The 54,118-nt window shown below is 63.0% G+C and carries 57 protein-coding genes and 1 pseudogene (2 of these 58 only partly in view); 26 read left to right on the top strand and 32 right to left on the bottom strand.

Translation table 11 applies throughout. From position 1 onward, the window contains the following. Positions 1-239 carry the start of a succinyl-diaminopimelate desuccinylase gene (gene dapE / locus LHL23_RS11380; protein WP_226429943.1) on the bottom strand. 907 nt of this gene lie to the left of the window's left edge, so only the first 239 of its 1,146 coding nucleotides appear in the window; it begins with the start codon at positions 237-239; its stop codon lies off the left edge, out of view. Positions 240-558: 319 nt separating this feature from the next. Between dapE and LHL23_RS11375 the strand changes: the two genes are divergently transcribed. After that, the gene (locus tag LHL23_RS11375) at positions 559-1,578 is read left to right on the top strand and encodes a transporter substrate-binding domain-containing protein (protein WP_226429985.1); all 1,020 of its coding nucleotides are present in this window, start codon (positions 559-561) and stop codon (positions 1,576-1,578) included. A gap of 9 nt (positions 1,579-1,587) precedes the next feature. Here the strand turns inward: LHL23_RS11375 and LHL23_RS11370 are convergent, their stop codons facing one another. Then, entirely contained in the window at positions 1,588-1,935 is a 348-nt protein-coding gene (locus LHL23_RS11370; protein ID WP_222477138.1) for a hypothetical protein, read from the bottom strand. 160 nt (positions 1,936-2,095) lie between these two features. Here LHL23_RS11370 and LHL23_RS11365 point away from each other — a divergent pair, with 160 nt between their 5' ends. After that, complete coding sequence (locus tag LHL23_RS11365; protein WP_226429942.1) at positions 2,096-2,614, top strand: HutD/Ves family protein; 519 nt, start codon at positions 2,096-2,098, stop codon at positions 2,612-2,614. Here LHL23_RS11365 and LHL23_RS11360 read toward each other — a convergent pair. From LHL23_RS11360 to LHL23_RS11340, 5 genes are all read right to left on the bottom strand, one after another. Next, positions 2,611-3,978 (bottom strand): formimidoylglutamate deiminase, encoded by a 1,368-nt coding sequence (locus LHL23_RS11360; RefSeq protein WP_226429941.1) that lies wholly within the window; start codon positions 3,976-3,978, stop codon positions 2,611-2,613. The two genes, LHL23_RS11365 and LHL23_RS11360, sit on opposite strands and share 4 nt — an antisense overlap. Before the next feature lie 198 nt (positions 3,979-4,176). Further along, positions 4,177-5,004, bottom strand: coding sequence for a 2,3,4,5-tetrahydropyridine-2,6-dicarboxylate N-succinyltransferase (dapD, locus tag LHL23_RS11355; RefSeq protein WP_222477144.1), 828 nt, complete (start codon positions 5,002-5,004; stop codon positions 4,177-4,179). 107 nt (positions 5,005-5,111) lie between these two features. Beyond that, positions 5,112-5,501 (bottom strand): hypothetical protein, encoded by a 390-nt coding sequence (locus LHL23_RS11350; protein WP_226429940.1) that lies wholly within the window; start codon positions 5,499-5,501, stop codon positions 5,112-5,114. Positions 5,502-5,576: 75 nt separating this feature from the next. Then, complete coding sequence (locus LHL23_RS11345; protein WP_226429939.1) at positions 5,577-6,176, bottom strand: GntR family transcriptional regulator; 600 nt, start codon at positions 6,174-6,176, stop codon at positions 5,577-5,579. 38 nt (positions 6,177-6,214) lie between these two features. Beyond that, positions 6,215-7,135 (bottom strand): threonine/serine dehydratase, encoded by a 921-nt coding sequence (locus LHL23_RS11340; RefSeq protein ID WP_226429938.1) that lies wholly within the window; start codon positions 7,133-7,135, stop codon positions 6,215-6,217. A 148-nt stretch (positions 7,136-7,283) separates the two neighbouring features. Between LHL23_RS11340 and LHL23_RS11335 the strand changes: the two genes are divergently transcribed. Beyond that, positions 7,284-8,132: a TIGR00730 family Rossman fold protein gene (locus LHL23_RS11335; RefSeq protein WP_226429937.1), complete on the top strand. Its 849-nt coding sequence runs from the start codon at positions 7,284-7,286 to the stop codon at positions 8,130-8,132. 26 nt (positions 8,133-8,158) lie between these two features. On the opposite strand, the gene LHL23_RS11330 is transcribed toward LHL23_RS11335, so the two are convergent. Beyond that, on the bottom strand, positions 8,159-8,359 hold the full coding sequence (locus LHL23_RS11330; RefSeq protein WP_409996769.1) for a hypothetical protein: 201 nt from the start codon (positions 8,357-8,359) through the stop codon (positions 8,159-8,161). Positions 8,360-8,700: 341 nt separating this feature from the next. On the opposite strand from LHL23_RS11330, the gene LHL23_RS11325 reads away from it, so the two are divergent. Next, on the top strand, positions 8,701-9,942 hold the full coding sequence (locus LHL23_RS11325; protein ID WP_226429936.1) for a type I secretion protein: 1,242 nt from the start codon (positions 8,701-8,703) through the stop codon (positions 9,940-9,942). A 40-nt stretch (positions 9,943-9,982) separates the two neighbouring features. On the opposite strand, the gene rlmN is transcribed toward LHL23_RS11325, so the two are convergent. From rlmN to LHL23_RS11310, 3 genes are all read right to left on the bottom strand, one after another. After that, positions 9,983-11,170 (bottom strand): 23S rRNA (adenine(2503)-C(2))-methyltransferase RlmN, encoded by a 1,188-nt coding sequence (rlmN, locus tag LHL23_RS11320; RefSeq protein WP_222477163.1) that lies wholly within the window; start codon positions 11,168-11,170, stop codon positions 9,983-9,985. Positions 11,171-11,278: 108 nt separating this feature from the next. Continuing rightward, a complete protein-coding gene (locus LHL23_RS11315) occupies positions 11,279-11,674 on the bottom strand; it encodes a lysozyme inhibitor LprI family protein (RefSeq protein WP_226429935.1) in 396 nt (131 codons plus the stop codon). A 100-nt stretch (positions 11,675-11,774) separates the two neighbouring features. Next, the gene (locus LHL23_RS11310) at positions 11,775-12,305 is read right to left on the bottom strand and encodes an invasion associated locus B family protein (protein ID WP_226429934.1); all 531 of its coding nucleotides are present in this window, start codon (positions 12,303-12,305) and stop codon (positions 11,775-11,777) included. 192 nt (positions 12,306-12,497) lie between these two features. On the opposite strand from LHL23_RS11310, the gene LHL23_RS11305 reads away from it, so the two are divergent. Then, positions 12,498-13,496 carry an asparaginase gene (locus LHL23_RS11305; RefSeq protein WP_226429933.1) on the top strand — a complete coding sequence of 333 codons (999 nt, stop codon included), beginning with the start codon at positions 12,498-12,500 and terminating at the stop codon, positions 13,494-13,496. Between the two features lie 37 nt (positions 13,497-13,533). Here LHL23_RS11305 and LHL23_RS11300 read toward each other — a convergent pair whose 3' ends face one another. The 5 genes from LHL23_RS11300 to serB form a co-directional block, all read right to left on the bottom strand. Further along, entirely contained in the window at positions 13,534-13,854 is a 321-nt protein-coding gene (locus LHL23_RS11300) for a YciI family protein (protein WP_222477179.1), read from the bottom strand. Between the two features lie 33 nt (positions 13,855-13,887). Beyond that, entirely contained in the window at positions 13,888-14,325 is a 438-nt protein-coding gene (locus LHL23_RS11295) for an SRPBCC family protein (RefSeq protein WP_222477186.1), read from the bottom strand. Beyond that, the gene (locus LHL23_RS11290; protein ID WP_222477194.1) at positions 14,322-14,642 is read right to left on the bottom strand and encodes an ArsR/SmtB family transcription factor; all 321 of its coding nucleotides are present in this window, start codon (positions 14,640-14,642) and stop codon (positions 14,322-14,324) included. Before LHL23_RS11290 ends, LHL23_RS11295 begins: the two co-directional genes overlap by 4 nt. 65 nt (positions 14,643-14,707) lie before the next feature. Continuing rightward, positions 14,708-15,466: a TSUP family transporter gene (locus LHL23_RS11285; RefSeq protein WP_226429932.1), complete on the bottom strand. Its 759-nt coding sequence runs from the start codon at positions 15,464-15,466 to the stop codon at positions 14,708-14,710. 8 nt (positions 15,467-15,474) lie between these two features. After that, a complete protein-coding gene (gene serB / locus LHL23_RS11280; RefSeq protein WP_226429931.1) occupies positions 15,475-16,350 on the bottom strand; it encodes a phosphoserine phosphatase SerB in 876 nt (291 codons plus the stop codon). A gap of 280 nt (positions 16,351-16,630) precedes the next feature. Between serB and LHL23_RS11275 the strand changes: the two genes are divergently transcribed. The 3 genes from LHL23_RS11275 (at position 16,631) to LHL23_RS11265 (ending at position 20,355) form a co-directional block, all read left to right on the top strand. Beyond that, on the top strand, positions 16,631-17,785 hold the full coding sequence (locus LHL23_RS11275) for a phosphoserine transaminase (RefSeq protein WP_222477228.1): 1,155 nt from the start codon (positions 16,631-16,633) through the stop codon (positions 17,783-17,785). Positions 17,786-17,922: 137 nt separating this feature from the next. After that, on the top strand, positions 17,923-19,518 hold the full coding sequence (serA, locus tag LHL23_RS11270) for a phosphoglycerate dehydrogenase (protein ID WP_222477230.1): 1,596 nt from the start codon (positions 17,923-17,925) through the stop codon (positions 19,516-19,518). Positions 19,519-19,626: 108 nt separating this feature from the next. After that, positions 19,627-20,355, top strand: a complete 729-nt coding sequence (locus tag LHL23_RS11265) for a metallophosphoesterase family protein (protein WP_226429930.1) — start codon at positions 19,627-19,629, stop codon at positions 20,353-20,355. 133 nt (positions 20,356-20,488) lie between these two features. On the opposite strand, the gene tdh is transcribed toward LHL23_RS11265, so the two are convergent. Next, entirely contained in the window at positions 20,489-21,517 is a 1,029-nt protein-coding gene (gene tdh / locus LHL23_RS11260; RefSeq protein WP_222477593.1) for an L-threonine 3-dehydrogenase, read from the bottom strand. A gap of 17 nt (positions 21,518-21,534) precedes the next feature. Then, on the bottom strand, positions 21,535-22,719 hold the full coding sequence (locus tag LHL23_RS11255; RefSeq protein WP_222477240.1) for a glycine C-acetyltransferase: 1,185 nt from the start codon (positions 22,717-22,719) through the stop codon (positions 21,535-21,537). Between the two features lie 161 nt (positions 22,720-22,880). Between LHL23_RS11255 and LHL23_RS11250 the strand changes: the two genes are divergently transcribed. Beyond that, positions 22,881-23,282 (top strand): VOC family protein, encoded by a 402-nt coding sequence (locus tag LHL23_RS11250; RefSeq protein ID WP_226429929.1) that lies wholly within the window; start codon positions 22,881-22,883, stop codon positions 23,280-23,282. Between the two features lie 78 nt (positions 23,283-23,360). Here LHL23_RS11250 and LHL23_RS11245 read toward each other — a convergent pair whose 3' ends face one another. Then, complete coding sequence (locus LHL23_RS11245) at positions 23,361-23,567, bottom strand: cold-shock protein (protein WP_039184356.1); 207 nt, start codon at positions 23,565-23,567, stop codon at positions 23,361-23,363. A gap of 245 nt (positions 23,568-23,812) precedes the next feature. After that, positions 23,813-24,379 carry a helix-turn-helix domain-containing protein gene (locus LHL23_RS11240; RefSeq protein WP_226429928.1) on the bottom strand — a complete coding sequence of 189 codons (567 nt, stop codon included), beginning with the start codon at positions 24,377-24,379 and terminating at the stop codon, positions 23,813-23,815. A gap of 198 nt (positions 24,380-24,577) precedes the next feature. On the opposite strand from LHL23_RS11240, the gene LHL23_RS11235 reads away from it, so the two are divergent. After that, positions 24,578-25,753 carry an acetyl-CoA C-acyltransferase family protein gene (locus LHL23_RS11235; protein ID WP_226429927.1) on the top strand — a complete coding sequence of 392 codons (1,176 nt, stop codon included), beginning with the start codon at positions 24,578-24,580 and terminating at the stop codon, positions 25,751-25,753. A 249-nt stretch (positions 25,754-26,002) separates the two neighbouring features. Continuing rightward, positions 26,003-26,410 carry a response regulator gene (locus tag LHL23_RS11230; RefSeq protein ID WP_226429926.1) on the top strand — a complete coding sequence of 136 codons (408 nt, stop codon included), beginning with the start codon at positions 26,003-26,005 and terminating at the stop codon, positions 26,408-26,410. A gap of 20 nt (positions 26,411-26,430) precedes the next feature. Here the strand turns inward: LHL23_RS11230 and LHL23_RS11225 are convergent, their stop codons facing one another. From LHL23_RS11225 to ubiE, 7 genes and pseudogenes are all read right to left on the bottom strand, one after another. After that, on the bottom strand, positions 26,431-27,576 hold the full coding sequence (locus LHL23_RS11225) for a sensor histidine kinase (RefSeq protein ID WP_226429925.1): 1,146 nt from the start codon (positions 27,574-27,576) through the stop codon (positions 26,431-26,433). A gap of 129 nt (positions 27,577-27,705) precedes the next feature. Further along, positions 27,706-29,577 (bottom strand): PAS domain-containing protein, encoded by a 1,872-nt coding sequence (locus tag LHL23_RS11220; protein ID WP_226429924.1) that lies wholly within the window; start codon positions 29,575-29,577, stop codon positions 27,706-27,708. Next, positions 29,502-30,212 carry a CheR family methyltransferase gene (locus LHL23_RS11215; protein WP_264181211.1) on the bottom strand — a complete coding sequence of 237 codons (711 nt, stop codon included), beginning with the start codon at positions 30,210-30,212 and terminating at the stop codon, positions 29,502-29,504. Before LHL23_RS11215 ends, LHL23_RS11220 begins: the two co-directional genes overlap by 76 nt. A gap of 3 nt (positions 30,213-30,215) precedes the next feature. Next, positions 30,216-30,959 (bottom strand): annotated as a pseudogene (locus LHL23_RS11210) (chemotaxis protein CheB); the annotation flags it as partial. Between the two features lie 27 nt (positions 30,960-30,986). Further along, entirely contained in the window at positions 30,987-31,427 is a 441-nt protein-coding gene (locus tag LHL23_RS11205) for a response regulator (protein ID WP_226429923.1), read from the bottom strand. 272 nt (positions 31,428-31,699) lie between these two features. Further along, entirely contained in the window at positions 31,700-33,229 is a 1,530-nt protein-coding gene (ubiB, locus tag LHL23_RS11200) for a 2-polyprenylphenol 6-hydroxylase (RefSeq protein ID WP_226429922.1), read from the bottom strand. Positions 33,230-33,232: 3 nt separating this feature from the next. Then, on the bottom strand, positions 33,233-33,985 hold the full coding sequence (gene ubiE / locus LHL23_RS11195) for a bifunctional demethylmenaquinone methyltransferase/2-methoxy-6-polyprenyl-1,4-benzoquinol methylase UbiE (protein ID WP_222477268.1): 753 nt from the start codon (positions 33,983-33,985) through the stop codon (positions 33,233-33,235). 86 nt (positions 33,986-34,071) lie between these two features. Between ubiE and mutM the strand changes: the two genes are divergently transcribed. The 5 genes from mutM (at position 34,072) to rarD (ending at position 39,295) form a co-directional block, all read left to right on the top strand. Beyond that, on the top strand, positions 34,072-34,923 hold the full coding sequence (mutM, locus tag LHL23_RS11190; RefSeq protein WP_226429921.1) for a bifunctional DNA-formamidopyrimidine glycosylase/DNA-(apurinic or apyrimidinic site) lyase: 852 nt from the start codon (positions 34,072-34,074) through the stop codon (positions 34,921-34,923). Between the two features lie 63 nt (positions 34,924-34,986). Continuing rightward, a complete protein-coding gene (locus LHL23_RS11185) occupies positions 34,987-35,763 on the top strand; it encodes an enoyl-CoA hydratase (protein WP_222477278.1) in 777 nt (258 codons plus the stop codon). 218 nt (positions 35,764-35,981) lie between these two features. Next, positions 35,982-36,245, top strand: a complete 264-nt coding sequence (gene rpsT, locus LHL23_RS11180; protein WP_008556347.1) for a 30S ribosomal protein S20 — start codon at positions 35,982-35,984, stop codon at positions 36,243-36,245. A 549-nt stretch (positions 36,246-36,794) separates the two neighbouring features. Continuing rightward, a complete protein-coding gene (dnaA, locus tag LHL23_RS11175) occupies positions 36,795-38,210 on the top strand; it encodes a chromosomal replication initiator protein DnaA (protein WP_226429920.1) in 1,416 nt (471 codons plus the stop codon). A gap of 182 nt (positions 38,211-38,392) precedes the next feature. After that, complete coding sequence (gene rarD, locus LHL23_RS11170; RefSeq protein ID WP_226429919.1) at positions 38,393-39,295, top strand: EamA family transporter RarD; 903 nt, start codon at positions 38,393-38,395, stop codon at positions 39,293-39,295. A 7-nt stretch (positions 39,296-39,302) separates the two neighbouring features. Here rarD and LHL23_RS11165 read toward each other — a convergent pair whose 3' ends face one another. After that, positions 39,303-40,052: a phosphodiester glycosidase family protein gene (locus tag LHL23_RS11165; RefSeq protein WP_226429918.1), complete on the bottom strand. Its 750-nt coding sequence runs from the start codon at positions 40,050-40,052 to the stop codon at positions 39,303-39,305. Then, on the bottom strand, positions 40,049-40,444 hold the full coding sequence (gene rbfA, locus LHL23_RS11160; protein WP_222477305.1) for a 30S ribosome-binding factor RbfA: 396 nt from the start codon (positions 40,442-40,444) through the stop codon (positions 40,049-40,051). The genes LHL23_RS11165 and rbfA overlap by 4 nt, the downstream gene beginning before the upstream one ends. 86 nt (positions 40,445-40,530) lie before the next feature. Here rbfA and dapB point away from each other — a divergent pair, with 86 nt between their 5' ends. Next, positions 40,531-41,340, top strand: coding sequence for a 4-hydroxy-tetrahydrodipicolinate reductase (dapB, locus tag LHL23_RS11155; RefSeq protein WP_222477307.1), 810 nt, complete (start codon positions 40,531-40,533; stop codon positions 41,338-41,340). Here the strand turns inward: dapB and LHL23_RS11150 are convergent, their stop codons facing one another. Both LHL23_RS11150 and LHL23_RS11145 read right to left on the bottom strand, forming a co-directional pair. Beyond that, on the bottom strand, positions 41,341-41,673 hold the full coding sequence (locus tag LHL23_RS11150) for an antibiotic biosynthesis monooxygenase (protein WP_226429917.1): 333 nt from the start codon (positions 41,671-41,673) through the stop codon (positions 41,341-41,343). Positions 41,674-41,694: 21 nt separating this feature from the next. Further along, entirely contained in the window at positions 41,695-41,886 is a 192-nt protein-coding gene (locus LHL23_RS11145) for a DUF1674 domain-containing protein (RefSeq protein WP_222477312.1), read from the bottom strand. 77 nt (positions 41,887-41,963) lie between these two features. Here LHL23_RS11145 and LHL23_RS11140 point away from each other — a divergent pair, with 77 nt between their 5' ends. The 8 genes from LHL23_RS11140 to pnp all read left to right on the top strand — a co-directional run bounded on the left by LHL23_RS11140 (position 41,964) and on the right by pnp (position 52,988). After that, complete coding sequence (locus tag LHL23_RS11140; protein WP_226429916.1) at positions 41,964-43,226, top strand: RsmB/NOP family class I SAM-dependent RNA methyltransferase; 1,263 nt, start codon at positions 41,964-41,966, stop codon at positions 43,224-43,226. 100 nt (positions 43,227-43,326) lie between these two features. Continuing rightward, positions 43,327-45,069, top strand: a complete 1,743-nt coding sequence (locus LHL23_RS11135) for a heparinase II/III family protein (RefSeq protein ID WP_226429915.1) — start codon at positions 43,327-43,329, stop codon at positions 45,067-45,069. Positions 45,070-45,093: 24 nt separating this feature from the next. Further along, entirely contained in the window at positions 45,094-46,683 is a 1,590-nt protein-coding gene (purH, locus tag LHL23_RS11130) for a bifunctional phosphoribosylaminoimidazolecarboxamide formyltransferase/IMP cyclohydrolase (protein ID WP_226429914.1), read from the top strand. A gap of 16 nt (positions 46,684-46,699) precedes the next feature. Next, a complete protein-coding gene (gene lspA, locus LHL23_RS11125; RefSeq protein WP_226429913.1) occupies positions 46,700-47,182 on the top strand; it encodes a signal peptidase II in 483 nt (160 codons plus the stop codon). Positions 47,183-47,237: 55 nt separating this feature from the next. Then, positions 47,238-47,759: a DUF3035 domain-containing protein gene (locus LHL23_RS11120; protein ID WP_222477324.1), complete on the top strand. Its 522-nt coding sequence runs from the start codon at positions 47,238-47,240 to the stop codon at positions 47,757-47,759. Between the two features lie 175 nt (positions 47,760-47,934). Then, positions 47,935-49,278, top strand: coding sequence for a M16 family metallopeptidase (locus tag LHL23_RS11115; protein WP_222477325.1), 1,344 nt, complete (start codon positions 47,935-47,937; stop codon positions 49,276-49,278). Then, positions 49,275-50,594 (top strand): M16 family metallopeptidase, encoded by a 1,320-nt coding sequence (locus tag LHL23_RS11110; protein WP_226429912.1) that lies wholly within the window; start codon positions 49,275-49,277, stop codon positions 50,592-50,594. The genes LHL23_RS11115 and LHL23_RS11110 overlap by 4 nt, the downstream gene beginning before the upstream one ends. A 246-nt stretch (positions 50,595-50,840) precedes the next feature. Next, positions 50,841-52,988, top strand: a complete 2,148-nt coding sequence (gene pnp, locus LHL23_RS11105) for a polyribonucleotide nucleotidyltransferase (protein WP_222477329.1) — start codon at positions 50,841-50,843, stop codon at positions 52,986-52,988. Positions 52,989-53,060: 72 nt separating this feature from the next. Here the strand turns inward: pnp and LHL23_RS11100 are convergent, their stop codons facing one another. After that, a complete protein-coding gene (locus LHL23_RS11100; protein WP_226429911.1) occupies positions 53,061-53,939 on the bottom strand; it encodes a glycosyltransferase family 2 protein in 879 nt (292 codons plus the stop codon). A 30-nt stretch (positions 53,940-53,969) separates the two neighbouring features. On the opposite strand from LHL23_RS11100, the gene LHL23_RS11095 reads away from it, so the two are divergent. Next, positions 53,970-54,118, top strand: the 5' end (the start) of a protein-coding gene (locus tag LHL23_RS11095) for a glycosyltransferase (RefSeq protein WP_226429910.1). 871 nt of this gene lie beyond the right edge of the window; the window shows 149 of its 1,020 coding nt (coding positions 1-149); the start codon lies at positions 53,970-53,972; its stop codon lies beyond the right edge, outside the window.

Below are 54,118 nucleotides of genomic sequence, written 5' to 3'. Positions count from 1 at the left end.
GCCTCATCCCCCAGCGGCACCACATCGGTGTGGCCGTTGAAGCCAAAAGTCTTGGCGTGGCCCTTGGCGCCCCAGCGGGCAAACAGGTTGCTGACCTCGCCGCGGTCGGTGCGGGTGCACTCAAAGCCCGCACCGCTCAGAAGCTCCTCCAGCAGCACCAGCGCGCCGCCTTCTTCGGGCGTGACCGACGGGCAGCGGATCAGGTCAGCAGTCAGGCGGGCGGGATCGGTTTGCGGCATCGGCGGGCTCCTCGGGTTCCGGCTGGCACAGGCCTAGCGCGGATCGGCACGCGGCGCAATTCACAGCGGAGACAGCGAAACGGGCGCAAAGGCCGTTGGCCCAAGGGAGGCAAGCCGAGGCTGCCCCCAACCGCAAACTGCTGCTGCCGCCAGGCCTCTGCGCAGCGGATTGCCTGACACAGTTCCGGTGGCAATTCTGCCGCCGCGGCCAAAGCGCTTGCGTGAAAATGGTGATCCGCCTAAGGACGTTGAAACCCTTTCAGAGGCCAATCCGAGCGTTTCCGTGCTGTATCTCCGTCTGATCACCGCCGCCCTGTTCATGCTCTGGGGGCAACTGCTCTCTGCGCAGGTTCTGACGGTCAACACTGTCACCCGGCCGCCGTTTTCCATGGTGGAAGAGGGGCGCGACACCGGCTTTTCGCTGGAGCTGTTCGGGATTTTGGCGGAACGGCTGGGCTGGGATTACCGCATCAACCGCACCGGCAGCTTTGCAGAGATGCTGGACGGTGTGCGCACCGGCGAGGCCGACCTGGCTGCCGCCAATATTTCGATCACAGCCTCCCGCGAAATCCTGATGGATTTCAGCCACCCGGTTTTCGAAAGCGGTCTGCAGATCATGGTTCAGGCCGATGACGTCCGCCAGCCGTCGCTGCTGCGGGCGCTGATGTCCTGGGACCTGGCCGCTGCTATCGGCATCGCCTTTCTTCTGCTGTTCGGCGGCGGCATGGTGATGTGGGCCTTTGAACGCCGCGCCCAGCCCTATTTCGACCGCCCCTTGAATGAGGCTTGGTTCCCGTCCTTCTGGTGGGCGCTGAACCTGGTGGTGAATGGCGGCTTCGAGGAACGGGTGCCGCGCACACCGGTCGGCCGCATGTTCGGTGTGGTGCTGGTGGTCTCGTCGCTGTTCATCGTCTCGGTCTTCGTCGCCAAGATCACTGCTGTGATGACCGTCGAGGCAATCAGCGGCTCGGTGAATTCGGTGAACGATCTTTATGGCAGATCCGTCGGCACCATCGGCGGTTCGACGGCAGCCGGCTTCCTGGACCGGCGCGAGATCGACTACGCCGCCTTTTCCGGGCTGGAGGATATGCTGGCTGCCTTTGAGACGGGAGAGATCAAGGCAGTTGTCTTTGATGCGCCGGTGCTGAACTACTACGAGAAGCAGGGCGGGCACAAATTCGGGCAGACCATTGGCCAGCCGTTCCTGCGCGAAAACTACGGGCTGGTTTTTCCGGCCGGCTCGCCGCTGGTGGAAGAGGTCAACCAGGCGCTGCTGGCGATGCAGGAGGACGGCAGCTATGACGCCCTCTACCGCAAATGGTTCGGCAGCCAGGACTGAGGTCTGCGGTCAGTGGAACACCGGCTCTTCGCCGTCGAAGAACGGGGTCATCTGCGCGACGATCACCGCGTTTTCCTCCAGCGCCCGCTGCATCAGGTCACGCTCCTCTTCGCCGATCTCATGGCCTTCGGCTTCGCGTTCTTCCAGCGTGCCGTAGCCTGTCACGTCCAGCGGCGCGGTGTCGGCCTGCTTGAGGATCGCCACGGTTTCCCGCACCGCCTCAGCCTCATCAATGCCCGAGGCATAGATCATCAGCGCCGCGCCTGTGGCGCCGTCGGGCAGGCCGTCTCCGTCCTTGCGGCCGATCTGGACAAGCAGGGTATAAACTTGCTGGCGGGAGGGTTTCTTCTTTTCCATGCCGCCGCCATAGCGCCGGGGCGGGGGGATGGTCAATCAAATTGCGGTGCCGCTGCAGGCCCGATGAGCGGGAAACGGAAAGCTTGCGGTTCCTGGCATCCAAGATTTATGCCTGGGTTGAAAGATCGGCTGCAAGGATCCTGCAATGCGCTTCTCCGCCATGACTGCCCATCCCGTGCCATGGAAGAACGGCGGCGGTGTGACCCGGGAACTGGCGTCGCACACTGAAGACGGAAGGATGGTCTGGCGCCTGAGCCTGGCGGACATCACCCGTGACGGCCCGTTTTCCGCATTCCCGGGCCTCGCTCGTATCCATTGCATCGTCGAAGGGGCCGGGCACACCCTGTCGAATGAAACCACGCGGCTGGAGGCCCGGCCGCTGGAACCGCTGCGCTTCGATGGCGGGTTGCCGCTGGACTGCCGGTTGCGCGATGGGCCCTGCAAGGCCTTCAACGTGATTTATGACCCGGCGCGGGTGACGGCGGGACCCGAAATCCTTGTGGACGGCCCTGTTCCGGCTGTTGAAGGACGGCAAGTGCTTTTTGTGGTCTCCGGCAGCTTGGAAGGCGTGGACGCAGACCGCCTTGGTCCCGGGGAGGGGATCGTGACCGGGACCGCCGCCGGCGCTGTGGTCACCGGCGGCGGCACTGTAGTCCAAGTGCGGATTCTGCCTGTTTAGAGACTGTTCAGCAGCTCTTTAATGGCCGTCTTGTAGCCGGCAACCACGCTGTCCCGCGCGATATGGCGGCCTTGATTCACCACATGGCGGCCGGCGCTCCAGACGTCTGTGACCGTGTCATCGCCTGCGGCAAAGCAGAGGCCGTCCAGCAGTTGCTCCGGCTTCAGCGCGCAGAGAGCGGGCACGCCGCTGTCAATCGCAACCAGATCTGCAAGCGCGCCCTCTTCGATCCGCCCGGCGTCGCGGCCCAGGGCCTGCGCCCCGCCTTTTGCCGCGCCCAGGTACAGGGTTTCGCCAACCGAGCCCTCGCCCGGCACCAGCACGTTGCGGGCAAAGTCCCGAAGACGCTGGGAATATTCCAGCGTGCGCAGCTCCTCGGGCAGAGAAATCCGCACGTTAGAGTCTGATCCCACCCCAAACGCACCCTTCTCCGCCAGGTATTCCACACCGTTGAACGGGCCGTCGCCCAGGTTGGCTTCGGTGATCGGGCACAAGCCCGCCACAGCACCGGACCGCGCCATGCCTGCGGTTTCAGAACTGGTCATGTGGGTCGCATGGATCAGGCACCACTTGCCGTCGACCGCCGCGTTGTCGAGCAGCCATTCGACCGGCCGCGCACCCAGCCAGGCGTTGATGTCGGCAACTTCCTTGGGCTGCTCCGAGATGTGGATATGCACCGGCAGACCGTTCTGGATCTGCAGCACCTCTGCCAGATCCTCGGGGCAGGTGGCACGCAGAGAATGCGGCGCGATGCCAACGCAAGCGTCGGACGGCAGTTCGCGGGCGGCAAATTCACGGGCGCGGCTGACAAGCTCGTTGAATTCAGCCACCGAATTGCCGAACCGCTGCTGGCCGCCGCTCAGCTCCTGCTTGCCGGCACCGCCGTAGGTGTAAAGCACCGGCAGGTGGGTCAGGCCGATGCCGGTCTGGCCGGCGGCCGCAAACACCCGCTCGCTTAGCTCTGTCACCGACGTAAAATGCACACCGCCTGGCTGGTGGTGGACATAGTGGAATTCCCCCACCGAGGCATATCCTGCCTCCAGCATCTCCATGAACACCAGCGCAGCAATGGCCTCGTATTGCTCGGGCGTGATGCGGTCCATGAAGCGGTACATCAGCTCACGCCAGGTCCAGAAGCTGTCCTTGCCTGCGGCCCGGTACTCCGTCATCCCCGCCATCGCGCGCTGGAAACTGTGGGAGTGCAAATTGCCCAGCGATGGCAGCAGCACATCCGCCCGGGTATCCCCTGCCTGCGGTTCGGCACCGGTTTCCAAGGAAGAAATCCGGCCCTCAGAAATCGTCAGCCGGAGGTTCTCTGCCCATCCCTGGGGCAGGCGGGCGCGCTGGGCGAATATGGTCTGCATCTGACCCTCTTATGTGTAGATGTAATGGTATTAGCAGCAGGCTTAATGCGCGGCAAGGTTTTCGTGCAGGAGGGGGCGCCGTCCCGGGGCCTAACGGCCTCTCCGCGGGTATTTTTACCAGAAACAAGCAGGCGCTTCAGAAAAGAAAAACGCGCCCGGAATGGGGCGCGTTTCTGGTCTTAGACTGCGGGGCGCGGATCAGTCGCGCAGCAGCTCGTTGATGCCGGTCTTGGAGCGGGTCTTCTCGTCGACACGCTTCACGATCACCGCGCAGTAAAGGCTGATGTTGTTCTTCGACGGCATCGAACCCGCCACCACAACCGAGTAGGGCGGCACTTCGCCGTACATCACTTCGCCGGTCTCGCGGTCGACGATCTTGGTCGACTTGCCGATGAACACGCCCATACCCAGAACCGAGCCTTCGCGCACGATGCAGCCCTCGACCACCTCGGAACGGGCGCCGATGAAGCAGTTGTCCTCGATGATGGTGGGGCCGGCCTGCATCGGCTCCAGCACGCCGCCGATGCCGACGCCGCCCGATAGGTGCACGTTCTTGCCGATCTGCGCGCAGGAGCCGACGGTGGCCCAGGTGTCGACCATGGTGCCTTCATCGACATAGGCGCCGAGGTTCACGAAGGAGGGCATCAGCACCGCGCCCGGCGCGATATAGGCGGATTTGCGGACGACGCAGTTCGGCACTGCGCGGAAGCCTGCGGATTTCCAGTCAGCTTCGCCCCAGCCGTTGAATTTGCTGTCGACCTTGTCCCACCAGCCGCCGGCCTGCGGGCCGCCTTCGTGGATTTCCATGTCTTTGATGCGGAAGCCCAGCAGCACCGCCTTCTTGGCCCACTGGTTCACATGCCAGTCGCCGTTCTCCAGCTTCTCGGCCACCCGCAGCTTGCCCGAATCGAGCGCATTCAGGGTGTCTTCGATGGCTTCACGCTGTTCGCCGGTGGTGGCGGGGGTGATGGTGTCGCGCGCCTCCCAGGCGGCTTCGATCGCTGCTTCCAGCTGGGCGTTGGACATGGATGTTCCTCCGGCGTCGGTTTGAGTCGCAGCTTCATAGCGGCAAACTGCCTGCAGGTCATGTCCGGATTGCGTCCAAATTGCCGCCCCCGGCGGCGTTTCTGCCGCTAGCCGCTGCTTTCACGAAGGCCGGTGACACCATGCATTTCGACCAGCACCTGCCGGAGGCCGGCCTCTATGCCCGGTTCAGTTGCAGCCGGATTGCGGCGCAGCAGTCGGTCAAACAGGCTGCGTTCCTGCTTGATAAAGAGATGCGCCTCGCGGGTGTCCTGGTTGCCGTAGGTTTCGCAGCCGACCAGAAATTGCCTGCCGTGATCCGCCGTGCAGAAATACCAGCCCCAGTCTTCAAAGTCGGTTTCCGAGCAATGGTATCCCTTCGCCGTAAGGGCTGAACGGACGGCCGTCAGAAAGGATTGGCCCGTCAGTTCATTGACATGATCGGCGATCTTTTCCGGGGTGTCGTAATGCCCCTGCAATTCGAACTCGTACCGTTTCATAAACAGCTCCCTTGAACCGGAAGCCAGCTTGCAGACGATTGCGGCGTCAGTATGGCCTGGCTGTGCCTTGCAAAATCAGCGCACCCGCCGCAGGTGGCGGCGCAGAATCTCGCAGGCGCCGGCAGCATCGCGCCGGGCCATCGCCTGGACGATGGCGGCATGGTCTGCGTCCACCCTTCGGCTCCACTGGTGCTGCCAGTTGGCAAACAGATGCCGGGCGGCGGCGATGTGCAGATCGTCGATCGAGGCCAGCAGCCTGGGCATTGCGCAGGGGGCCAGGATCACTTTGTGGAAGGCACGGTTGAGCCGCTCCCAGCCGGCCATGTCCTCTGCCGCGTCACAGGCCAGGCGGGCGGCCTCCGCGGCGTCGATATCCTTAGCCGTCAGGCGGCTGAAGGCGTGGGTGAGCGCCAGAACCTCCAGCGCCACCCGCATTTCGATCACCTCGCGGATCTCCGCGGGGTTCAGCGCGCTGACACGGGTGCCGCGGCGGGGTTCGGAAACCGCAAGCCCGTGCGCCTCCAGCCGCAAAAGCGCCTCGCGCACGGGCACGTGGCTGGCTTCGAACTCCCGCGCGATATGGTCCTGGCGCAGCTTTTCCCCCGCAGGCAGGCTGCCGGTGATGATGCGCTCGCTCAGGGCGTGGTAGATCGTATCAGCGATGGTTGCAGACATATAATGGCGATACCTGCGCGGATTCCGGCCCGCAAGGATTATCCCAGCGGGTCCGGGGCAATGTTGCCCCCGCAGATCAGTACTGCCACACGTTCACCCGGCGCCGGCCTGTAGGTGCCGGACATCAGCGCTGCCAGTGCCGTGGCGCCAGCGGGCTCGGCCAGTATCCGGCGTTCGCGCCACAGGGCAGTCTGTGCCTGGGTGATTGCGCTGTCCGGAACGGTGAGGGAGGTGACGCCCTGCGCAACGGCCAGTTCAAAGCAGATATTGCCAATCCGCTTGGCGCCAAGCGCGTTGGCGGCCACGCCGGAGACTTCCACATCCACCGGCTGTTGCGCCGCCAGAGCGGCATTCAGCGCGCAGGAGGTCTGCGGTTCCACAGCGACGATCTTCTTCACCCCCTGGAACCATGCCAGCGCGCCGGCAATCAGCCCGCCGCCGCCGACCGCGATCAGCAGGGTATCCGCCTGCAGCCCCTGGAACTGCCATTCGGCAAAGCAGGTGCCTTGTCCCGCGACGGTTGCGGGTGCGTCATAGGCGTGGACCTGCATCGCACCAGTCTCCCGCTCATAGGCCTGCGCCTGCTCCAACGCGTTGGCATATGCGCCGGGCACAACCTGCAGATCGGCGCCGGTGCGTTCGATCAGCGATATCTTGGCGGGGCCTGCCATCTCCGGCACATAGATCCGGGCCCTGTGGCCCAGCTGATGTGCGGCATGGGCCGCTGCGGCGCCGTGATTGCCGCCCGAAGCAGCGACCAGCCCGGCCGCGGGCACTTCCTGGCTCAGCAGCGTGTTGAAGGCGCCGCGGGCCTTGAAGCTGCCGGTGTGCTGCATGTGCTCCAGCTTCAGCTCCAGCGGATGGTCCAGCCCGAAACCGCGGGTCTGCATCACCGGGGTCTGTTGCACATGCGGGCGGATGCGCTCTGCCGCTGCCTTGATTTCTTTCTGCCAATCCATGCGCTGCCCTCCTGCCTGCTGCGCCGGAACCTTATCGGTGCCGGGCCCGGGCGCAAGCGGAACGGCGCGTTCTCCTGCATTCTTGATTGGCGCTAACAGCCAAGGGGGGTTACAAAGGAGGTCCTGTTATTTTTTACCTGGATTATCCATGACCGAAGACCGCCACAGCCGTTTCAGCGATGCCCATACCGACCGGAACCGGGCAGAGCATGTGCCCGCCACGCCGCAGACACGGTCGCCTGCCTACCGCCTGGCCTTTGCCGACCAGGATTTCATGTACCGCGAGGAGCTGCGCCCGGTGCGGCTGCAGCTGGAGCTTTTGAAACCTGAGCTCATGCTGAACGAGCGCGGCATCGAAAGCACCATCGTGATGTTTGGCGGCGCCCGCATCCCGGACCCGGAGCACAAGGACAAGGCGCGCACCCAGACGCTGGCGGACCTGTCGCATTTTTATGATGAGGCGCGCGAGTTCGCCCGGCTGATGACGGAGAAATCCAAGCAGAGCGGCGGCCGTCAGAATGTCGTGGTGACCGGCGGCGGCCCTGGCGTGATGGAGGCGGGCAACCGTGGCGCACAGGATGCGGGCGGCCATTCCATCGGCCTGTCGATCGTGCTGCCGCATGAACAGGCGCCCAATGGCTTCGTGACCCCGGATCTCAGCTTCAACTTCCACTACTTCGCGATCCGCAAGATGCATTTCCTGATGCGGGCGCGGGCGATCACGGTCTTCCCGGGCGGTTTCGGCACGATGGATGAGCTGTTCGAAAGCCTGACCTTGATCCAGACCGGGCGGATGGAGCGGGTGCCGTTCCTGCTGTTCGGCAAGGAATTCTGGGACAGGATTATCAACTGGGAGGCGCTGGCCGATGCCGGCACCATCTCGGATCAGGATCTGGACCTGTTCCGGGTGGTCGATACCGCGCAGGAAGCGGTGCACATCATTGAAAACTGGGAGCCTGCGCCGCCGCGCGACAGCCTGCCAGGCCGCGAGCGCTGAGCGCAGCGTGAACTGCTCTGCCGGGATCAGGCGAATTCCGGCGGCAGTCTGCCCACTTCATCTCCGGTGGTCAGCCGGGTGAGGATCTGGGTGCCTTCCACGGTTTTCACTGCATAACCGTAGCCGCGCAGGCGGAATTGCCACTCCCGCGGGCTCAGCGCTTTTTGCCGTTCGCTGCGGATCAGGTCCAGTACACTGGGATCGATCGGGGCGGTCTTTCGTTCCATCGGAGCCATCTGCGTTTCCTTCTGAAAATTTGATTGTCCGTAATCTGGAAACTGTTTGCCGCAAGCGGCGGAAATGGAACCGGATTGGGGAAAGAATGCGGCGGCGGCTCAAGCGGCAGCCACTGTGCCCGCCTTGCAACAGGCGCGGAGGCTGCTGAACCGCTGGCGGCCGTGCCGGGCGGACCGGCCGGAATCCGCGCCCAGCCGCGTCCCTAACACGCAGATATCCGCCATTTACAACAAACCTTAACGTGTTTGCGCCGGTTGCGCCTGAAAAGCGGCCAAACTTGGCCGCATTTGCAAACAATACCTTACCGGCGGTGGAGCAGTGGAGAGCAAGGATGTCCGAAGTCTCAGACTACACGTCACTTCTGGCCTATACGTCGAATGGCAATTACCGCTGGAACAGTCAGGTCGGCCTCGGCACTCAAACGGTTGTGACCTATAGCTTCGTCAGCAGCGGTGAACTGGATGACGCCTCCAGTGATCCTTATGGCGCAACCGGCTACTGGTCCTTCAACGAGACGCAGCGCGACTATTTCCGCCTGGCGCTGGCCGAATTCGAGGAGGCCGCCGGGCTGATCTTTGTCGAAACCGATGGCCCGGCGATGATCAATGTGTTCGGCTACGATGGCGGCAGCGCCGCAGGCTGGGCTCATTATGCCTGGTCCAGCGCCTATTCCACCGGGCAGGGGCAGCTGGCAATCCAGGGCAGCAGCATGGCGCCGGGTTCATACGGCTATGAAACGATCCTGCACGAAATCGGCCATGCTGTGGGGCTGGAGCATCCCCATGATGGCGAAAACACGCTGGCAGGGCATCTCGACGACCAGGCCCATTCGGTCATGACCTACAACTACGGCGGCTACAATGCCACCGAACTTGGGATGTTCGATCTGCAGGCGCTGCAGCACCTTTACGGCGGCACCGGCGGCACAGAGGGCTGGACTGCAAGTCTCAATCAGGCCGGCCGTGTTGTGATCGAGGCCAGCGAACGTTCCGAGACGGTGCTTGCGACCGGTCAGGATACGGTGATCCGGGCAATGGCCGGCAGCGACACGGTGCTGGGCCGCGAAGCGGATGACAGGCTGTTCGGCGGCGGCGGTGCGGACACTGTCAGCGGCGGCCAGGGCGCCGACCGGATTTGGGGCGGCAAGGGCCATGACGTGCTTCATGGCGGTTCGGACAGCGGGGATTATTCAGGCGGAAGCAATGACAGCGACATCCTGCGCGGTAATGGCGGCAATGACACGCTGTACGGCGGCCGCGGCGATGACACGCTGAACGGCGGCGCCGGCCGCGACAGAATTGTGGGCGGCGACGGCTCTGATGTTCTGACCGGCGGCGCCCGCGCGGACGTGTTTGTCTTTGTCTATGCGGATTACTGGGAAGACGAGACCATCACCGATTTCGGCAGTGGCAACGACAGGATCGAGTTTTCGGAGACAGTGATCAGCGGCTTCGGCGATCTGACCATCACCGAACAGGGCGGCAACACGCTGATCAGTTACTACGGCAACCACGACATTGAGCTCACCGGTTACACCGGCGGGCTGACAGCGGACGACTTCATTTTCAGTTAAGGCAGCCGGGGACCCTGCCGCAGCGGGGCCGGAGCCGGGGTTACTTCATCCCGGCTTCGGCCTCAATCTGTTTGCGGCTCTTGCGGGCGCGTTCGGTGGCCGATTTCAGCTGGCCGCAGGCGGCCATGATGTCATCGCCGCGGGTCTTGCGGATCGGCGAGGCGTAACCTGCCTGATAGATGATATTGGCAAAGGCCCGGATGCGGTTGTTGGAGGACCGCTTGTACGGGCTGCCTGGCCATTCGTTGAACGGGATCAGGTTGATCTTGGCCGGGATGTTGTAGCGCTTGATGTGGTCGATCAGACGGTGCGCGTCCTCGTCCGAGTCGTTCACCCCGTCCAGCATCACATATTCAAAGGTGATCCGCTCGGAGTTGGAGGCCTTGGGGTAATCCGCCAGCGCCTGCAGCAGCTCGTCGATGTTCCAGCGCTTGTTGATCGGCACCAGCACGTCGCGGGTCTCGTTGGTGGTGGCGTGGAAGGAGATTGCCAGCAGGCAGCCGATTTCCTCGGCTGTGCGGGCAATTTCCGGCACCACGCCGGAGGTCGACAGGGTAATGCGGCGGCGGCTGAGGGAAATGCCCTCGGGGTCCATCGCAATCTTCATCGCGTCGCGCACGTTGTCGAAGTTGTAAAGCGGCTCGCCCATGCCCATCAGCACGATGTTCGAGAGCAGGCGCGTCTCTTCCTTGGGCGCACCCGGCACCGGCCACTCCTCCAGATCGTCGCGCGCCATCATCACCTGGCCAACGATCTCGGCCGGGGTCAGGTTGCGCACCAGCTTCTGGGTGCCGGTATGGCAGAAGGAGCAGGTCAGGGTGCAGCCCACCTGGGAGGAGATGCACAGGGTGCCGCGGTCATCCTCGGGGATATAGACCACCTCGACCTCATGGCCGCCGTTGATCCGCACCAGGTATTTGCGGGTGCCGTCGGTCGACACCTGCTTGCTCACCACCTCGGGGATGCGGATCTCAAACGTCTCCGCCAGCTGCGCGCGGTAGGCCTTGGCCAGGTTGGTCATGTCGGCAAAGTCGCGCTTGCCCCATTGGTAGATCCACTGCCAGATCTGGCCGACCCGCATCTTGGCCTGCTTCTCCGGGGTGCCGTGTTCGATCAGAACTTCGCGCATCCGCTCGCGGGTCAGGCCGACAAGATTGATCTTGCCGCCCTCGGGCTCCTTGCGGGGCAGGGTCATTACGTCCTGGGTGATCGGCGCGCTGGCGGTCATGGCAAAAGCCTCGGATGATGGTGGGCGGATGCGGCTCTATATAGGATTTCGAACGGAGATCAAAAGGAATCCGCCAAAACACAGTTCAGGCGGCGGGGCGGACAAGGCTCATTTGCTCAGCCGCACCAGTTCCTCAACCCGTGCCCGGCCCAGCTTGGTCCAGCAGGCGCGGGTGGCAATGCCGGCTTCTTCAGGCACCGGATGCGCCGTTCCGATGTAGCTGCAGTGTGCTGCCCGGAAAGCTTCCCAAGTGTTCTGGCTCTGCATCAGCGCCGCCTCTGACGCCGTTCCGCCGCTGGTATTGTCCCGCTCTGCAGCCGTGATCATTGCCGCTTCCAATGCATTGAAGAGCGCCGCTTCGACACCTTCCTCATCCTCGGCCACGCAGGAGCCGACTTCCTCCTGGCTGCCCTGGCCGCATTCCAGTGCCGGATTGGCCCAGGCGGGCAGTGCAAGCAGAACAACTGCAAGGCAAGGGATCGGGGGAAAGACAGAGTTCAGCATGGGCAGCACCTCCTGCCCTCATGCTACGCGCCCCGCGGCCTTCAAACAAGAAAACCCCGGCGCGGGCCGGGGTTTGCCAGATTTCCGCGCATGCAGAGGGTTACTTGCTGCAGCGATTTTCCGCGTCTTCGACCGCCGCGGTGAACCCCAGCAGCGAGAAGGTGTCCTTGGTCTGGGTGCCCCGCGCCGAACGCGCGGTCAACACCGCATCGGCGCCGCGCTTCATGGCGGTGACGATCTTGGCATCATCCGCGGGGGTCGCCGGCCAGGCCCATTCGCCCTCGGTGAACAGCTCGAACTCGGACTCGCCGATTGCCATGTTCACGGTCGACCCCGGCGCAAACGGGTAGCCGCCGGTGAAGCTCACTTCGCCCTTGGGCGCATCGCCGCTGCGGAAGGTGACAAACAGCTGGATCTCGCTGCGGCGCACCGCCACGACGCGGCCGTCGCGGGTGTTCACGGTCTCCTTCGGTGCGGAAACCCCCCAGCATTCATTCGGATCATTGCCCTCGAAGACGCTCCAGTCCACCTTGGCTGCAACCCGGTTGTTCGACGTTTCCTGCGCAGTTGCGGTGGTTGCCAATGCTGCCAGACACAGGCCCGCAGCCACGCGGGCGAGTTTCAATGCCATTTGTCCCGACTCCAAGACTGTTCTCTTATACCTCAAAACCAAGCAAAGGGCCCGCAGCGTTCATCCGCTGTCTGGTCCCGATCCCCTCGCTTGCGCTACACAAGCACACTAACGTAACTAGCACCACGGGCGAAAGTGCGTTTTGGCAGGATTTCGCCCAGAATTCCGCATGCAAACATGAGGGGAGACATCATGCCGAATCCAGTGCCCATGGCCGAAGTCTGGCGCGGCCCGCTGCTGGAAAGCCTGCACCTGGGCCATGCCGTCATCTGCGATGACAGCGGCCAGGTGGTGCGCAGCTGGGGCGACCCGGATGCAGTGATCTATCCGCGCAGTTCCGCCAAGATGATCCAGGCGCTGCCGCTGATCACCTCCGGTGCGGCCGCGCGCTATGGGCTGACCTCAGAGCAGCTGGCGCTGGCCTGCGCCTCCCACAACGGTGCGCACATCCATACGGACCGGGTAAATGCCTGGCTGGATCAGCTGGGCATGGCTGATGACGACTTCCGCTGCGGCCCGCAGCTGCCGGACGACATTCCGGCCCGCAACGAGCTGATCAAGACCGACAGCAGCCCCTGCCAGGTGCACAACAACTGTTCCGGCAAACACGCGGGCTTCCTGACCCTGAACCAGTACCTGGGCGGCGGTTCGGAATACATCGAGATGGACCACCCGGTGCAGCAGGCCTGCCTGGCGGCGTTTGAGGAAACCACCGGCCAGGACAGCCCCGGCTATGGCATCGACGGCTGCTCGGCGCCGAACTTTGCCACCACCGTCACCGGGCTGGCGCGTTCGATGGCCTGGTTTGCCAGCGCCGCGGACCGCTCCGACCGCGCGTCCGACGCGGCGCAGCAGCTGGTTGCCGCTATGACCGCGCATCCCGAGCTGGTGGCCGGCGAAACCCGCTGCTGCACCAACCTGATGCGCGCCATGGACGGCAAGGTGGCAATCAAGACCGGGGCCGAGGCGGTGTTCATCGCCATCCTGCCGGAACAGAAACTGGGCGTTGCGCTGAAGATTGCCGATGGCACCACCCGTGCCAGCGAATGCGCGATTGCGGCGCTGATGGTCAGCCTCGGCGTGCTGGACGCGGACCACCCGGAGACCCGCAAGTACATGAACAAGATGCTCTACAGCCGCCGCGGGCTGGAATGCGGGTCAATTCGCCCCGCCGCCGAACTGCTGTTCTGAAAACGAATGCCCCGGGCTCAAACCCGGGGCATTTGCGTTACATCTCCATCTCGATGATCTCTGCGACTTCGACCGAGCCGCTGCCATCCGCCACCATCGGGCAGCCCTTGGCCATTTCGCAAGCCGCGTCCTGATCGGCGGCTTCCACCACCGAATAGCCCGACAGCGGATTGGCGCCGCCATTGTCCGCCACCCCGCCGGCGCTGACGGTCTTGGACAGGCCGACCGGCGCGCCCGGCACCTTCAGGGCATCCCCCATCGCCCCCATCCAGTCCTTCCAGGCCTGCATGACCTTGGCGCCCTCTTCCTCGCTCTCCGGAGTTTTGCCGCCGTGATAAGCAAAAATGAACTGTGGCATTGGTCTTCTCCCTTGGTTGCGGTGAAACCCTGTTCAGGAACTCTTGGCCAGCTCCGCTTCCAGCTTGCGCAGGGTGGAGGTCCAGCCTTCCTCGTGGCGCGCGGCAATGCCGTCGTCACCCAGATCGCGGTGATCAACCACCAGCATGGCGCCATCCCCGGCGGCCGCGATGGTTAAGGTCACATGGCTTTCGGCGCCGCGGCTGCCGTCCTCCTCATGCCAGGCCCAGGTGAAACCGACAGATTTCGGCACATCCACATGGGTCACCTGGCCGGAAACATGGAACCGCTGGCCGTCGCTGTTCTGCATGACCGAATACCAGGGGCCGGTGCGGCTCAGGTCCAGGTCATGCTCCGGAATGGAAACCCCCTCCGGCCCCCACCATTTCAGCAGCTTGTCCGGCGTGGTCACCCAGCCGAACAGTTTCTCCGGGCTGACCGGAAAGGTCCGTCTCAGCTGCAGGTCGCTCATGCATCATCCTCCATCAGGGCCGCTTCCAGCCGGTCCAGACTGCGTTCCCAGAAGGCACGGCGCGATTGTGTCCACTCAGCAATCATCCGCAACCCTTCGGGGCGGGCGGAATACAGCCGCCGGGTGCCTTCCGCCCGCTGCGAGATCAGCCCCGCCTCGCGCAGGACTTTCAAATGGCGTGATATGGCGGGGGCCGAAATACCGGCGCCTGGCGCCAGATCGCCTGCAGGCAATTCGCCTTGGGAAATCAGCTGGTCCACAATTGAAAGGCGGGTCTCGTCCGACAGGGCGGCAAAGGACTTCAGAATCGGTGTCATGCCCATTTTTAGCATGATTGTTAATTAATAAAAAGGTTAACTACTGGTGAGGCTGCAACCAGCCGTCACACCATGTCCCACAGCAGCTTGGCAGCCAGCGATACGGACGTCACCACCAGCAGCGGCTTGATCACCCTGGCGCCCTGTTTCTTTGCCAGCCCCGCGCCTGCCCGTGCCCCGGCGATCTGGGCACAGCCCATCAGCAGGCCGGTAATCCACCAGGGGGTCGCAAAGAAGGAAAACGCAACCAGGCCGCCCGCGTTGGAGGCGAAATTCAGCAGCTTGGTATGCGCCGTGGCCTTGAGAATGCCGTAGCCCGCCAGCGACACAAAGGCGAGCATGTAGAAACTGCCAGCCCCCGGGCCCAGAAGCCCGTCATAAGCGCCGCACAAGGGGATCATGGTGGCGGTGAACAGGGCAGGGGACAGGCGCCGGTGCCGGTCCAGATCGCCGAGCCCCTTCTTCAGCGCAAAGAAAACCGCGATCCCGATCAGCAGCACCGGCAGGATCATCCTGATCCATTCGGTGGGCAGGTAGGCGACCAGAAACGCACCCGCAACTGCCGCCGCAAAGGCAATCAGCGCAGGCCCGACCTGGGCCTTCAGGTCAACATGCCCGGCGCGGGCATATGTGGCCGCCGCAGTCGCCGCGCCGAACAAACCTTGTATCTTGTTGGTCGACAGCGCAGTGACCGGATTGGCCCCGGCCAGCAGCAGAACCGGCACGGTAATCAGTCCGCCGCCGCCTGCAATTGCGTCGATGAACCCGGCGGCAAACCCCGCTGCCAGCAACAGCAGCAGGGTCTCGAAACCCACTTCCAGCATGCGGTCGATCAGCCCTTGAAGTCGTCCTGGGCGTAGCCCTGAATGTACAGCAGCGCCGTCAGGTCGCCGTGGTTGATGCGGATATCGCATTCCGCTGCGACAGAGGGCTTGGCGTGCAGCGCCACCCCCGCGCCTGCGCGCTTCAGCATGCCCAGATCATTGGCGCCGTCACCCACTGCGATCACATCTGCCTCCGCAATCCCCAGCCGGGCGGTGATCTGCTCCAGCGCCTCCACCTTGGCCTCGCGGCCCAGGATCGGGCGCGCGGCCTCGCCGGTCAGCTGGCCGTCCTCCGCCAGCAGCGTATTGGCGCGATTCTCGTCAAAGCCCAGCTCTGCCGCGACCCGTGCGGTGAACGCCGTAAAGCCGCCGGAAACCAGCGCCGCATAGGCGCCATCGGCCTTCATCGTTGCCAGCAATTGCTTGCCGCCAGGCATCAGCGTGATGCGCTCCTCCAGCACCTTGCCAATTACCGATTCCGGCAGCCCCTTCAGCAGCCCGACCCGCTCAGTCAGCGCGCCTTCGAAATCCAGCTCGCCGTTCATCGCCCGTGCGGTGATGTCCTTCACGCGCGCGCCGACGCCCGCCTCCTCGGCCAGCTCGTCGATGCATTCCTGCTGGATCATGGTGGAATCCATGTCGGCCAGCAGCATCTTCTTTTTCCGCCCGGCGCTGGGCTGGATCACCAGGTCGGCGCCCATTTTCTGAATATCCGCCCAGGCGTCCCAGCGATTGTCCGGCATCCGCTCCAGCGGAAACTCCGCCGCCACTCCCGGCGCCAGCCAGGCTGCCTCGCCGCCGCCCCAGGCATTGCGCAGCGATTCGATCAGCGCGGGTTCCAGCACCGGTCGGGCAGGGTTGCAAAGCAGGGTGGCGGTGTACATCGGCGGGCTCCGTTCCGGCGCTATCTGCCCCTGTCATAACGCCGCTGCGGCGGAACAGCCAGACGGCAAAAAACTGCTGAAACCAGGGGGCATCATAAGGAACAGCCAATTGCGCCATTTCAGCGCGGCTGTTTCCGATGGTGGAAATTCATGTCGCAAAAAACAGATGAACAGCCGCATTATTTCAAAATATCTGTTGCGTGCCGCGCTGCAGCACACTAGCTCTGATGGCGGGACACCCCTCCCCAACGAGGGGCGCTTATCTGGAAGGGTAGCATTTATGGCTATTGAACAACCTGCCGCGCGGCCGGCCAATCCGCGCTTTTCGTCCGGCCCCTGTGCCAAACCCCCCGTCTTCGATCTGAGCAAACTTGCAGGCGCGCCGCTGGGCCGCTCGCACCGCGCTGCGGTGGGCAAGGAGAAGCTGAAGGCGGCGATCGAAGGCACCCGCGAAATCCTGAACATCCCCGCCGGTTACAAGATCGGCATCGTGCCCGCCTCCGACACCGGAGCGGTGGAAATGGCGATGTGGAACCTCTTGGGCGCCCGCGGCGTCGAGATGCTGGCCTGGGAAAGCTTCGGCTCCGGCTGGGTGACCGACGCGGTGAAGCAGCTGAAGCTGGACGCCACCGTCAAGACCGCCGACTACGGCCAGATCGTCGACCTCTCGACCGTCGATTTCACCAACGATGTCGTTTTCACCTGGAACGGCACCACCTCCGGCGTGCGCGTCCCAAATGGCGACTGGATTCCGGCGGACCGCGACGGGCTGACCATCTGCGACGCCACCTCGGCCGCTTTTGCCCAGTACCTGCCCTGGGACAAGCTGGATGTGACCACCTTCTCCTGGCAGAAGGTGCTGGGCGGTGAAGCCGCGCACGGCATGATCATCCTCAGCCCCCGCGCAGTGGAACGGCTGGAGAGCTACACCCCGGCCTGGCCGCTGCCCAAGATCTTCCGCCTGACCAAGGGCGGCAAGCTGATCGACGGCATTTTCCAGGGCGCCACCATCAACACGCCCTCGATGCTGGCGGTCGAGGATTACCTGCTGGCGCTGGACTGGGCCCGCTCCGTCGGCGGCATGGAAGGCCTGCGCGAACGCGCCTATGCCAACCTGGCCGCGGTGCAAAGCTTTGTGCAGGACAACCCCTGGATCGCCTTCCTGGCCGAGCAGCCGGAATACCGCTCGAACACCTCGGTCTGCCTCAAGTTCACGGACGAGCGCATCAAGGACGGCGCCGCCTTTGCCAAGGCCGTGGCCAAGCGCCTGGAAGCCGAAGGCGTGGCGTATGACATCGGCGCCTACCGAGACGCGCCTCCGGGCCTGCGCATCTGGTGCGGCGGCACGGTTGAGGCTGCCGATGTGGCCGCGCTGATGCCCTGGATCAAATGGGCCTTTGAGGCCGAGATCGCGGCCCAGACCGAAGCGGCCTGATAATTGTACTGCCCGGCAGCACCGCCGGGCAGCGCCCGACCCTCCCCACGGGAGGGCGCTTCGCACCCACCCAGGGCCGGGCGCAGCCCTTCTCAAAACAAATGGCCGTACAGGCCCCCGCAAAAGGACCCTAACCCATGGCTCCCAAAGTTCTCATCTCCGACAAGCTTTCCGAAGCTGCCGTCCAGATCTTCCGCGACCGCGGCATCGACGTCGACTTCCTGCCCGACGTGGGCAAGGACAAGGACAAGCTGGCGGAAATCATCGGCCAGTACGACGGCCTCGCGATCCGCTCCGCCACCAAGGTGACGGAAAAGATCCTGGAAAACGCCGAAAACCTCAAGGTGATCGGCCGCGCCGGCATCGGCACCGACAACATCGACAAGGAAGCCGCCTCCAAGCGCGGCGTCATTGTGATGAACACCCCGTTCGGCAACATGATCACCACTGCCGAACACGCCATCGCGATGATGTTCGCGGTTGCCCGCCAGCTGCCGGAGGCCTCGGCCTCCACCCATGCCGGCAAGTGGGAAAAGTCCAAGTTCATGGGCGTTGAGCTGACCAGCAAGACCCTGGGCGTGATCGGCGCCGGCAATATCGGCGGCATCGTCTGCGACCGCGCCCGCGGCCTGAAGATGAAAGTGGTCGCTTACGATCCGTTTCTCAGCAACGACAAGGCTGACAAGATGGGCATCGAAAAGGTCGAGCTGGACGAGCTGCTGGCGCGCGCCGACTTCATCACCCTGCATGTGCCGCTGACCGACCAGACCCGCAACATCCTGTCCAAGGAAAACCTGGAAAAGACCAAGAAGGGCGTGCGTATCATCAACTGCGCCCGCGGCGGCCTGGTGGACGAAGCCGCACTGGCGGAGCTGCTGACCTCCGGCCATGTGGCAGGCGCTGCCTTCGACGTGTTCTCGGTGGAACCGGCCAAGGAAAACGCCCTCTTTGGCCTGCCCAACGTGGTCTGCACCCCGCACCTGGGCGCCGCCACAACCGAGGCGCAGGAGAACGTTGCCCTGCAGGTGGCGGAGCAGATGTCCAACTACCTGCTGACCGGCGCGGTTGAAAACGCGCTCAACATGCCCAGCGTCACCGCCGAGGAAGCCAAGGTCATGGGCCCGTGGATCAAGCTGGCCGACCACCTGGGCTCCTTCGTGGGCCAGATGACCGACGAGCCGCTGCGGGCGATCAACATCCTCTACGACGGGGTTGCGGCCGGCATGAACCTGGACGCGCTGAACTGCGCGGTGATCGCGGGCATCATGAAACGCTCCAATCCGGAGGTGAACCTGGTCTCCGCCCCGGTTGTCGCCAAGGAGCGCGGTGTTCAGATCTCCACCACCAACCAGGATAAATCCGGCTCCTTTGACGGCTACATCAAGGTGACCGCGGTGACTTCCAAGCGCGAACGCTCGGTGGCCGGCACCGTGTTCTCCGACGGCAAGCCGCGGTTCATCCAGATCAAGGGCATCAACATCGAGGCGGATGTGGGCGCGCATATGCTCTACACCACCAACGAGGACGTGCCCGGCATCATCGGCACCCTGGGCCACACCCTGGGCGATCACGGCGTCAACATCGCCAACTTCACCCTGGGCCGGTCCGAGGCAGGCGGCGAAGCCATCGCGCTCCTTTATGTGGATGACGAGGTCCCGGCAGAGGTGCGTGCCAAGCTTGCCGAAACCGGGCTGTTCAACCAGATCAAGCCGCTGGCATTCGACGTCATCTGACGACCGGGCCCTAGTGCTGAACTTGTAAACGGTTCAATCGGAAACGCCGCCCGGCTATAAGGGCGGCGTTTTCATTTTTTCGGCGCCTTCCCGGCAAAGGATCCTGACATGACCAGCCCAATCTACGCCATTGGCGATATCCACGGCCAGCTTGAGATGCTGGAACAGGCGCTGGCGCTGATCGAAGCCGATGGCGGCCCGGACGCCCGCATTGTCTTTCTTGGCGATTATACCGACCGCGGGCCTGACAGCTGCGGCGTGATTGACCGGCTGATGCAGGGCCAGTCCGAGGGCCGCAACTGGATCTGCCTCAAGGGCAACCACGACCGCATGTTCTCGATGTTCCTGGAGGACTACCCGCGCAACGACGCCCGGCTGCTGGTCGGCTACCACTGGCTGCACGACCGTATCGGCGGCATGGAGACCCTGCAATCCTACGGCGTTGGCGTGGAGGAGGGCGACCGCATCTACCAAACCCACGCCCGCGCCCGCGCTGCAGTGCCGCAGGCGCATCTGGACTTCCTGGCAGGCCTCAAACCCTGCCACCAGGAGGGTGAACTTCTGTTCGTCCACGCAGGCATCCGCCCCGGCCTGCCGCTGGAGAGCCAAAGCGAGGATGACCTGATCTGGATCCGCCAGGAATTCCTCAATGACGAGCGCGCCCACCCCTGGCTGGTGGTGCACGGCCACACCCCCGGAAAACGGGCGGAGCACCACGTGAACCGCATCAACCTCGACAGCGGTGCCGGCTACGGCCGCCCGCTCACCGCCGCCGTTCTCGAAGGCCGCGACTGCTGGCTGCTGACGGTAACGGGCAGGGTGCCGCTGGAACCCTGATCCCCTCTTTCATCTTTCCGGAAATACTCTGGGGGTGAGGGTCGTCTCGGAAATGATCCGGGGGATCATTTCAGACCCGAACGGGCGAAGCCCAGCCGGAAGGCCGAGGGGGCAAAGCCCCCTCAAATAACCGTCACGTCCAGTCCAGCACCACCTTGCCGCTGGAACCTGATTTCATCGCCGCAAAGCCTTCGGCGAAATCATCCACGCCGAAGCGGTGGGTGATGACCCGGCTCACATCCAGCCCGTTCTGCAGCATCGCGATCATCTTGTACCAGGTCTCGAACATCTCGCGCCCGTAGACGCCCTTGATGGTGATCGCCTTGAACACGATGCGGGACCAGTCGACCGGCGATTTGCCCGGCGGAATGCCCAGCAGGGCAATCTTGCCGCCCATCACCAGCGCCTCCACCATCTGATCCAGAGCCGCCTGGCTGCCGGACATCTCCAGCCCGACGTCGAACCCCTGTTTCATGCCCAGTTCGCGCACCACATCCCGCAGCTCTTCCTGGGCCACATTCACCGTGCGCACCGCCGGCACCACATGCCGGGCCAGCGTCAGGCGGTCCGGGTTGATGTCGGTGATCACCACATGCCGGGCGCCTGCGTGCTTCGCCACGGCTGCCGCCATGATGCCGATGGGGCCGGCCCCGGTGATCAGCACGTCCTCGCCCAAGAGGTCAAAGCTGAGCGCGGTATGCACCGCGTTGCCCAGCGGGTCGAGGATGGCGCCGATCTCGTCCGGGATATCATCCGGCAGCGGCACCACATTGAAGGCCGGCAGTTTCAGATACTGGGCAAAGGCGCCCTGCTCGTTCACCCCGATGCCGCGGGTGCCGGGGTCCAGGTGGAACTTGCCGGCGCGGCTCTGGCGCGAGTCCGTCTTGATCAGATGCCCCTCGCCGGAGCAGCGCTGCCCGACCGCCAGATCCTCCACATTGCGGCCGATCTCGACGATCTCGCCCGCGAACTCATGCCCGGTGATCATCGGCACCGGCACGGTGTGCGATGCCCATTCGTCCCAGTTCCAGATGTGGATGTCGGTGCCGCAGATGCCGGTCTTCTTGACCTTGATCAGCACCTCGTCAGGGCCGATTTCCGGCACCGGCGCCTGCACCATCCACAGGCCCTCCTGCGGATGGCTTTTCTCCAGCGCCTTCATCGTGTTCGGACGGCTCATCAGATCACCCCCAGTTCCTTGCCCACCTTGCCGAACGCCGCCAGCGCCCGGTCCAGCTCATCCCGCGTCAGCGCCGCATTCATCTGGGTGCGGATGCGGGCCTGGCCGCGCGGCACCACCGGGAAGAAGAAGCCGGAGACATAAACGCCCTCGTCGAACAGCCGGGCCGCCATGTCCTGCGCCAGCTGCGCCTCGCCCAGCATCACCGGGATGATCGGATGCTCACCCGGCAGCAGGTCAAAGCCCAGCTTTTCCAGCCCCGCGCGCCAGTATTTCGCATTTTCGAACAGCTGCGCCCTCAGGCCGTCCCCTTCCTCCACCAGCCGGATCGCCTCCAGCCCGGCAGCAACAATCGATGGCGGCAGCGAATTGGAGAACAGATAGGGCCGCGCCCGCTGCCGCAGCAGGTCGATCACTGGCTGCGGCCCGGCGATGTAACCGCCGATGGCCCCCCCAAGTGCTTTGCCCAAGGTTCCTGTCAGGATGTCCACGTCCACCCCGAAATGCTCCGGCGTGCCGGCGCCCGTCGCCCCCATGAAGCCGGTCGCGTGGCAGTCATCCACCATCACCACCGCATCGTATTTGTCCGCGAGCGCCCGGATCTCCGGCAGCTTGGCCAGATATCCGTCCATCGAGAACACGCCGTCGGTGGCGATCATGATATGCCGTGCGCCGTCCTCGCGGGCCTGCTTCAGCCAGGCCTCAAGGTCGTTCATATCGCTGTTCAGGTAGCGGTAGCGCTTGGCCTTGCACAGCCGGATGCCGTCGATGATCGAGGCATGGTTCAGGCTGTCGGAGATGATCGCATCCTCCGGCCCCAGCAGCGGCTCGAACAGACCGCCATTGGCGTCGAAACAGGCCGCGAACAGAATCGCGTCATCCTTGCCAAGGAACTTCGCCAGCCTTTGCTCCAGCTCCCGGTGAATGTCCTGGGTGCCGCAGATGAATCGGACAGAGGCCATGCCGAACCCCTTTGGCTCCATCGCGTCCTTGGCGGCTTTGATCAGGGCGGGATGGTCGGCCAGACCCAGATAGTTGTTGGCGCACAGGTTGATAACTTCCCGGCCGCCAACCGTGATCTCGCCCCCCTGCGGGGAGGTGATCATTCGCTCGCGCTTGTACAGCCCCTCGGCCTCGATCTGGGCCAGCGTGTTGGAGATGTCGGTCAGAAAAGCAGTGGACATGCGCAAACTCCCTTGGTGTCTCGAGTCGCGTGTCTATCATAGCGGATAAGTTTCCGGAATACAGGATTTCAGGATTGCGGAAAAAAATCCGTGAAACTGGAGGCTGTGGGTGGAAATCCGCCAGCCCGGGCTATCTGCCCCTGCATAAGGGAGGACGCGGAATGGCAAAGGTCACTGGCATCGGCGGGGTATTCATCAAGGCGCGCGGCGGCGCCAAGGTGCTGGCCGCATGGTACCGCGACCACCTTGGGCTGGAATTGGCGGAGTTCGGCGGCGCTGTCCTCAATTGGAAGGACGACACGGCAGAGGACGGCGGCCTCACCGTCTGGGGCACCGCCGATGCGGACGGCACCTGGTTTGATCCCAGCACCGCCGGTTTCATGATCAACTACCGGATCGACGATATGGACGGGATGATCGCGCAGCTCACGGACGCAGGTATTTCCATCCTGAAAGGGCCGGACGCCTATGAGAACGGCCGTTTTGCCTGGATCATGGACCCGGAGGGCAACAAGGTGGAGCTGTGGGAGCCGAAGCTTTGGGATGAGAGCAACAAGGGCTGACTTCCCGAAAGAAACCGCCCAAAAGAAAACGCGGCCCCCTCCCGGGGACCGCGCTTCCAATCAGCAAAGCTGCCTGGCTTATGCCAGTTCCAGGTTCACCGCCGACTCGCGGCCGTCACGGCCGGGCTCGATGTCGAAGGTGACTTTCTGGTTGTCGGCGAGGCCGGTCAGGCCGGAACGCTCAACAGCGGAAATGTGCACGAACACATCCTTGCTGCCGCCCTCGGGCGCGATGAAGCCGTAGCCTTTGGTGGTGTTGAACCATTTTACGGTGCCGGTGGCCATATCCGTAGTCTCCTAGAGTTTTTGCTGCCCGCGGAAGTGCGGCAGCCTGGCGTAGTCGGTCTGGATCGAGAGACTGATAACGCCGCGGAACGGGAGACAGTGGATCGACAAGAATAACGTTAGCGGACCACATATGGGCCGGACCCCTGAGTCGTTCAAGGGGAATGTGCATAAAAGGCTAGGGGCGGGGTATTCTTGCCGACGAGGGCGGGAGTGTCTTGTAAGCTCAGGATGAAAAACCTGCCTTACGCATTCTTCACAATCAGAAACACCCGCGCGGGCCCCTCCGGTGCGGTGATCGAATGGGCGACGTCGGCGGCATAGCGCGCGGTGTCGCCGGCCTGCAGCTGGTCCTTGGCATTGCCGGAACTCACCGCGATCTTGCCTTCCAGCACCGTCAGCTGCTCCACCGCGCCGCGGGTGTGGGGCTGGCTGACCAGCGCGCCGCCCTGGTCGAACCGGATGTCATAGACCTCATGCCCGCCGGCCTCCTCCGGCGGCGACAGGATGCGGATGCGGCAGCCCTGGCCCATGTTCTCGATCTTGGGCACGTCCGCCGCGCGCAGCACCTCGATCCGGTCCTGCATGTCGCCCGCTTCCAAGAGGCCCGCAAAATCCACCTGCAAGGCGCGGGTCAGGTTCCACAGCGTCGCAATGGTGGGGGAGCTTTCGCCGCGCTCGATCTGGCTCACCATCGAGCGGCTGACGCCCGACAGGTTGGCGACCGCCTCCAGGCTCAGGCCTTGGGCGCGGCGCGCCTCTTTCAGGCGGGCGGGCAGCAGGGTCAGGATATCGTCTGTGTTTTCCGTCATGACGGATTCTCTGCGCCGATGGGCGGCATTTGTCAATTGATCCGGCAATCTGCGGATGCTGCGCCGCGGCGGTGCACAGGGGGTGTACAAGGGGTGCACGGGGAGTGACGCCGCGTTTCTATGACGGCACGTCCCGGCAGACAGGTCCATGCTGCGGGCGCATAATGGCGCCAACGCAGGAGTTGAGGAGAAAGAACAATGACTGACATCGTGATTCTGGACGGCGCCCGCACCGCCATCGGCACCTTTGGCGGCGCGCTGGCAAACACCGCGCCGATCGACCTGGCAGCCACCGTGTCCAAGGCGGCGCTGGAACGCTCCGGGGTGGAGGGCGGCCAGATCGGCCATGTGGTGTTTGGCCACATCATCAACACCGAACCCCGCGACATGTACCTGAGCCGGGTTGCCGCCATGCAGGCAGGTGTTCCGGACGTGGTGCCGGCAATGAACGTGAACCGCCTCTGCGGCTCCGGCGTGCAGGCAATTGTGTCAGCTTATCAATCGCTTGCCTTGGGGGACGCAGAGTTCGCCCTGGCCGGCGGCGCCGAGAACATGTCGCGCAGCCCCTACATCATCCAGCAAAGCCGCTGGGGCGCCAAGATGGGCGATGTGAAATCGCTCGACATGATGCTGGGCGCGCTGAACTGCCCGTTCGGCACCGGCCATATGGGGGTGACGGCTGAGAATGTCGCCGACGAGCACGGCATCACCCGCGAGCAGATGGATGACTTTGCCCTGACCAGCCAGAGCCGCGCCGCGGCGGCGATTGAGGCGGGTCATTTCAAGTCCCAGATCACCCCGGTCGAGGTCAAGGTCAAGCGCGACCTGGTGCCCTTTGAAGTGGACGAGCACCCCAAGGCGACCACGCCGGAGGCGCTGGCGGGCCTGAAGGCGGTATTCCAGAAAGACGGCCGGGTAACTGCCGGGAATGCCAGCGGAATCAACGACGGCGCTGCGGCTGTTGTGCTGGCCACGGCGGTGGCGGCTGAACGGGCCGGGCTGAAACCGAAGGCCCGCATTCTGGGCTATGCCCATGCGGGTGTCCGCCCTGAGGTCATGGGCATCGGCCCGGTGCCTGCCGTGCGCAACCTGCTGGAGAAGACCGGCCTTTCTGCCAGCGACTTCGACGTGATCGAGTCGAACGAGGCCTTCGCCTCCCAAGCCTTGGCCGTGAACAAGGAACTGGGGCTGGATCCGGCCAAGGTGAACCCCAACGGCGGCGCCATCGCGCTGGGTCACCCCGTGGGGGCAACAGGAGCCATCATTACCCTGAAGGCCCTTTATGAACTGGAACGGACCGGCGGCTCCAAAGGGCTGATCACAATGTGCATCGGCGGCGGTCAGGGCATTGCCTTGGCCATCGAACGTCTTTGATTTCAACAGGCTGGGGGTTGGTCCGCGACTTGCCCCCAGCTGCGGAGCAGAATGCAACAGCTCTGGATTTTGCCGATTAATTTTTACGCTACCATATCCATCGTATGCAATTTAAAGTAGTAATTAGAATACCCAACGAGTGGGAGCCGACTCACCGGGGCTGCCCGGTTCGGTCCGCGGCCGCATCGTGTTGGGGATTTGAGGGCTGGCAGGGCAGATTACATTTAGCGTGATCCCGGGGCAGCCTTCATGTGCGATAAGGGAAATGCTGTGGCGGTCAAGGTTTTGCTTCTGGAAGATGACGCTGGTGTAAGATTTACCTTCAGCATGGCTTTGCAGGATGCCGGGTATGATGTACGGCCCGTCTCCAGTTGTGCAGAAGCAATTGCCGCGCTGGCCGACTTTGAGCCGGGCATCCTGATCCTGGATCTGAAGATTGGCGAAGAAACCTCGCTTCCAGTCGCGGATTATGCCGCCCTTCTGCGCCCGGATATTCCCGTCGTCTACATCACCGGCAGCCGGCTGTTCACCGGCGGTGAGCTCTTTGGGCTGAGCCGCAACATCCGCTGGGTGCTGCACAAGCCGGTTAACCTGACTGACCTTCTCAGCATGGTTGATTACGTGACGAGCAAGGCGGTTTCCGCGGAAGCGAGCTGATTGGCGCAGGCGGCGGCCGGTCAGCTGAAGGAAATGGTGAAGACAGCGCCTTTTCCGGGTTCCCCATCGGCAATGAATTTCCAATTGTGCCGGCGGCAAATTTCGGCGCAGGTCGAAAGCCCGATGCCGCTGCCCTCGATTTCACGGTGGGCACGATGGAAAGGCTGGAGGATCAGCTGCTTGTCCTCTGGCGCGAAGCCGGTCCCATTGTCGGCAACCGAAAGCTCCCACCGGTCCCGCTCTGCGCCATTCATCCGGATCGAAATTTCAAGAACCCGCTCCGGGTGCCTGTACTTGATCGCATTGGACAGCAGGTTGGTCAGGACCGGATGCAGCAGGGTCGGGTCCCCATGGAGCCTGAAACCGTCGCCTATGACCCGGAACTTTCCGCCGCAGGCTTCGAGCTCCTGCGCCAGGCTCGTGCAGGCCTCAGAAACCGCGTCCTGAACGGTGATTTCCTGAATGTTGATCCCGGCGGATGTGGAGACCGAATGCTCCAGCAGTTCGGTTGTCAGCCGGTCGATCTGACCGGTGGCCCGGGTCATGTGCTGCAAGAACTCCCGCGCCGTGTCAGGCAGCCCTGCGGCGTAGTGTTCGGAGAAGAACTGCAAGGAGCCAGCCAGAGTGTTGATCGGTGTGCGCAGATCATGAGAGGCCGCATGGGCAAAGGCCTCCATGGAAAGGAGTGTTTCCTGCAGTTTCAGGTTGGCATCCTTGGCGTTGCGCAATTCACCGCGCAACTGGCCGCGCAGTTCGTTCATATGCCGCAGGGAGTCCACGGTGACCCGCAGCTGGTCGTGTGTCAGCAGGATGAGCCGTTCACCTCGGGTGTCGGCGCGCAACAGGGAGACGCGGAATTCCGTTTCCGATGATCCATTCGTCCGGATGCCGCTTGCCATCGGCAATGTTGCAACGCCGTTTGCCGTGCCGTGCCGGAGCCTTTCGATCACGCGGTCCGGTTTCAGCAAGGTGAGGCTGCTGATGCAGCTGCCGTTAAGTGCTCCGCTGCCCGGCGCTATTGCGGGTGCAAAGCTGCGCTCAGCCCGCCGGTTGCAGACCAGGATGCGGCCGTACCAGTCAAGGATGAAAGAGGCATAGGGGGATGCCAGAAAGGCGCTCGCAAGGAGGTTGGAGGCCGGGCTGTTCTCCTCTGCAGTCACTGGCATGCACCCGCAGGATGCATGCCGACTGGCTGCAGACAGCGGCAAGCGGCGCAGAGCGGGTCCTGCTGGGGTGACGGTGCCCGGCTCAGGCGCCACTGCGGCAAGCGCTTTCCTTTACCGTACACCCGCGGCTCACTCCGGTCCGCTGCGGTAGAGCTGCAGTCCGCCGAAGACATGTGTCGTACGGCCCGCCTTGTCCCGCCTTGCCCGTGCGAACAGCTCCCCGCTTGCGTAGCTGCCGTCGCTGGTGCGCAGCCGCAACTGGTAGTGGAAGGACTGCCCTATCGTCAGCACATCTTGCAGTCCGTCTTTTATGAAGTCCCGGTCCTCCTCGTGAACACGCTCCAGCAGTTTTTCCACCGACGGAACGTCTGTGCCTTGCTTATAGCCCAGCAGGCCGTACATCGGCGGGTTCCAGACCGGCACGTTGTTCATCACGTCGAAGGAGAAAATACCGACGGACAGATGGTTCTGCACCGCAACGCTGCATCCGAGCATCAAGTCGCGCTCGTCGAATTTGGCCTTGTCCCAGCACACACCGATCAGCTGGATGTTTTCGCCATGCGAATCCTGGAACACCATCAAGCTGCCGGCAATGTTCAGGGTGTTGCCGGTATCGTCAAAGAACCGCGCCTCGAATTCGAAGGAGCCGCCGTCGACAAACAGCCGGTCCAGTCTTGATTGCAGGCTTGTGCGGTCCTCGGGGTGGACCCTGGCCAGCAGGCCGTCGAGGCTCAGGCCGGCTGTTTCATCGTCGATGCCGAGAATGGCGTGGGATTCGGGGGAGAGATATGTTTCGTCGGTTTGCAGGTTCTGGGTCCAGAAGCCAACCCGCGTGACCTTGCTGACCAGCCGCAGGACGTCATTGAAGGGCTCATTGTCGAACCGGGTCACCGTGATGGAGAGGCCAATTAGCTTTTGGTGCAGGTCCAGAACCGGGGAGAGGATCAGAGTATAGTAATCGCTGCCGGACAGGACCGGAATGCGCCGGGTTTCCTGCAGCCGCAGCACTGTATTTGCGATCGGCGCCAGGGCCGGGAAACCGCTGGGCAGGTGGCAGTGGCTAAGGTGCAGGCCGGTTGGAGGAAGTTCGCCAATGCCGATCACATCCTGCGCCACGCGCGACAGCCGCCGGATGATCAATGCCTGATCAGCCAGGGCCACGGCATAAGGGGAAGATGCCAGCATCGCTTCCAGCTCAGAGGCCAGCGCCTGGCGCTCTGCCGAGCTGATCTGCAATTCCTCGTTGACGGTCAGCAGTTCCTCATTGGTGGATTGCAGCTCTTCGTTGGAGGTCTCCAGCTCTTCGTTGGTGGCCTGGAACTCCTCGTTGGTGGATTGCAGCTCCTCGTTTGAAGACTGCAGCTCCTCGTTGGCGGTCTGAAGTTCCTCGATCGTCTGCTGCAGCGCCTCCTGAGTGGAGCGGATTTCCAGCTCCATCCGCTCGACATACTCGCGCTGATCGCGGTCGGAGATTTCCTCGAATTTGAGCTCTTTCTCTTCCTCGAACTTGGAGTTGATTGCCAGCAGGCAATGCACCTCGCCGCCCTTGTGGTTGAGGAAGGGGAACGCCTGCAGCTGAACCCGGTTGCCGGTCGGCAGGGAAACGCTATGCCAGCGCCCATCGCGGCGCTCTTCGTTGCGGATAGACACCGCGATCAGGCTGGAGGCTTCGCTGCGCAGCGGGTCGATCAGCATCTTCACGTTCAGCGAGGTCGACATTCCGGCCCGGATCTCGCTGTAGACGCTGATATCGCCCAGGACCTCGATGATGTCGCCGTTGCGGGTGCAGATCAGCCCGTTGGGCGCCACGGACCGCGCAAGAGAGAGTTCAGCCTGCGCAGCCTGCTCTGCCGCTGCCTGTGCCGCAGACTTCCGCAGGGTACGGGTTCGCAGGTAGGAGGTTCCGGGTGAGCTCGAGGAAACGGTCAGCTCGCCGGAAATGCCGCGGCGCTTGCCGAAGATCTTGTCCGCACCCTGGCGGGCTTCGAAATAGATGCCCATCTCGCCCACGGTTTCGGACGTGCCAAGGAACAGCAGGCCGCCCGGGCCATCGAATAGTGCAGCCTGGTGAGCACCCGTTCCTGCAGCGCCAGGTTGAAGTAGATCAGAACGTTGCGGATGGTGACCAGGTTGACGTTGATGAAGGGCGGATCCTGGAACACGTTGTGGCGGGAAGACAGTGTCACGCTGCGCAGTTCCTGCCGCACCGTGATTTCGTTCTCGCCAAGGACAAAATACTCCTTCAGGTAGTTGGGAGGAATATCCTGGGCCGCGGAGATCGGATAAATCCCCTTCCTCGCCACTTCGATGGCGTTCTGGTCGATGTCGGTGGCAAAGATCTGAACGTTGTTCTTGGTCAATGCGTGAAGGCCGCCCAGATACTCTGCTATGAGAATGGCAATCGAATAGGCTTCTTCACCGGTGGCGCAACCAACCACCCAAACCCGGATCGGGCCAGGGCCATGGTTTACCAGCTGCTTCTCCAGATGCTCATTCAGCTTGCGGAATTGTTCCGGGTCGCGGAAAAACTGGGTGACCGAGATCAGCAGATCGCGGTGCAGAGCGTCGACCTCGTCGAGGTTCGTCCGGCAAAAATCGACATAGCTCTCATAGTCTTCGATGCCTAGCGCCGTCATCCGCCGGGGAATCCGGCGGTTCAGGGTGTTTTCCTTGTAATTGGCAAAATCAACCCGGGTGCGGGCCTGGAGGATGCCGAACAATTCGCTAAGCTTGCTGGGTTCGCCGGCAGCGGGCCGCAACTGGTCCAAGTTGCGGGGCTGGGCAAGAATCTTCTCAGTATGCTCGCCAATCTGTTCCGGTGTCAGGGGCAGATCGATGCAGCCGGTTTCAATGGCCGAGACCGGCATCCCGTCGTATTTCGCAGAACCTGGCTCTTGTGCAATGGTAATCCCGCCGCCTTCGCGGATTGACGGTAAGCTTTAGCTGTCATCACTGCCGGTGCCTGCCAGAACGATGCTAACGCAGCGTTCTCCGCACTCTTCGGCAATGCTTTTGAACAGGGGGTCGGCGAATGGCTTTGCAGATGCCGGGTGCTCTGCGGGATCGCGCAGACGCAGCTTGCTGCCCTCAAACGCCACATCATTGTCTGGCGGCGCGATGTAAATGGTGCCCGGAACGGGGTCGGTTTCGCCGTCCAGTTCCACCACCGGCAGTGTTGCTTCGCGGGCAATCAGCGAAGTCAGATCGCTTTTTTGGGAGGGCGAAATTTGCTGGGCGATCACATAGATGGTGTTGTCTGTACGGGGGAGATTCTTTACCAGAAGCAACAGCGCCTCCAGACCGTCAGCGGAGGAGGCAATACAGGCTACATGGAGACTGCTGTTGTCCGCACCGGCTTTTGTGTCCTGTTCCAGGTCTTCCATGCGATTAACGGTCTTCTTATTTGGGCTTCAAGCACACCTATCCTGCCTGCAGCTTTCCGCCGACGGCTCCAGCCAAGCTATGCGGTGGCGCAATAATTGTCGATCATCTTCAGCAGTTGGCCCTTGTGTCACCGGCTTGGGAGCAAACCCGTTCATGCCCAGCCCCTTGACAATAGCATCGTCGTGATAGGCTACATCAGCGGTCACCGCAACGATCGGCAGACTGCTGGGGGGATCGACCGGAGCAGCGCGAATTTGCCGAGTCGCCTCGACCCCGGACACCCGCGGCATGTGCAGGTCCATAAGCACCAGACCGTATTCGTTCGGCGCGCTGCTGAGCATGTCGATGCTGGCTTGACCATCTTCGGCAATTTCAACGTCAACCCCAAGCGCCACAATGATCTCTCGCATCATGTATCGCGTGAATTCGTCATTTTCGACGAGCAGGACTTTCCGCGGGTTGTTCATCAGCTGGTTCCGTCTGTGCTGCGGCTGCGATCAGAAACAGGTATCCGGTCACGGCATTGTCTCGAGGGTGACCAAGCCGGCTCCTCAGTGGTTCCGCAAAGTCAGGTGTTTCAGCGGGATGGCCGACCTTGGGTCCCACTGGCATCATGGGACTCTTTCAACCTGCGGCCAACGTGTCCGAGCCGGCCGCAGATCTTCTTTTGGGTGATTTGTAGCCCGCAGCACACGTTTGGCGGTATTGTTCTGGTAAGCCCTTCAATCCGCGGCGTTTATCAGGTCAGCAAGGCGATGACGGCAAAGATCCCGGTGGCGCCGGCCGCGCCCAGAACGACAGGAGCCACCCAGCTTCTGTTGCTGACAGGCCGTATGCCATTCTGCGCGGCCTGCGCGATCAGCGCCTGTTCCACCAGTGCGGGCAGGCGGGGGCCAAAGCGGGCCATCACCTTGGCGGTGTCCAGCAGGTCGGTAACGACAGCGCGGGGGCCGATGGATTTCTTGATATAGTCCTCGACCACCGGCCGGGCCGCCTCCCAGATGTTGATACGCGGATCGAGCGAGCGGGCGACGCCCTCGACCACCACCATGGTGCGCTGCAAGAGGATCAGCTCGGTGCGGGTTTCCATGCCAAAGCGTTCGGTCACTTCGAACAGGTAGTTCAGCAGGCGGCCCATCGAGATTTGCGAAGCGTCCATGCCGAAGATCGGCTCACCCACCGCGCGCAGGGCGCGGGCGAATTCGTCGACGTCCCGGTTGGCGGGCACATAGCCGGCCTCGAAATGAACCTCGGCCACGCGTTTGTAGTCGCGCTTGATGAAGCCATAGAGAATTTCGGCATAAACCCGGCGGGTGTATTCGTCGATGTGGCCCATGATGCCGAAGTCATAGGCAATGATATCGCCGTTGGCCGCTACCTTGAGGTTGCCCTGGTGCATGTCGGCGTGGAAGAAGCCGTCGCGCAGCGCATGGCGCAGGAACAGAGACAGGACACGGTCAGCCAGCAGCTTGCGGTCATGGCCCGCCGCATCCAGCGCCTCATTGTCGCCGAGCGGAATGCCGTCGGCCCAGCCCATCGTCATCACCCTGCGGGCGGAATAGGCCCAGCGGATTTCGGGCAGCTGGAAGCCTTCGTCCTTAGCTGTATTGGCAGCAAATTCCGAAGCTGCAGCGCTTTCCAGACGCAGGTCCAGCTCGCCCTGCACAACGCCGTCGAAATGCTCGATCACATCCATCGGCTTCAGGCGGCGGGCGCCGGGCGCGAACAGGTCAACAATGCGGGCGGCAAAGTAGAAGGCGTCGACGTCCTTGTTAAAGGCGCGCTCAATCCCGGGGCGCAGCACCTTGACGGCCACTTCCTCGCCGGTTTCCTTCAGCGTTGCCCGGTGCACCTGGGCGATGGAAGCGGCGGCGATCGGGTCGCTGAAGTCAGAGAATATCTCGGAGACGGGGCGGCCCAGCTCCTTTTCCACTTCGGCCAGCGCCGCGGCGCGGGAGAACGGCGGCAGCTTGTCCTGCAGGACACGCAGCTGATTGGCCAGATCCTTGCCCACAACGTCGGGCCGCGTCGAAAGCACCTGGCCGAACTTGATGTAGGCAGGCCCCAGCGCGTTCAGCGCGCGGGTTTCGGGCGGCATCAGCGGATCGCCCTTGTAGCCCAGCCATTTGAACGGCCAGCCCAGCAACCGGGCCAGCACCCGGATCGGCTTTGGCGCCTCGAACGCCTCCAGCACCGAATGCATGGCCCCGGTGCGCTCGAAAGTGGCGCCTGTGCGGATCAGGCGCAGAATATTATGAGGGCCGCGCATGGATCAGATCTTCCAGCCCGAGTGCAGGCAGGCAATGCCCATCGACAGGTTGCGGTACTTGGCGTTCCCGAACCCCGCCTGCTTTACCATGCCCAGGAAGGTTTCCTGATCCGGAAACTTGCGGATCGATTCCACCAAGTACTGGTAGCTGTCGTAATCGCCGGCAATCATCTGCCCCATCCTTGGGATCACGTTGAAGGAATAGAGGTCGTAGAGCTTTTGCAGACCGTCATTCGGAAGCTGCGAGAACTCCAGCACCATCAGCCGGCCGCCGGGGCGCAGCACCCGGTAGGCTTCGTTCAGCGCTTCCTGCGGACGGGTGACGTTCCGGATGCCGAAGGAGATGGTGTAGACGTCGAATGTGTTGTCCTTGAACGGCAGCTTCATGGCGTCGCCGGTGACCCAGTCGAGGCTGTCGGCCATCTGTTCGGCCTCGGCGCGCTTACGGCCCTCCTCCAGCATCGGGCGGGTGAGGTCCAGCACGGTGGAGTGGCCGTGCCCTGCGCGTTTCAGAAAGCGGAAGGAAATGTCGCCGGTGCCGCCCGCCACATCCAGCAGCCGCTGGCCGGGGCGCGGTGCCAGCCAGTCCATCATCGCGTCTTTCCAGACCCGGTGGATGCCGACGCTCATCACATCATTCATGATGTCGTATTTCGAGGCGACCGAGTTGAAGACCCCCTGCACGCGGCCTGCCTTCTCCTCCTCGCGGACGGTTTCGAACCCGAAATGGGTGGTGTTGTCGCTGGTGTTGCTCATCAGGCTTGCCGTTTGCTGAGTTTGGCCCTTGTTATAAGGCGCTGTGGGGCAGGCACAATGCGGCCCGTTGGTTCAGGAGGGGTGTAATGCCAGAATTGCCCGAGGTCGAGACGGTGAAACGCGGTTTGGCGCCTGCGATGGAAGGCGCGGTCATTGTGAAGGCCGCTGTGAACCGCCCGGATCTGCGCTGGCCGTTTCCGGAGCGGATGGCGGAGCGGCTCACCGGCGCAAGGGTCAAAGGGCTTAGACGGCGGTCGAAATACATACTGGCCGATCTGGATACCGATGAAACCCTTCTGATTCATCTGGGCATGTCCGGGCGGATGACCGTCTCAGGGGACCCGCTGGGGCAGTTCGCGCATGAGCACCCGCAGGCAGAAAAGCACGACCATGTGGTGCTGGACATGGACAATGGCGCCCGTATCACCTTCAACGACCCGCGCCGGTTCGGGGCGATGGACCTGCTGGAGACGGCGACGGCAGATGCTCACAAGCTGCTGGCGGTGCTGGGGCCGGAACCCTTGGGCAATGATTTCCACGAGGACCATCTGATTGCGGCTTTCAAGGGGCGCAACACGCCGGTGAAATCAGCATTACTGGATCAGGGAATCATCGCGGGGCTTGGTAACATCTATGTCTGCGAAGCGCTCTTCCGTGCGGGAATTTCGCCACGCCGCAAGGCCGGGCAGATTGCCGCGCACAGGGTTGCAGCCCTGGTGCCGATCATCCGTAGCGTGCTGCAGGACGCCATCCGCGCCGGTGGGTCATCGCTCAAGGATTTCAGGCAAGCCTCTGGTGAACTTGGATATTTTCAGCATAGTTTTGATGCCTACGGGCGCGAGGGAGAGCCCTGCCGGCGCGAAGGTTGCGCCGGGTCAATTGCCAGAATCACCCAATCGGGGCGCTCCACCTTCTACTGTGTAAAGTGCCAAAGATAGCTTGATCAAAGGGACCCTTTTGGTAAGGACTCGGATCTGAACGGAACAACCGAAAGAGAAATCATGGCCTACGAGACGATCAACGTCGATGTGCAGGACCACGTTTGCCTTATTAAACTGAACCGCCCGGAGGCGATGAACGCGCTCAACCAGGAACTTCTCGGCGAGCTGTGTGACGCTTTGGAAGAGGCTGACGCCAGCGACAAGGTGCGCTGCATTGTGCTGACCGGTTCGGAAAAGGCTTTCGCCGCGGGTGCCGACATCAAGGAGATGTCGGAGATGACTTTCACCGAGGTGTTTTCCATCAACCTGTTTGCCGATGCCAATGACCGCATCTCGGCAATCCGCAAGCCCATCATCGCGGCTGTGGCCGGGTATGCGCTGGGCGGCGGCTGTGAGCTTGCGATGCTGTGCGATTTCATCATCGCGGCGGAAACCGCCAAGTTCGGCCAGCCTGAGATCAACCTGGGGGTCGTTGCGGGCATCGGCGGCACGCAGCGCCTGACCCGCTACGTGGGCAAATCCAAATCGATGGACATGAACCTGACCGGCCGCTTCATGAACGCTGAGGAAGCCGAGCGCGCGGGCCTGGTGTCGCGGGTGGTGCCGGCCAAGAAGCTGATCGAGGAAGCGACTGCGGCAGCTCAGAAGATCGCGGAGAAATCTCTGCTGACCGCGATGGCCGTCAAGGAAGCGGTGAACCGCTCCTACGAGCTGCCGCTGAACGAAGGCATTCTGTTCGAGCGCCGGGTATTCCACTCGATGTTTGCCACCGAAGACCAGAAAGAAGGCATGGCTGCCTTCCTGGAAAAACGCGAGGCGCAGTTCCGGGACAAGTGAACCCGGTATTTGGCGAAGACGATCAAGCGGCGGGCCGGACAGCCCGCCGCATTTGCATTCCGGGACGGTGCGCTTGCATTTCCGTGCAGAGTTGGATAAACGCCGCCCTCATACATGCGCGTGCAGCCCGCTCAGGCTAGAATCACACCGGTGGTCCGACCCGGGTTTGGCTGGCATTGCGTCCGATTGAAACAGAACCCGAGATAAGGTCAGACACCATGGCAAATTCGCCCCAGGCCAAGAAGCGCGCACGTCAGAACGAGAAGCGCTTTGCCGTCAACAAAGCCCGTCGTTCGCGCATCCGCACCTTCCTGCGTAAAGTTGAAGAAGCCATCGCTTCCGGCGACAAAGAAGCTGCAACCGCTGCTCTGCGCGCGGCTCAGCCCGAACTGATGCGCGGCGTCACCAAGGGTGTGTATCACAAAAACACCGCTTCCCGGAAAATCTCGCGCCTGTCCGCGCGCGTGAAGGCGCTGGGCTGAGATTCGCTCTGCTGAGCAGGCTCACGAGCCATTGAAAAGTTGTCAGGGCGCTGCAAATTGCAGCGCCTTGTTTTTTAGGAAAAGCCTTGGCTGACTGCGGTGGGCGCAGGAGATTCTTTGCCGCCAAAGACAGAGTCAACATCATAGTTTCGTTGCCGCTCCCCCCCTCAAATTGCTACCACTGTTTCAGCGATTCACTCGCTGGGGGGACAGGCTGCTTGCGGCAATCTTGACGGGCATCAAGGTTGCCAGGTTGCTCGGCACAGGGCGCATATTCATGCGCGGTACTGGCCGGGATCCACTGCTGTATCGGTTATGGTCAGCAGCCTTGTCTCAATTGTGTGCGATACTGTTCGTAACGGCATATCCGCCGCGTGCTGCGGCTGTTTTTGCTGTTTTCAGCGAACGTCAAGCCTCCGGGCAATGCGGCCTACTGCTGGTCCGCACACGATAGCCCTGTGCGTGAATGCCCCCCGGGTGGTTGGGGGTAAGAATAGAATTGGCCCGGCAAAGGGGCCGCTGCTTTTTTGGGGATGCGTGAGGCGCAGCATGACAGAAGAAAAATGGGGACAGCTCAGAAACCGGCTGTTGAAGACGGTTGGTCAGAACAATTTCAAGACCTGGATTGAGCCCCTTGAATTTGACACCGTGGACGGCGGGGTTGCCGTCTTTAAGGTGCCTACAAATTTCATGGGAAATTACGTCAGCCAGAACTTTGCAGACCTGATTCTGCATGAGCTCAGCATGTCGGGCGAGCATGTGCAGCGCTTGGCCTTCCGGGTCGCGGCCAACAGCCCGTCCCGTCCGGCGGGCTCTGCTGCCTCTGCTGAGGCCTATGGCGATGCTGAGGGCGATGTGGCGGTCATGGCTGCACCTGCGGCATCGGCAGCAGCCTCTGCTGCTGGCAAGGACACGCTGGAAGCGCTGCAGGCGGCGCCGCTGGATCCGCGCTTCACCTTTGACAGCTTTGTGGTCGGCAAGCCGAACGAACTGGCGCATGCTGCCGCGCGCCGCGTCGGCGAGGGTGGTCCGGTCACCTTCAACCCGCTGGTTCTGTATGGCGGCGTGGGGCTGGGCAAGACCCACCTGATGCACGCCATCGCTTGGGAACTGAAGGAAAAGAACCCGTCGCTGAACGTGCTGTACCTGTCGGCGGAACAGTTCATGTACCGGTTCGTGCAGGCCCTGCGCGAGCGCAAGATGATGGACTTCAAGCACCTGTTCCGCTCGGTCGACGTGCTGATGGTGGATGACGTCCAGTTCATCGCAGGCAAGGACTCCACCCAGGAAGAATTCTTCCACACCTTCAATGCGCTGGTGGATCAGAACAAGCAGATCATCATCTCTGCCGACCGCGCCCCGGGCGAGATCAAGGATCTGGAGGAGCGGGTGAAGTCGCGCCTGCAGTGCGGCCTGGTGGTGGACCTGCACCCGACCGACTATGAACTGCGTCTGGGCATCCTGCAGACCAAGGTGCAGCAGCAGCGCGAGACCTACCCGGACCTGCGTATCGCAGACGGCGTGCTGGAGTTCCTGGCGCATCGGATCTCGACCAACGTGCGCGTGCTCGAGGGCGCGCTGACCCGGCTGTTCGCCTTTGCCTCGCTGGTGGGCCGCGAGATCGACATGGACCTGACCCAGGACTGCCTGGCAGACGTGCTGCGCGCCTCGGAGCGCAAGATCACCGTCGAGGAAATCCAGCGCAAGGTCTCCGAGTATTACAACATCCGCATGTCCGACATCATCGGCCCCAAGCGCCTGCGCTCTTATGCGCGCCCGCGTCAGGTGGCGATGTACCTGTGCAAGCAGCTCACCAGCCGCTCTCTGCCCGAGATCGGCCGCCGGTTCGGCGGACGCGACCACACCACCGTGATGCACGGTGTCAAGCGTATCGAGGAGCTGAAGCTGACCGACGGCCAGATTGCCGAGGACGTCGAAATGCTGCGCCGGTCGCTGGAAGCCTGACGCGCGCAGCTGAAACTGCAAACCCCAAATTGCACTGCGGCCCCGGTTTCCGGGGCCGTTTTTTCGTAGCTCAACGGCGGCCGCAAAGACCCATAACAGCGGTGAATGCCGGGTATCACAGAAAACGAAGTTTCATGGCTCGCAAAACCGGTCATAACGGCGCCCTGGATGAGGAGCGCGGCATGACAGATCAGACGCCTACGAACATGGACACGCCCCGCGGGCTGGCCTTTGCCATTACCGCCTACCTGCTGTGGGGGTTTTTGCCGCTCTACATGAAGGCGTTGTCGCACATTCCGGCGGCTGAGGTCGTCACCCACCGGGTGATCTGGTCGGTGCCGGTGGCCGGCGCGCTGCTGATCGTGCTGCGCCGCACCAAGGATCTGCGCGCGGCGCTGAAAAATCCGCGGATGCTGGGAATGGCCTGCATCACCGCGGTGCTGATTTCTGTCAACTGGGGTATCTACGTCTGGTCTATTGCAGCCGGACGGGCGCTGGATGCCGCGCTTGGCTACTACATCAACCCGCTGTTCAGCATCGCTCTCGGAGCCATCCTGCTGCGCGAACCGCTCGGCAAGGCGCAAATAGCTGCTGTTGCGCTGGCGGCGGCGGCTGTGCTGGTGCTGACACTGGAAGCGGGACGGGTGCCTTGGGTGGCAGTTGGCCTGACCCTGTCTTGGGGGTTCTACGCCTTCTTCAAGAAGTCTCTGCCGATCGGCCCCAATCAGGGCTTCCTGCTGGAGGTGCTGATCCTGCTGGCACCTGCGTTTGGCTATTTCGCTTACCTGACCGCCACCGGCAGCAGCAACTTTGGTGCCTCACTGACGGACACCTGGCTTCTCCTGGGCTGCGGCGTGGTTACGGCGGTGCCGCTGATCGTCTATGCCAACGGTGCCAAGCTGGTGCGGCTCTCGACCATGGGGATCCTGCAATACATTGCCCCGACGATGATCATGCTGGCCGCTGTGCTGCTGTTCGGCGAAGAATTCGGCCGCGCCCGGATGATTGCCTTCCCGATGATTTGGGCCGCGCTGGTGATCTACTCAGTGCCGATGATCCGGCAGATGCGCAAACGCCCCGGCTGAAAGAGGTTCAGCCGTCTGACTGGGCGCCCTCGACCACGCCTACGATCGGCCCCATCATGAACCCGGCATCACTGCGGCCCAGCTGCGGCGCGTGCAGGCGCGAGATATTGCCATCGAAGTAGAGTGCATTCGGCAGCGTCAGATGGTCACGGAAAAGGCTGCCGAACTGGTGAAACGTCACCGCATTGCGCGAGATCGCAAAGACCGCGCGCGTGCCATCTGCCGAGGTGCCGACACCGTTGCGGATGTAATAGCTGTCCGAATCGGGCAGGAAGCGCGGATGCAGCTCGCCGTCAATCACCAGCATTGGTCCGGATTGGGTTGCATAGGTGCAGGCGGGGGCGGCCTTCTCAAACGCAAGGGTTTCAAACACATCCGCCCGGCCGTCACGGATGCACAGCACGCCGTTCGGCAGCAAGCCGAAATTGCCGGGACCGGCGTTGGTCACCAGCCGCATTTCCTCACCGCTTTCATCGACATAGAGGCCGACGGGGGAGCGGTCGCTGTGGTACATGCCGGCGTTGGTTGCAAAGGTCAGCGTTTTGCCGTCCCTTGCCAGCGCTTCTTCCAGAGTCGAGAAATGGCCGTAAACTTGGCCGTTGCCGTCGCGCAGGAACAGCTGCAGCTGCTCCCTGACGGCGTCGACCTCGCAGATGGTGAACCGGCTGCCCTCAAAGGCCACATCGCTGCATTCGACCGCGCCGGCCGCCGGAGCGGTCCAGAACGCGGCCAGCAGCAAGGCAGCCTTGCGGATCACTCTTCCACGTCGCGGCGCACCGCGTCCTGGCTCAGCATCCGGCGGGTTTCGTCCATCTGGTCGAAGGTTTCGTCCAGCCGGAACCGCAGATCCGGGGTGAACTTCAGCCCCAGTTTCTTGCCGACCATCCGGCGCAGTTCGCCCTTGTTGCGGGCCAGGAGCTTCAGCACATCCTCCTGCCCCTTGCCGCCCAAGGGCAGCACAAAGGCGGTGGCGATTTTCAGATCGGGTGAGGTGCGCACCTCACCCACGGTGATCGACATGCGGTTCAGGTCCGGGTCATGCACGTCGCCGCGCGCCAGCACTTCAGAAAGCGAGCGGCGGATCAGTTCGCCGACGCGAAGCTGGCGCTGGGACGGGCCGGGGCCATCGTGGAATTTGTTCTTTGCCATAGTTCCGATCTATGCCGGATCGCAGGCTTTGCCAAGCGCTGCCCGGCGATGTAGGACAAAACCAGCTTGAACAAGGGAATGGGCCAATGACTCACAAACCAGGGATCGTGATTACCGGCGCATCGGGCCGCATGGGGCAGATGCTGATCAAGACGGTGCTGGAGAGCGACAAGGCCACGCTGGCGGGCGCAGTGGAACGCGAAGGCCACGCGTGGGTCGGCCGCGACGTGGGCGAGATGATAGGCGGCCAGCCGGTCGGCGTCACCGTGACCGCCGACGCGCTGGAGGCGTTTTCCAAGGCCCAGGCCGTGATCGACTTCACCGCGCCGGAGGCAACGCTGGCGTTCTCCAAACTGGCGGCGCAGGCCCGCGCGGTGCATGTGATCGGCACCACCGGCATGAGCGATGAGCAGATTGCCCAGCTGGAACCGGCATCGCGCCACGCGGTGATCATCCGCGCGGGCAACATGAGCCTGGGTGTTAACCTGCTGGTGCAGCTGACCAAGAAGGTCGCCGCCGCGCTGGATGAGGATTTCGACATCGAAGTGATCGAGGCGCATCACCACCACAAGGTCGACGCGCCCTCCGGCACTGCGCTGATGCTGGGTGAAGCTGCTGCCGAGGGCCGCGGTGTGAAACTGGCGGATGTGCGCGATTCCGGCCGGGATGGCATTACCGGCGCCCGCAAGCGCGGCGACATCGGCTTCACCGCCATCCGCGGCGGCGACATCGTTGGCGAGCATGACGTGCTGTTTGCCGCTGCCGGAGAGCGGATCGTGCTTCGCCACCTGGCCACCGACCGCGCCATTTTTGCCCGCGGTGCGCTCAAGGCCGCGCTTTGGGGCCAGGACAAGGGGCCGGGCCAGTACGATATGGTGGACGTTCTGGGGCTATGATTACAGCTCGGGGGTTCCCTTGAACCCCTCAAAACCTTCAGTGGTTGAGACAACGGAAGCCTCGAAATGCGCAATCAGGGGCATGACAGCTGGCTCAACCTCATCCGCCCAAACCGGGCCGCCATAGAATGCTTCTTTGATCCGTTCGCGTTCTTCCATGGTCTGGAAGGCCCGCAGCCAGTGAACCTTGTCCTGATCCTCGGTATCGCGCATAGGGTCAAAAACCAGCATTCCAGCGGCCTTCAAGGCGGGACGGTTCACCGTTTCGAAAAACTGGATGAACTCTTCGCGTTTTCCGGGGTGCAGGGTGTACCTGCGGATTTCCAGGATCATGGTGTTTCAGGCTCCGGCTGCTCAGAAATCGACGGCGATGCCCTTTTTCTCCCAGTCACCGTACCGTGCTGGGTCTGGGCCATCGCGGCCGCCCAGTTCCTTGGGGCGCGGCTCCTGGGCCTCAGCAGCTTTGCGGCGTTCCTCTGCCTCCGCCAGGGCGCGCAGGGCGGCGGGCGGCAGGTCTTTCTTCACAGGCGCGGTATCGTCGCTCATCGCGGGTTCCTTTATGCTCTGCCCATGATATACGCCCCTGTCCCGCGCAAACAAGCCGCGCCTTTTGGAGTTGCCAGATGTCCGATGCCAATCACGCCCGCCGCACCGCGGTTTACCTGCTGGATCAGGTTCTGGGAGAAGGGCGGCTGTTGGCGGAATGCTATGCTGCAGGGGCTTTGGAGAAGCTGGTGCCGGAAGACCGTGCGCGGGCGCAGAGGCTGGCAGCGGAAACCCTGAGGAGCCTGGAACGCGCTGACCGGATTCTGAAGAAACATCTGAAGAAGTCACCGCCGCTGACGGTGATGAACGCCTTGCGGCTGGGCACGGTGGAACTGTGCTCCGGCGGTGCGGCGCACGGGGTGGTGAATGCAATGGTGGCGATTGTCTCCAAACACCGCCGTCACGGGCAGCTCAAGGGGCTGGTCAATGCGGTGCTGCGCAAAGTGGCAGAAGACGGCCCGGCGGAGTGGGCAAAACTGCGCACCCCGCGCCTGCCGAACTGGCTGCGCAAACCCCTGGTGCAGGCCTGGGGTGCTGAGGCGATGCTGGCGATGGAGGCCGCGCATAGCGCTGGCGCGCCGCTGGACATTACCGGAAAGCCGGATTCTGATCTGAGCGCGCTTGGCGGAGAGATACTGCCCACCGGGTCGGTGCGGCTTGCTAATGCCGGGCAGGTATCTTCGCTGCCCGGTTTCGGATCCGGCGGCTGGTGGGTGCAGGATGCAGCTGCCGCGCTGCCCGCCCGCATTCTGAACGTCCAGCCCGGAGAGCAGGTGCTTGAGCTCTGCGCGGCACCGGGGGGCAAGACCATGCAGATGGCTGCCGCAGGTGCCGGGGTGACAGCTGTGGATGTCTCGGAAGGCCGCATTGCCCGGCTCAGGGAAAACCTGGAGCGCACCGGGCTGCAGGCGGAGCTGATTACCGGCGACGCGCTGGAGCAGACCGGCCAGTATGATGCGGTGCTGCTGGACGCGCCCTGTTCCGCCACTGGCACCATCCGCCGCCATCCCGACCTGCCGCATGCCAAGGACGGCAGTGAGTTTGGTCAGCTCATCGAGCTTCAGGCGCAGATGCTGGCCCATGCCTGGACATTGGTGAAACCCGGCGGGCGGCTGATGTTCTGCACCTGCTCGCTGCTGCCGGATGAGGGCGAATGCCAGGCCGAAGAGGCGCTGGACATGTTCCCGGACATGGAAGCCGACCGCGCGGCGCTGAGGGTGCCGGGTGTGGAGCCCGATTGGATAACCGAGGAAGGCGGCCTGCGCCTGCGCCCGGATTACTGGCCTGACCGCGGCGGCATGGACGGCTTCTATATGGCCCTTTTGCGCAAATCCGCGTGACCCCTGGGCGTTCCCGGCATTCGCCGGTGACTTGAGCCGCACCCCGGGTTATGCTCGCGCCAAAACGCCCCGGTTAAAATACGGCGTGAGGCAACAGAGCATGTCCACTTATGACAGAATGGCAGGCCGCGGCACCCGCCTGCTGAACCGCTATTACGCCTGGCGGGCGCGCAGCCAGCCTGCGGCGACCGGTTTCGTCTCGCAGCCCGAACCGCGCACCATCGGCAGTTATGCCCGGGGGCGCCAGCTGGTGGCGGGCAATCTGCTGTTTGCCGGCTATCTGGTCGAATCGCCGGATACCGGGCTGTGGGAGGTTGCGGCGCCTGACGCTGCCTTTGACGCGGAACGGCACGGGTTTGCCTGGCTCGACGATCTGGCGGCTGTTGGGGATTTCAAGGCCCGGCTGAAGGCGCAGAAATGGGTCTGGGGCTGGATTGCGCAGCACGGGCGCGGCAGCGGTTTGGCCTGGCTGCCGGACCTGACCGGGCGGCGGGTGATCCGCTGGATCAACCACGCGCTGTTCCTGCTGAGCGGCAAGGAAAAGGACGAGACCGAAGCCTTCTATGGCTCCCTGGCGCAGCAGACCTGGTATCTGGCGCAACGCTGGCAGGGGGCTGCGCCCGGCCTGCCACGGTTCGAAGCGCTGTGCGGGCTGATCTATGCGGGCCTTTCCTTGCAAGGCCGCGAGGAACTGGCCGATCCGGCGGTCAAGGCGCTGGCGGCGGAATGCGACTCCCAGATCGACGAACAGGGCGGCTTGCCGACCCGCAACCCGGAAGAACTGCTGGAGGTGTTCACCCTTCTGACCTGGGCCGCCGCTGCTTTGCATGAGGCAGGCCGGATGGTGCCGCCCGCCCATATCGCCGCCATCGAACGGATTGCGCCCACCTTGCGCACCCTGCGCCACAGCGACGGCGGGCTGGCACGGTTCCACGGCGGCGGCCGCGGGCTGGAGGGGCGGCTGGACCATGCGCTGGCTGCCAGCCACGTGGCGGAGCGGCACGCAGACGGGCTGGCGATGGGTTTTGCCCGGCTGTCGGCGCGGCGCACTTCGGTGATCGTGGACGCCTCGGCACCGCCCAAGGGCAAAGCCTCCTATAACGGCCATGCCTCGACCCTGGCATTTGAACTGACTTCGGGGCGGCGCCCGCTGATCGTGAACTGCGGGTCGGGTGAATCCTTTGGGGTGGAGTGGCGCCGCGCTGGGCGGGCGACACCGTCGCACAGCACGTTGTGCATCGAAGGCCATTCCAGCGCCCGGCTGTCGGCGCCGCAGAAAACCACCGGCCATGAAGAGCTGATCGAAGCGCCGGACGACGTGCCCTTGGACATCATGGACCTGTCCGACGGTTTCCGGTTTCAGGGCGGCCACAATGGTTATGCCGCGCATTTCGGCCTGACCCATGCCCGCACCCTTGATCTGTCCTTTGACGGCCGCGCCCTGGCGGGAGAGGACATGCTTCTGGCGCTGGAAGATCCTGCCAAGGCCCGCTTTGACAAGGCCAGCAGCAGCAACCCGGATGGCGGAGTCAGCTTTGATATCCGCCTGCATCTGCACCCTGAAGTCGATGCAACCCTTGACTTGGGCGGCGCAGCAGTATCCATGGCGCTCAAGAGCGGGGAAATCTGGGTGTTCCGTCATGACGGCGCCTGCCATCTGCGGCTGGAGCCAAGCGTTTTCCTGGAAAAGACCCGCTTGAAGCCGCGTGCGGCAAAGCAGATCGTTTTATCCGGGCGGGCGATGGGATATGCCACCCGCGTCCGGTGGACGCTCAGCAAAGCGCAGGAGACTGCCATTGCCGTGCGAGACCTGAACCGGGACGAACCCGAGACGTTTGACTGAGCCTTTAAAAGGACCTGCCCTGCCATGACCGACCTTCACCCCGTACGCCGTGCGCTGCTTTCCGTATCCGATAAGACCGGCCTGATCGAGCTGGGCCAGGCGCTGGCCGCGCGCGGTGTCGAGCTGCTCTCGACCGGCGGTTCCGCCAAGGCGCTGCGTGATGCCGGCCTGACGGTCAAAGACGTCTCCGAAGTGACAGGTTTTCCGGAAATGATGGACGGCCGCGTCAAAACCCTGCACCCGATGGTGCATGGCGGCCTGCTGGCGCTGCGCGACAATGACACCCACGTCGCCGCGATGAACGAGCATGGCATCGGCGCCATCGACCTGCTGGTCGTGAATCTTTACCCGTTTGAGGCCACCGTGGCCAAAGGCGCGGACTACGATACTTGCATCGAGAACATCGACATTGGCGGCCCGGCGATGATCCGTGCGGCGGCCAAGAACCATGCCTTCGTGAACGTGGTCGTGGATGTCGAAGATTACGAAAAACTGCTGGGCGACATGGACCAGCACGACGGCGCGACCTGCCCGCGGTTCCGCCGCAAGCTGGCGCAGAAGGCCTATGCCCGCACGGCCGCCTATGACGCGGCTGTGTCCAACTGGCTGGCGGGCGAGCTGGAACTGCAAGCGCCCAAGCGCCGCGCCTTTGCCGGCGAGCTGAAGCAAACCCTGCGCTATGGTGAAAACAGCCACCAGACCGCGGCCTTCTACACCGACGGCTCCGACCGTCCTGGCGTGGCCACCGCTGTGCAGCTGCAGGGCAAGGAACTGAGCTACAACAACATCAACGACACCGATGCGGCTTATGAGCTGGTGGCGGAATTCGATCCGGCCGAAAGCCCCGCAGTTGCGATCATCAAACACGCCAACCCCTGCGGCGTCGCCAAGGGCGCAACCCTGGCAGAAGCCTATCAGAAGGCGTTTGACTGCGACCGTACCTCGGCCTTCGGCGGTATCGTGGCGCTGAACCAGCCGCTGGACGCGGAGACCGCCGCCAAGATCACCGAGATATTCACCGAGGTGGTGATCGCGCCGGGTGCGTCTGATGAAGCCAAGGAAATCTTTGCCGCCAAAAAGAACCTGCGCCTGCTGCTGACCGACAGCCTGCCGGACCCGCGCAAGCCCATCGTGGCCTACAAGCAGGTGGCCGGCGGCATGCTGGTGCAGGACAAGGACGTCGGCTATGTCGGCATGGATGACCTGAAAGTGGTGACCGAGAAGGCGCCGTCCGATGCCCAGATGCAGGACCTGCTGTTTGCCTGGAAAGTCGCCAAGCACGTCAAGTCCAATGCCATCGTTTATGTGAAGGACAACGCAACTGTCGGCGTCGGTGCTGGCCAGATGAGCCGTCTTGACAGCGCCAATGTGGCTGCCGCCAAGGCGGGCCGCATGGCCGCGGAACTGGGTCTGGAAGAAAGCCTCGCCAAGGGCTGCGCTGTGGCTTCGGATGCGTTTTTCCCCTTCGCGGATGGCCTGCTGGAAGCAGCCGCCGCGGGCGGTGCCTGCGTGATCCAGCCGGGCGGCTCGATGCGCGATGACGAGGTGATCAAGGCGGCCAACGAGAAAGGCCTCGCCATGGTCTTCACCGGCATGCGCCACTTCCGCCACTAAGCAGGGCAGCTAAAACATGGCAGCACGTTGGATGATCTGGGGCGCGGTCCTCTCCTTCCTGGCGGATCAGGCTAGCAAATACCTGGTGGTCCACTGGATGGGGCTGGATCAGCGCCACCGGATCGACGTGCTGCCGCCGTTCCTCAATTTCCGCTACGGAGAGAACACCGGCATCAATTTCGGCCTGTTCGGCGGCGGCGACGAAGCGTCGCGCTGGATCCTGATCGGGCTGTCAGTGGCAATCTGTATTGCCGTGGCTGTGTGGATCCTTCGGGCGCAAAAAGCGTCATGGGGCATGCAGCTGTCCGCCGGGCTGGTGATCGGCGGCGCGCTGGGCAATGTCGCGGACCGGTTTTTGTACGGCTATGTGCTGGATTTCCTCAACACATCCTGCTGCGGCATCCAGAACCCGTTTGTGTTCAATGTCGCGGATATCTTCATCTTTGGCGGTGCGGCCGGGCTTATCTTCTTTGACGGGCGCAGCAAAAAGCCTGCGTAGACCTTGCCGGGCAATTGCGTTACAAGCGCTGGGAAACAGGCAGGAGTTTGGGGCAATGCGGATCCCGTTCGGAGTGATCGTTCTGGCTGGCGCGCTGGCAGTGTCTGGCTGCGCGCAAAAAGGGCTGCGCGTGCTTCAGAAGCCGGGGACCGGTCCGGATGAGTTTCTGGTCCTTCCGGGCAAGCCGCTGAGCACGCCGGAAAGCTATGCCTCGCTTCCCGTGCCGACTCCGGGCGGCAGCAATCTGACTGATCCCAATCCGCAGGCTGATGCGGTTGCCGCGCTGGGCGGAAAGCCGGGCGCCCTGGTGCCCGCAACCGGTGTGCCGTCAGGCGATGCGGCGCTGGTCACCGCCTCCAGCCGCTACGGTGTGGAACCGGGCGTGCGCGAGACGCTTGCGTCGGAGGATGCAAAATTCCGTCACCGCAACCGCCATCTGGGACGGATCAAGATCGTGCCTGTAGACCGCTACGAGCAGCTGTACCGCAAGCAGAGCATTGATCCCTTTGCCGTCAGCGACCAGTTCCGCAAGGCGGGCGCGGCCACGCCCTCTTCACCGCCTGAAGAAGAATCCTGATCCCTCACTTTTCTGCCAGCCGGCCTTGCAAGACGCCGGCGGCAACGTAGGTTGACAGCAGTCTTTCTGCTGGCAATGGACGGCGAATTGTGGCTGCATTGATCAAAATGAACAAAAGAGCAGTAAACGCACTGTGCCGGGCGATGGCAGAGGTGCAGAATTTGGAGGATGCCAGATGATCCAGAGGATCACATTGGCCGCCGCAGCGTTGAGCGCTGCCTTGTCCGTCCCGGCACGGGCTGAAGATGAGGCGGTGACCGCGTTCACCTTGGACAATGGCATGGATGTGGTGGTGATCGAGGATCACCGCGTCCCGGTCGTGCAGCAGATGGTCTGGTACCGGGCCGGCTCCGCGGATGAGCCGCCGGGCCAGTCCGGCGTAGCCCATTTCCTCGAGCATCTCCTCTTCAAGGGCACCGACAAGCTGGCTCCGGGCGAGCTGTCTGCCACCGTCCGGGCCAATGGCGGCCAGGACAACGCGTTCACCAGCTATGATTACACCGCCTATTTCCAGCGTGTTGCCGCCGACCGGCTGGAGCTGATGATGCAGATGGAAAGCGACCGGATGACCAACCTCCGGCTCAGCGAGGAGGATATTGCCACCGAGCGCGAGGTCATTCTGGAGGAGCGAAACCAGCGCACAGACAACGACCCGGTTGCGCTGTTCCGCGAGCAGCTGCAAGCGGTGCAATACCTTAATCACCGTTACGGCCAGCCGGTGATCGGCTGGCGCCACGAGATGGAAAGCCTGGACATGGAGGACGCGCTGTCCTTCTACCACACCTATTACGCACCCAATAATGCAATCCTGGTAGTGTCCGGCGATGTCCAGCCGGATGAGGTGAAGGCGCTGGCTGAACAGTACTACGGCGTGATCCCTGCCAATCCGGACCTGCCGGAACGCTTCCGCAGCCAGGAGCCGCCGCAGACCGCCGCGCGCCGTGTGACGTTCGAAGATCCGCGCGTGGCGCAGCCCTATGTGCAGCGCTCCTATTTGGCACCGGAGCGTGACAGCGGCGACCAGCAAAAGGCCGCGGCGCTTTACCTGCTGGCGGAGCTTCTGGGTGGCGGCAACACCTCTTATCTGGCAAACGCGCTGCAATTTGACCAGCAGGTCGCGGTCTACACGGGCGCTTTCTATTCTGGCAGCACGCTGGACGACACGTCATTCACCCTGCTGATCGTGCCTGCCGAGGGCACCAGCATGGAGCAAGCTGAGGCAGCTCTGGACTCAACCATCGCCCGGTTCCTGGAGGAAGGCGTGGACGAGGCCCAGCTGGAGCGGATCAAGCTGCAATTGCGCGCCGCTGAAATCTACGACCGCGACAACGTGAACGGCATTGCCAACCGCTACGGCCAGGCGCTCAGCATCGGGCTGACGGTGAAGGATGTGCAGGACTGGCCGAAGATCCTGCAATCGGTGACCGCGGATGAGATCATCGCCGCCGCAAATGAGGTCTTGCGGCCGCAAACATCAGTCACGGGCTGGATGACGCGCAGCCAGGAGGTGACCCAATGACTGTGCTGAAATTTCTTGCCGCTGCTCTGACAGCCTGGTTTCTGGCGCTGCCGGCCTGGGCCGGGATCAAAATTCAGGAAGTGACCTCGCCCGGCGGCATCACAGCCTGGCTGGTGGAGGATCACGCGATCCCTTTCTCTGCCCTTGAACTGCGTTTCCGCGGAGGCACGTCCCTGGATGCGCCCGGAAAGCGGGGCGGGGTCTATTTGATGACAGGTTTGCTGGAGGAGGGCTCCGGCGACCTGCGCGCGCAGGACTATGCACGGGCACTGCAGTCTCTGGCGGCGGAGTTCAGCTATGACGCCGACAAGGATTCGGTGTCCATATCCGCCCGCTTTCTGACCGAAAACCGTGCGGATGCGGTGGCGCTGCTGCGTCAGACTCTGTTTGAACCGCGGTTCGACCAGGATGCGCTGGACCGAGTGCGGGCGCAGGTGCTGGCGGGACTGCGCTCCGATGCCAAGAACCCAAACAATATCGCCGGCTTGGCCTTCGCCAAAATGGCCTATGGCGATCACCCCTATGGCAGTGACGGCAAGGGCACCTTGGAGTCGGTTGCCGCGCTCAGCCGTCAGGACATTTTCGACGCCTATGAGGCGGTGTTTGCCCGCGACAGGCTCTATGTCAGCGCTGTTGGCGACATCACCGCGGATGAGCTTGGCATCCTGCTGGACGATCTTCTGGGGGCGCTGCCGGCCAAGGGCGCGCCTATTCCCGGCCCGGCAAAGGTGAACATCGAGGGCGGGGTGACCGTGGTCGATTTCGACACGCCGCAGTCGGTGGCGCTGTTTGGCCAAAAGGGCATCAAGCGCGAGGATCCGGATTTCTTCACCGCCTATGTGATGAACCAGATCCTGGGCGGCGGCTCCTTTGAAACAAGGCTGATGACGGAAGTGCGGGAGAAACGCGGGCTGACCTACGGTGTTTACTCCTACCTGGTGCCGCGTGATCTGGCGGCGGTTTACATGGGGTCTGTGGCGTCCGCCAACGGCAAGATGGCAGAGGCGGTGGAAGTGATCCGCAACGAATGGCGCCGCATGGCCGAGGAGGGCGTGACCGAAAAAGAGCTGAAGGACGCCCAAACCTATCTGACCGGTGCCTACCCGCTGCGCTTTGACGGCAACAGCCGCATTGCCTCGATCCTTTCGGGAATGCAGATGGACAATCTGCCTGTCAGCTATGTGGAGACCCGCAATGACCGCATTAACGCCGTCACACTGGAAGATGTGAAGCGTTTTGCGGCGGAGTTCCTGGACCCCGACGGGCTGCATTTCACAATTGCGGGCCGCCCGGAAGGCCTGGAAACCACCAATTGACCCGGGGCAGGCGCGGTTTCGCCGCCCGCCTGCAGCCTGACCACAGCGCGCCGCCGCCCACTGCGGCGGCGCGCTGCCGCTTTCCCTTTCATTTTGCCTGAAACTCCTGTATGGGCGGGCCTGTCTGAGACGATGTGCCAAGGCCCCGGCACGCGAAAGAAAGATAGATGGGGCCGGCGGCAATGGGGCCGCCACGCAAACGGGAGACCCGGAGGGCCGGGAGTGCTCCCAATTAGGATACGCTAGATGTTTAACGTCACCAAAAAATCGATGCAGTGGGGCGAAGAGACGCTCACACTGGAAACCGGCAAGGTTGCCCGCCAGGCTGATGGCTCCGTGATTGCCACGCTGGGCGAAACCTCGGTCATGGCCAACGTGACCTTTGCCCGTCAGCAGAAGCCCGGCCAGGACTTCTTCCCGCTGACCGTGCACTACCAGGAAAAATACTATGCTGCGGGCAAGGTGCCCGGCGGCTTCTTCAAGCGCGAAGCGCGCCCGACCGAAAAAGAAACCCTGACCGCGCGTCTGATCGACCGTCCGATCCGCCCGCTGTTCGTCCCCGGCTTCAAGAACGAAGTGCTGGTGATGTGCACCGTGCTGAGCCACGACCTGGTCAACGACCCGGACATCGTCGCAATGATCGCGGCATCCGCTGCCCTGACCATCTCCGGCGCGCCGTTCATGGGCCCGATCGCCGGTGCCCGCGTCGGCTTTGTTGATGGCGAATACGTTCTGAACCCGACCGTCGACGACATGCAGGATCTGCGCCTCAACCCCGAGCAGCGTCTGGATCTGGTTGTGGCCGGCACCAAGAACGCCGTGATGATGGTGGAATCGGAAGCTTACGAGCTGACCGAAGCGGAAATGCTGGGTGCGGTGAACTTTGCGCATGAGCAGATCCAGCCGGTGATCGACCTGATCATCTCGCTGGCCGAAGAAGCCGCCAAAGAGCCTTTCGACTTCGAGGCGCCGGACTACTCCGAGCTGTACGAGGCGGTCAAAGCGGCGGGCGAAACCGACATGCGCGCGGCCTTTGCGATCACCGACAAGCAGGAGCGCACCGCCGCTGTGGCCGCTGCCCGCGAGACCATCAAGGCCGCCCTGTCCGAAGAGCAGCTGGAAGATGCCAACCTGGGTTCCGCACTGAAGAAGCTGGAAGCCGGCATCCTGCGCGGCGACGTGGTGAAAACCGGCAAGCGGATCGACGGCCGCAAGACCGACGAAATCCGCGATATCGTGGCTGAAACCGGCATGCTGCCGCGGACCCACGGCTCGGCGCTGTTCACCCGCGGTGAAACCCAGGGCCTGGTCGTGACCACGCTGGGCACCGGCGACGACGAGCAGTTCATCGACGCGCTGCACGGCAACTTCAAATCGAACTTCCTGCTGCACTACAACTTCCCGCCGTACTCGGTCGGTGAAGTGGGCCGTGTCGGCTCCCCGGGCCGCCGCGAAATCGGCCATGGCAAGCTGGCCTGGCGTGCGCTGCAGGCGGTTCTGCCCGCGGCAACCGACTTCCCCTACACCATCCGCGTTGTCTCCGAGATCACCGAATCGAATGGTTCGTCCTCGATGGCATCCGTTTGCGGCGGCTCGCTGTCGATGATGGACGCAGGTGTTCCTCTGAAGGCGCCGGTGGCCGGCGTTGCCATGGGCCTGATCCTGGAAGACGACGGCTCCTACGCGATCCTGTCCGACATCCTGGGTGACGAAGACCACCTGGGCGACATGGACTTCAAGGTGGCAGGCACCGAAAACGGCATCACCTCGCTGCAGATGGACATCAAGGTCGCCGGCATCACCCCGGAGATCATGGAGAAAGCCCTGGCCCAGGCCAAGGACGGCCGCCTGCACATCCTGGGCGAGATGGGCAAAGCCCTGACCGAAGCTTCCGAGTTCTCGGTTCACGCACCGCGCATCGAGACCATGCAGATCCCGACCGACAAGATCCGCGAAGTGATCGGTTCCGGCGGCAAGGTGATCCGCGAGATCGTCGAAGTGTCCGGTGCCAAAGTCGACATCAACGACGACGGCGTGATCAAGATTGCCAGCCCGAACGGCGAAGCCATCAAGAAGGCCTATGACATGATCTATTCGATCGTGGCAGAGCCGGAAGAGGGCGCCATCTACACCGGCAAGGTCGTGAAGATTGTCGACTTCGGCGCTTTCGTGAACTTCTTCGGTAAGCGTGACGGCCTGGTGCACGTCTCCCAGATCGAAAACCGCCGCCTGAACCACCCTTCGGACGTTCTGAAGGAAGGCCAGGAAGTGAAGGTGAAACTGCTGGGCTTCGACGACCGCGGCAAGGTCCGCCTGTCGATGAAGGTTGTCGATCAGGAAACCGGCGAGGAAGTCCAGCCGGAGAAAAAGGAAAAGGCCCAAGCCGAGGATTAATCCCTGGCGGCAGGCACAAGAAAGCCCCGGCATTCAGCCGGGGCTTTTTCTTTGGGGTAAAGGCTTTTCGGATCAGCGGCGTTCGTGCGTACCGCGCAGCCAGGTCAGCCGCATCTGTTCGGCGATCATGGCCAACCGCAGCCGGTAGGCACAGCCCCAGACCTGAAAAACCTGCCGAGAGCTCAGTTCAGGATCCTTAATGGCTCGCCGAAGGAGCTTGGTGGGAGGGATGATTTTCTTGATTGGCGGAATGTAGTAGCGGAACCGGAAGTTTCCGGCGCTGCGGATTTTTGCGCCCAGAATACGCCGGGCTTTTGTCGCCAGCGCATCAAAACTCTCACGGGCAGGGTGCCCGACAATCACGTCCGGCGTATAAATCAGTTCAAGTCCGTTGGCTTGCGCCCGCCTGCTCCATTCCATGTCGCCGCCGGACAGCGCTTCGCCATCGAACAATCCGACCTTTTCAAATGCTGCCCGCCGCACAAAGACGTTGGCAGTGGCAGCCCGGCCTTGGCGCGCATAACGCTCCTGCTGCAAGCAGGTCAGCCGGTCGTAGATCTCGGGCACGGTCCAGTCCGAACCGGCGGGCTCCAGCACAACCGCGCCAGAAAAACGCAGGATGCCGGGATGCTCCTTGAACGTGCGCAGCCCGTTTTCGATGTAGCCGCGCCTGGGGGTGCAGTCAGCATCGGTAAAGAACAGCAGGTCGGTCTTCGCCTCGGCAATTCCTGCATTCCGGGCCGCATACGAGCCTGGCTTCGGCTCCCAGATGACGCGTGCGTTTTGCGGAAGAACAAGATCCTCCGGAACGTCGTCATGTTCTGCGTTGTTGACAACAATGATCTCGAAAGCCGATGGCCCTGCGGTCTGATCAGCGAGATGATCGAGGCAACGCTGCAGCACTGACCAGCTATGGTAGGTCGGAATGATAACGGATGCGGTGAGACTCAACAGACTGCCCTATCTACAGGTGTCCCGGCGGTGCCGGTTGCGCGGCGAACGTATAGCCATTATTGCTGCCCCATGTCCATATCGGCCCCCTTCAGAATCACGGTTGCTGCGCTGACGCGGCAACGGCCTGCCATGCTTGCGGCGCTCGTCCGCAGCTGGGGTGAAATGGATATCCCCGA

This window comes from Leisingera sp. McT4-56 (assembly GCF_020514995.1).
Classification (GTDB): domain Bacteria; phylum Pseudomonadota; class Alphaproteobacteria; order Rhodobacterales; family Rhodobacteraceae; genus Leisingera; species Leisingera aquaemixtae_A.
Note: the sequence above shows the minus strand (reverse complement) of the source record. Positions and strands in the feature narration are given on the sequence as shown.

What these genes read in the sequence shown, in the direction of transcription:
- LHL23_RS11225 (WP_226429925.1), bottom strand. Translation starts at nt 27,576, where the DNA reads ATGCCAGTGACTGCAGAGGAGAACAGCCCGGCCTCCAACCTCCTTGCG.
- LHL23_RS11290 (WP_222477194.1), bottom strand. Translation starts at nt 14,642, where the DNA reads ATGACACCGATTCTGAAGTCCTTTGCCGCCCTGTCGGACGAGACCCGC.
- LHL23_RS11345 (WP_226429939.1), bottom strand. Translation starts at nt 6,176, where the DNA reads ATGTCTGCAACCATCGCTGATACGATCTACCACGCCCTGAGCGAGCGC.
- lspA (WP_226429913.1), top strand. Translation starts at nt 46,700, where the DNA reads ATGGCAGCACGTTGGATGATCTGGGGCGCGGTCCTCTCCTTCCTGGCG.
- purH (WP_226429914.1), top strand. Translation starts at nt 45,094, where the DNA reads ATGACCGACCTTCACCCCGTACGCCGTGCGCTGCTTTCCGTATCCGAT.
- LHL23_RS11145 (WP_222477312.1), bottom strand. Translation starts at nt 41,886, where the DNA reads ATGAGCGACGATACCGCGCCTGTGAAGAAAGACCTGCCGCCCGCCGCC.
- LHL23_RS11365 (WP_226429942.1), top strand. Translation starts at nt 2,096, where the DNA reads ATGACTGCCCATCCCGTGCCATGGAAGAACGGCGGCGGTGTGACCCGG.
- LHL23_RS11295 (WP_222477186.1), bottom strand. Translation starts at nt 14,325, where the DNA reads ATGAGCGACCTGCAGCTGAGACGGACCTTTCCGGTCAGCCCGGAGAAA.
- LHL23_RS11375 (WP_226429985.1), top strand. Translation starts at nt 559, where the DNA reads ATGCTCTGGGGGCAACTGCTCTCTGCGCAGGTTCTGACGGTCAACACT.
- LHL23_RS11205 (WP_226429923.1), bottom strand. Translation starts at nt 31,427, where the DNA reads ATGAACAACCCGCGGAAAGTCCTGCTCGTCGAAAATGACGAATTCACG.
- pnp (WP_222477329.1), top strand. Translation starts at nt 50,841, where the DNA reads ATGTTTAACGTCACCAAAAAATCGATGCAGTGGGGCGAAGAGACGCTC.
- LHL23_RS11220 (WP_226429924.1), bottom strand. Translation starts at nt 29,577, where the DNA reads ATGGGCATCTATTTCGAAGCCCGCCAGGGTGCGGACAAGATCTTCGGC.
- LHL23_RS11310 (WP_226429934.1), bottom strand. Translation starts at nt 12,305, where the DNA reads ATGGCATTGAAACTCGCCCGCGTGGCTGCGGGCCTGTGTCTGGCAGCA.
- rarD (WP_226429919.1), top strand. Translation starts at nt 38,393, where the DNA reads ATGACAGATCAGACGCCTACGAACATGGACACGCCCCGCGGGCTGGCC.
- LHL23_RS11300 (WP_222477179.1), bottom strand. Translation starts at nt 13,854, where the DNA reads ATGCCACAGTTCATTTTTGCTTATCACGGCGGCAAAACTCCGGAGAGC.
- LHL23_RS11120 (WP_222477324.1), top strand. Translation starts at nt 47,238, where the DNA reads ATGCGGATCCCGTTCGGAGTGATCGTTCTGGCTGGCGCGCTGGCAGTG.
- rbfA (WP_222477305.1), bottom strand. Translation starts at nt 40,444, where the DNA reads ATGGCAAAGAACAAATTCCACGATGGCCCCGGCCCGTCCCAGCGCCAG.
- LHL23_RS11240 (WP_226429928.1), bottom strand. Translation starts at nt 24,379, where the DNA reads ATGACGGAAAACACAGACGATATCCTGACCCTGCTGCCCGCCCGCCTG.
- serA (WP_222477230.1), top strand. Translation starts at nt 17,923, where the DNA reads ATGGCTCCCAAAGTTCTCATCTCCGACAAGCTTTCCGAAGCTGCCGTC.
- ubiE (WP_222477268.1), bottom strand. Translation starts at nt 33,985, where the DNA reads ATGAGCAACACCAGCGACAACACCACCCATTTCGGGTTCGAAACCGTC.
- LHL23_RS11265 (WP_226429930.1), top strand. Translation starts at nt 19,627, where the DNA reads ATGACCAGCCCAATCTACGCCATTGGCGATATCCACGGCCAGCTTGAG.
- mutM (WP_226429921.1), top strand. Translation starts at nt 34,072, where the DNA reads ATGCCAGAATTGCCCGAGGTCGAGACGGTGAAACGCGGTTTGGCGCCT.
- LHL23_RS11140 (WP_226429916.1), top strand. Translation starts at nt 41,964, where the DNA reads ATGTCCGATGCCAATCACGCCCGCCGCACCGCGGTTTACCTGCTGGAT.
- LHL23_RS11325 (WP_226429936.1), top strand. Translation starts at nt 8,701, where the DNA reads ATGTCCGAAGTCTCAGACTACACGTCACTTCTGGCCTATACGTCGAAT.
- dnaA (WP_226429920.1), top strand. Translation starts at nt 36,795, where the DNA reads ATGACAGAAGAAAAATGGGGACAGCTCAGAAACCGGCTGTTGAAGACG.
- LHL23_RS11235 (WP_226429927.1), top strand. Translation starts at nt 24,578, where the DNA reads ATGACTGACATCGTGATTCTGGACGGCGCCCGCACCGCCATCGGCACC.
- LHL23_RS11285 (WP_226429932.1), bottom strand. Translation starts at nt 15,466, where the DNA reads ATGCTGGAAGTGGGTTTCGAGACCCTGCTGCTGTTGCTGGCAGCGGGG.
- LHL23_RS11245 (WP_039184356.1), bottom strand. Translation starts at nt 23,567, where the DNA reads ATGGCCACCGGCACCGTAAAATGGTTCAACACCACCAAAGGCTACGGC.
- LHL23_RS11215 (WP_264181211.1), bottom strand. Translation starts at nt 30,212, where the DNA reads ATGACGGCGCTAGGCATCGAAGACTATGAGAGCTATGTCGATTTTTGC.
- LHL23_RS11115 (WP_222477325.1), top strand. Translation starts at nt 47,935, where the DNA reads ATGATCCAGAGGATCACATTGGCCGCCGCAGCGTTGAGCGCTGCCTTG.
- LHL23_RS11275 (WP_222477228.1), top strand. Translation starts at nt 16,631, where the DNA reads ATGGCTATTGAACAACCTGCCGCGCGGCCGGCCAATCCGCGCTTTTCG.
- serB (WP_226429931.1), bottom strand. Translation starts at nt 16,350, where the DNA reads ATGTACACCGCCACCCTGCTTTGCAACCCTGCCCGACCGGTGCTGGAA.
- LHL23_RS11350 (WP_226429940.1), bottom strand. Translation starts at nt 5,501, where the DNA reads ATGAAACGGTACGAGTTCGAATTGCAGGGGCATTACGACACCCCGGAA.
- LHL23_RS11315 (WP_226429935.1), bottom strand. Translation starts at nt 11,674, where the DNA reads ATGCTGAACTCTGTCTTTCCCCCGATCCCTTGCCTTGCAGTTGTTCTG.
- LHL23_RS11335 (WP_226429937.1), top strand. Translation starts at nt 7,284, where the DNA reads ATGACCGAAGACCGCCACAGCCGTTTCAGCGATGCCCATACCGACCGG.
- LHL23_RS11250 (WP_226429929.1), top strand. Translation starts at nt 22,881, where the DNA reads ATGGCAAAGGTCACTGGCATCGGCGGGGTATTCATCAAGGCGCGCGGC.
- LHL23_RS11360 (WP_226429941.1), bottom strand. Translation starts at nt 3,978, where the DNA reads ATGCAGACCATATTCGCCCAGCGCGCCCGCCTGCCCCAGGGATGGGCA.
- rlmN (WP_222477163.1), bottom strand. Translation starts at nt 11,170, where the DNA reads ATGACCGCCAGCGCGCCGATCACCCAGGACGTAATGACCCTGCCCCGC.
- LHL23_RS11110 (WP_226429912.1), top strand. Translation starts at nt 49,275, where the DNA reads ATGACTGTGCTGAAATTTCTTGCCGCTGCTCTGACAGCCTGGTTTCTG.
- dapD (WP_222477144.1), bottom strand. Translation starts at nt 5,004, where the DNA reads ATGTCCAACGCCCAGCTGGAAGCAGCGATCGAAGCCGCCTGGGAGGCG.
- LHL23_RS11185 (WP_222477278.1), top strand. Translation starts at nt 34,987, where the DNA reads ATGGCCTACGAGACGATCAACGTCGATGTGCAGGACCACGTTTGCCTT.
- LHL23_RS11305 (WP_226429933.1), top strand. Translation starts at nt 12,498, where the DNA reads ATGCCGAATCCAGTGCCCATGGCCGAAGTCTGGCGCGGCCCGCTGCTG.
- LHL23_RS11255 (WP_222477240.1), bottom strand. Translation starts at nt 22,719, where the DNA reads ATGTCCACTGCTTTTCTGACCGACATCTCCAACACGCTGGCCCAGATC.
- dapB (WP_222477307.1), top strand. Translation starts at nt 40,531, where the DNA reads ATGACTCACAAACCAGGGATCGTGATTACCGGCGCATCGGGCCGCATG.
- LHL23_RS11330 (WP_409996769.1), bottom strand. Translation starts at nt 8,359, where the DNA reads ATGGAACGAAAGACCGCCCCGATCGATCCCAGTGTACTGGACCTGATC.
- LHL23_RS11230 (WP_226429926.1), top strand. Translation starts at nt 26,003, where the DNA reads ATGTGCGATAAGGGAAATGCTGTGGCGGTCAAGGTTTTGCTTCTGGAA.
- LHL23_RS11340 (WP_226429938.1), bottom strand. Translation starts at nt 7,135, where the DNA reads ATGGATTGGCAGAAAGAAATCAAGGCAGCGGCAGAGCGCATCCGCCCG.
- rpsT (WP_008556347.1), top strand. Translation starts at nt 35,982, where the DNA reads ATGGCAAATTCGCCCCAGGCCAAGAAGCGCGCACGTCAGAACGAGAAG.
- LHL23_RS11370 (WP_222477138.1), bottom strand. Translation starts at nt 1,935, where the DNA reads ATGGAAAAGAAGAAACCCTCCCGCCAGCAAGTTTATACCCTGCTTGTC.
- LHL23_RS11150 (WP_226429917.1), bottom strand. Translation starts at nt 41,673, where the DNA reads ATGATCCTGGAAATCCGCAGGTACACCCTGCACCCCGGAAAACGCGAA.
- ubiB (WP_226429922.1), bottom strand. Translation starts at nt 33,229, where the DNA reads ATGCGCGGCCCTCATAATATTCTGCGCCTGATCCGCACAGGCGCCACT.
- tdh (WP_222477593.1), bottom strand. Translation starts at nt 21,517, where the DNA reads ATGAAGGCGCTGGAGAAAAGCCATCCGCAGGAGGGCCTGTGGATGGTG.
- LHL23_RS11135 (WP_226429915.1), top strand. Translation starts at nt 43,327, where the DNA reads ATGTCCACTTATGACAGAATGGCAGGCCGCGGCACCCGCCTGCTGAAC.